This is a genomic window from Klebsiella sp. TF21-TM, assembly GCF_019753495.1.
Classification (GTDB): domain Bacteria; phylum Pseudomonadota; class Gammaproteobacteria; order Enterobacterales; family Enterobacteriaceae; genus Klebsiella; species Klebsiella quasipneumoniae.
In genome coordinates this window covers 281,455-337,969 of sequence record NZ_JAIJYL010000002.1, presented here as the reverse complement: position 1 = coordinate 337,969, position 56,515 = coordinate 281,455, and the positions used below count along the sequence as shown (strand labels likewise).

Below are 56,515 nucleotides of genomic sequence, written 5' to 3'. Positions count from 1 at the left end.
CTATGCTGTTCAGGCACAGGATGATAAAGACGGCGTGTTTCCTAAAAGAACGGGTATCGATTTTTACCACACCTTCCGTGAAGATCTGGCGCTGCTCAAGGCCGCCGGTCTGAAGACCTTCCGTACCTCAATCAGCTGGGCGCGTATTTTTCCTGACGGGGATAACACGGCACCTAACGAAGCGGGCCTGAAATTTTACGATGAGCTGATAGACGAAATCATCAAAAATGGCATGGAGCCGATGATTACGCTCGCCCATTATGAGATGCCCCTGAACCTCGCGCTGAAATATAATGGCTGGAAGAACCGTCAGTTAATCGATTTTTATTTTAACTTTGCCCGCACTTGCCTCGATCGCTATCACGATCGCGTTAAGTACTGGATCCCTTTTAACCAGATTAACCTCATTCGCTACGAGTCCTTCAATCATCTGGGCATTTTCGAGGACGAAGGCACCTATCTGGAACAGGATAAATATCAGGGCGTTCACCACGAACTGTTGGCTTCGGCCATGGTAAAAAAATATGCTGCCTCCCTGGGCGGAGATATTAAGATCGGCATGATGCTGTATACCGATTTTGCCTACCCTGAAACGACAAGTCCGGAAGACAACTTTGCCACATGGCAGAAAAACCAGTATGAAATCTACTTCGCGGATGTGCTTCTGCGTGGTGAATATCCCGGCTATATCAAACGGTTCTTCAAAGAGAAAAACATCGTTCTCAGCATCACGGATGAGGATAAAGCTCTCCTGAAGAATACGGCAGATTTCATGACGTTTTCTTATTACACCACCTATGTAAGCAATGCTGAGATTGCGCACCAGTTCAGGGGGAATAACAAGCGTAACCCGCTTTTATCGCAGACCCCCTGGGGCTGGGCAATTGACCCGGTAGGGCTTCGCTATGTGCTGAATTTCTTCTGGGATCGCTGGCAAAAGCCTATCATGATCACCGAGAACGGTATTGGCTGCTTTGACGAGCTGGTTAACGAAACCGTAGAGGATGATTACCGTATCGCCTTCTTCAGGGATCATATCCGCTCTGTCGGTGAAGCCATTGCCGATGGCGTGGAAGTGCTGGGCTACTATATGTGGTCTCCGATCGACATCATCAGCTGCTCGTCAAACCAGATGTCAAAACGTTATGGCCTGGTTTACGTCAATCTTGACGATCTGGGGCGTGGTGACGGCAGGCGTTTCTGCAAGAAAAGCTACTACTGGTATCAGAAACTCATTGCGACCAACGGTAAATCAGTCGAGGAATAATGTACCAGGGCTGCACTGAGGACTTCACATTCTCTGACGCAGCCCTTCATTTATAACGATTATCAGGGCATGCAGATGCATAGACGCTGATGTTATCTTCAGCATTTTAAAGGAGTATAATTATCCGGATCGTCTTTAGCCCAACGGGCTGCTGCCGTGCAATTCCAGATAATCATATTAAGAATAATGCAATGAAAGAAAACCTTATCGGTATGTTTGATTCCGGTCTCGGGGGCCTGTCTGTGTGGCGGGCGCTGGTTGCAAGTGTGCCGGATGTACCCGCCCTGTTTGTTGCCGATCAACAGCACTGCCCGTACGGAAACCTCACGGAAGAAGCCATCTTTGGCAGAAGTATCGCCATTTGTGACTGGCTAGTATCTCAGGAAGTCACGCAAATCGTGGTGGCCTGTAATACTGCGACAAGCGTAGCGATCGAGCGCTTACGCCAGCGTTATCCGATACCGGTTATCGGGATAGAGCCTGCCGTTAAACCGGCAGCCGCACAGACCCGCTCCGGGAAAATAGCCATCCTGGCAACTGCCGCAACGCTGAGAACAGAAAAATATCATCAGTTGAACGATCGTTACGGCAAGATGGTTGACGTGTACGCTGTAACACCTGAAGGCTGGGTTGATGCTGTAGAGGGGCATCCTCATGCCCTGTTTGAAGTGCGTAAAATGGTTAACCGCGTTGTTCAGCCTCTGATTGATGCCGGAGTGGACCAAATCGTTTTCGGATGTACACATTATCCCTTCCTCCGCTATCTCATTGAACAGATTGTTCCAGCAGAAGTGACAATACATGATCCCGCCCCTGCGGTTATCAGCCATGCGGCCTCAATGTTGAATAGCTGCAACTGGCCTGAAGAGCGCGGCCAGGAGAAATACCGCTTTTACACCACTGGTAATACAATCCGGATGAAGGAGTCACTTTACAGGCTGCTTGGAATCCATGCAGAAGTAAGTAGTCTTTCTACTTAATTATGTGATTATTTCTTCCAACAACTATTACGGAATAAGTATTCATATGGCGTTTGATTCTGAAGGCATTAGAAAGTTCTATAAGGGGCGGGCTTATGTCTGCCATCAGATCCATGTCATTTCCTTGTACCGAAAATTTCCTCAGAACGGGACTGTAATGTCTTCAATGCTTCCAGCATATCGTCACCATTCAGGGAACGCTGGGATTTCTTCTCTGTCGGTTTTCTGCGCCGCCGGGAAGGGCCATCTCCGGCAGGGAGAGCTTGCGAACGGTTATCGTCGCGTTTGCCCTGAACCAGCTTAATAAACTCAAGTGTCCGCCCGAGGCGCTTGTTGTCCACGATAGCGCCCTGGTCTATTTCCTGAAGGCGATCATAGGTGGAGTAGGGAAGAACAGCGCCATTAAGGCGGAGCTCTTTACGACCATCCGGGTAATGCCAGACCTCAATATATTTTCCGATAGCCCTGCGGCTTAACTCATTATCTTCAATCAGATAGAGCACTTTGTCATATTGCACTGTCAGGGATTTTGACACACGGCGCGGCTCCCTCCATGTGAAAAATGCTGCCAGGTCATCGTCAGTTTCAAGTGGTCGATGCACATCAAAGTCATGCCGGGGCGCTTTAGCAAAACGTCGGTTGTAATCGGCCATAAATTCATCGGCATAATCATTAGCTGAATCCATTGAAGAGATGCCCCTGAGCCTGAGCTCCTTTACGAGGCGATCCTGAAGCGTCAGATGGGCACGTTCCACACGGCCTTTGGCGGAGCTAGTATTGGCGCAGATAGTCTGGATGCTCAGTTCGTGCATCGCACGGCCAAACTGGGTGTAACCATCGCCGCCGGTGGCATTTTTATTGTTGATTCTGAAGACGCTGGCTTTGTCACTGTACAATGCCAGTGGTTTACCATGCTTTTCCAGATAGCCCCGGGTGGCCTCAAAATACGTGAAGGTCGATTCCGATTTAACGAAACGAAGCTGCATCAGGCGGCTCGTCGCATCGTCGACATAGACCAGTGCGGTACAGGCGGGTGCACGGTTCTCGAACCAGTGGTGGTCACAGCCATCTATCTGTATGAGTTCGCCGCAGCAGGCCCAGCGATAGCGTGGCTGCTGAATTTTTGGCGCACGTTGTTTGCGGGGGATCCAGAGACCGGCTTTAACCATGAGTGAACGGACAGTCTCTTTGGACAGATGAACATCATGCAGTTCTGCGAGTTTCTCACACGCCAGCGTAGACCCAAAGTCGGTATAGCGCTCGCGGATAATATTGAGCGCGTACTGTGCAAGGTCATCTGGCAGCTGGTTATTGCTGAGATTTCAACAACGGCGGTTAGCGATATCTGGCGAGCCTGATTCACGGCAGTGCAACAGAAGGCGTCGGTACTGGCGATCAGATATACTCAGGCGCTGTGTGGCCATCAAGTGTGGTCAGACTCCGGTCGACAACGTCCTGAATGATTTTGAGTCGGTTAACTTCGTCCAAAGTGAAAACGTCCGCTGCATAAGCCGTCATCAGAATCCCTCCATGGTGAATCTACGGGTCACTTATCCAGCAGCAGGCCTTACAACTCAGCCACCATAATCTAAGTGCGCATAATGTATATTATGTTAAATGACGTATAGTGCCCAATAACTTCATATTTGACAGCGGCCTCTTAACAAATCAACACGGTACTTATTTATGACTGACATCCCTTTTCTTGCGTTATGTTCATAGTACATGTTCGCCCTGTCATCTGATATTCAAACTCCTACCTTAATGGACAATGCTTCCTGAAGATGAACTTTCACCGGACCAGAAACTGGCGGTTGTGTATGTTTCATACTTGCCTCCAGTTTCAGGGAAATTAAAGTTAAACAGGCAGATTTTGTCTCACAGAACACCCAGTATCACTTTGACAGGAAATCACGAAGGTAAAATCTCAATCGTGGCCGCTCTGGCGCGTGTCCCTGTCATTGCTGAAACATAGCTGCTGCTGGAGTACTTTTTCTGATAAGCCTGATCAATTTTACTTTCAAGCTCAGGGTCTGATGGTTTTGCGAACAGGACGTCGAACTCCTGTCCAATAGCCAGTATCTTACCCGCCTGCTGGGACAATGCAGCCTGATACCATTTTGAACGGGTACCACTATAGGCTCGGACGAAAAGTCTGTTCTCCACCTTCACTTCCCAAATCCACGTCGGCGTACCGGTCGTATTCATATCGGGATGATACGGAGCGATTTTCAGGTCGTCGGCCGCATCTATTCTTGTTAATAATTCAGGGTTCCAGAACATAAACTTCTCCTCTTTCAAGAGCAGTGTATGTCGTTTGTCGCACAGACACTGCATCTGAAAGCACCGGACGGTGCTATGGCTTACTTATTAAGATTTTTGTTAAAAAATGCAGTGATGTTATCGAACGGGATCTTATCCATACGATCATATAAATCGACATGTGTGGCATCTTTAACAATCAGAAGCTCTTTTGGTTGATTTGCCGCTTCATAAGCCGTTTTGGAGAAGTAAAGCGAATGCGCTTTTTCGCCATGGAATCACGGTTCTATTGGTGACGCTTTATTTTGCTCTTACTCTGTTGCGTCGATACTCGCTTATAGTGCTGACCTTCTGAAGGTCCCTATTGGCGATCGGATCAATGCAGGACAACTGCTGGCCACGCGTGTCATACCAGCACGATGGCGCACAGGCCGACGTTTCAGGAGACTAAGCGTCTGCATAGAGGTCTCCTCCCTTATCGCCAGTCGAAAGCATAAGCTCATGCCATTAGTCCCGTTTGACCGCATGCGCTCAAAAAGCAGCAGTCATGTAATCAGCTGTTAGCGCGCGTTATATGCTCAAATCAGATTTATTAAACTTTTTAAAACTTCAGAGCATCTGTCTTTGCGCCATACTAATTCCCATTCCTGTACCAGGTTTAAATCTTCTAATGCCACAAACGACACGTTTGGCGGAGCAAGGTGTCTAATCCCTTCTGCAACGATGGTACATCCCATGCCGGCGCTAACTAACGTAAGCATGGATACTGCATCCACGCCGTGCATAACGGAACGCGGCGTAAAACCCGCATCGTAAAAGCAATGAATAAGTCGATCATGCCACGCCGGTGCGGCGGTACGAGGAAGCCATATAAAGTCAAGATTTTGCAAATCTCTTAAGTAACGAGGTTCCTTATTATCAGGCCACTTCCATTCAGCCGGATAAGCTAATAACATTTTTTCTTTGAAAACGGGGATTCCTGCAAAAAGAGGATCATTAAGTGGTCTGAACAATAAAAAACCAGCATCAAGATCTCCCTCAGCGATCTTTGAAAGTTGCACTTCAGATATGAGGTGGTGAAGCGTAATGCCGACGAGCGGTGACGTTTTCTTGAATTTTTTTAATAATGCCGTGATCGGCGGCGCTGCATTTTGTATTACAGGAAGTGCTAGAGAGATATTACCACATTCTCCACGGGAGGCCCGAATAGCACGTTCCTTTATGACCGTAACATTGTCGATTAATATTTCTGCGTCAATGAGGAACTGACTTCCTGCATCAGTAAGTTGCACTCCTCGCCCCGTTCGTTTGAAGAGCATGACTTGAAGATCCTCTTCCAGTTTTTGGATCTGCCGAGTTAGAGCAGGTTGAGCAATATGGAGTTCTAAGGCTGCTTGACTAATGCTGCCGAGCTTCGCTACTGAGATGAAGTAGCGGCATTGACGCAATTCCATAGATATACCTCGATGGTATGAGTTAGATGTTGAAAAGGTATTTTACGACATAGCTAGCATTCTCTATCATCCATGTAGAATGAATTCAAGCAAGTATTTTTCGGGCAGGAATTCACTAAGGTGGTTTGAGAAGATTGATTTTATGTGAATTAGATCAATAAAGATAAAATATTTGTTACCTTTTCGAGGGTTAACGCTAACTAAAAAGAGATTTCTCATGTCAGATAAGAATATAACAACTCTTAATGTGAAGAGGCTCACAGAATTTAGGCATGATTTACATATGCATCCAGAATTAAAATTTATGGAGCATCGGACATCCGATAAAATCGCAGATTTTCTTGCGGATCTTGATATCCCCTACACGCGAGGGCTAGCTTCTACGGGTATTGTTGGCAGTATATACGGTAAAAATCGTAGCGCTAATGATCCTGGACCAGCATTAGGTATAAGAGCAGATATTGATGCCCTGCCATTAGAAGAAGCGAATAAATTCATGCATGCTAGTAAGCGTAAAGGATGTATGCATGGATGCGGACATGACGGGCACACCGCTATGTTACTTGGCGCAGCCGAACTGCTTTCAGCTAATCGAGATTTTGATGGGACCATTCATCTGATTTTTCAGCCAGGGGAAGAAGGCGGCGCCGGGGCACGCGTTATGATGAACGAAGGGCTGTTTAAGCTCTTTCCTTGTCAGGCCGTATTTGCTTTGCATAACTGGCCTCACCTTCCGCAAGGACAGATGGGGACAAAAATTGGCCCAATAATGGCATCGGGAGTCACCTTTGAGATCACCGTTTTTGGAAAAGGTGGACACGCGGCTCTCCCCCAGTCAACTATTGATCCTGTGCCGATCGCCTGCTTTATTGTAACACATCTACAGACTTTAATATCACGTCGGATGAATCCTCTGGACGCCGCCGTGTTGACTATTGGAAAAATTGAGGCAGGCAGTTCTCCGAATATAATCCCTTCTGAAGCAAAAATTATGGGCACATGCCGTACCTTAACAAACGAAGCGCAATCATTAATTTTGGATAATATGCAGCACATTGCCATCAGCATAGCAGAAGCACATGGCGCACATGCTGAGGTAATTATAAAAGAAGGTGGTTATCCAAATACAAACAATCATCCCAAAGAAGCTCGATTTATGGCTAAAATGATGCGGGAAATTGTTGGTGAAAATAATGCGCATGATAATGTTCTTCCAGCGATGACCGCCGAAGATTTTGGTTTTATGCTCCAGGAAGTACCTGGCGCATATGGATGGATTGGGAATGGTAATGATGCACTTTCTCAAGGGGATCTTCATAGTACATCATATGACTTCAATGATAAAAACCTCGAATTAGGTGCTCTCTTTTGGGAAAAACTGGCACGTCAATGGTTTATTACAGAGGTTTCACATAGTTAGCTGTCATTTCGCCCGTAAAGTCCTAACAGGTAAAATTTGCTCTCTCCAAATATCAGGAAAATAATAATTTATCGCCCTATAATAATCATAAGGATTAATAAATGAAAAATGATACTGATTTGCCCCAAAGTGTCACAATTTTAGAGCATGTACAAAAACCTACCCGACAGCGTTTTTTTGTGTTAGGGATTTTATTCATTAGCTTATCGATTATATATCTTGACCGTGTCAATATTTCTATTATTGCAGCGAATACACATTTTTTAAACGAAATGCATCTTAATGACAAACCAATATTAGTTGGCTTGTTGATGTCTTTATTCTTAGCGAGTTACGGGATTGCTAATGTTTTTTTAAGTCCTATAGGAGATTATATTGGCCCTCGAAGAGCCATGCTTATCGCTTATGTGGTGATAAGCCTGTCACTTTTGGTTGGGGGGATGTCAAGTTTCTTTGCTATATTATTAGGAACCAGAATTTTGCTAGGTATTGGTGAAGGTCTTTACTACCCGATGCAAAATACAATCATAAAAAATTGGTTCCCTGCTGGAGAACGAGGTCGAGCAAATACGGCATGGATCTTAGGGCAGTCCCTCGCTCCTGCACTAGCCATGCCTCTTTATACCTGGATCATAGCTGAGCATTCCTGGCGTCATACTTTTTATTTTTCATTTTCGTTAACCTTGTTACCCATTGTTCTAATCTATTTTTTTACATCAAACTTCCCACAGGAGAATAAATATGTAAACGATCTTGAACTCAAAACAATCAATAAAAGCACCACGGAGGAAGTTTTACATAAAAATAGCAGTGAAAAAATTTCAGTTATTGAACGTGCCAAAGTATATCTGTGCAATTTTAACTTTTGGATTTTATTGGCTGTTTTTTCCTCTAACTCCATGCTGTCATGGGGTGTCGTAACTTGGCTTCCAACATATTTAAATACCGAGCGCGGTTTTTCATGGGCAAATGTCGGTTGGATGTCCGCGCTTCCTTTTATATTTGGACTTTTGTTCAAAGTGCTCGCTGGGTTCATTGTCGACAAAACTGACAGGAAAGGCATGGTAATGTTTGCCTCCGCCATGTTGTGTGCTGCAAGCATCCTGATTGGAGTGAATATAACTAATAATGTTTTCGCTGCCATCGTGATCTCTTTCGGTATCGGTGCCTCCTCAATGCAGCTGCCCTGTGTGTTTACCCTTTTGCAATCAATGGTTCCTGCAGAAGCGATGTCTGCAGCTGCGGGGGCTTTAAATGGCATGGCCGTTGGTTTTGGTGCATTATCACCTGTATTAATTGGTTTTATTCTGAGTGTTACTCATAACTTTTACGTTGTTATGTATCTCCTGGTTGGGATAGTGATACTTGGCGGTTTGTTTTCATTATTATTTAGCCGTCGCAGAAATTAATTTTTAAAGTAAGCGCTATTCATTGTTTTGATATTAACAATGGCGACACTCACGTGTCGCCATTATTCTACAAGAAAGCATAGTAATATAACGCGAGATTAAATATAGCCATATCTGGTTTTAGATTTACGCGCCATAACATTTTCTGTCATAAATTTAATGTGTGCATATAGTTTGTCTTCCTTCTTTAAACGTATTCAGAGATAAAATCACCGGGTGCCAGGTCATGATAGAAGACTGTCTCCCTTCGTTGGACTGATATAGTTGCAATCTCAGGCCACGGGAACGATACCCCATATCGCGATTGACTGGCAAACATTATGTAATGAATGGATTATACGTGATATGTGTGAAATGAAGACCATTCACAAATTACAGAATGATGAATAAAACGGTTTGCGATCACTTGGTGCGCCCCCTAATAACTGCATATAATGCTGCCAGAGAGAACCAGCGAGGGGTATTATTACAATATTCTTCCCATTGTCGGCCAAACAGTTCTTGCATGCCAGCCTCTTCAACCTGTATATGCAAGTTGCTCAGAAGTAAAATGAGAAGCGGGGTAATCACTAAACCAGCTACACTACTTAACAATAGGGCAAAAGCGATATGTATCCCTATAAATCCAAGGTACACGGGGTTACGGGAAAAACGAAAACATCCTCTGGTCACCAGCGTACTGGTTCGTTCCGGATGTAATGCATTGAGGGTTGTGTGATTGCTCATCAACGTTACCAGTCCCGTCAGAGACAGGCCAAGACTAATGCCTCCAGTGACCAGGGCGGTGCATACTCTCCATGATACGGTGAATATCTCATCAATATGCATAAGTACAGGCCAACGCGCCCACATATTGACCAGTAAACATAGTAGTAAAAGCACCGGCGGTGCCAGCCCCTTTCTTGCAATATCTTTCATTCTAAACATGTTATCCCTGCTGCTGTGGATTCAGGAGCGAGTCAAAATTAACACTGATTTTCTCACTCATTGACGCGTGCCTGCCCCTGATCCTTGCCTACGCAGTTATGCCCTCATCATTCAACTTCTTCAGTTAACAGGATTAAAACAAATATTATTTCTGTCTTCTTATTTTACATGTAGTAAATAAATTCAATATCGTCAATCCAGGAAAGAAACACGGAGGCCAAAGCAAAAATAGTGCACCTGTGTTTACAGCGTCTATCCACTTTGCCTCCTGTTGTATTACCTAATATACGCGATAGCTTCGATTTCAACTAAGGCTTCTTTTGGTAATTTGCCGGCCTGAATGCATGAACGTGCTGGCGCTCCTGAGTCGCCAAAAAATTCGGTGTAAACTTCATTAAATACTGCAAAATCCTCCATCTTTGCGAGAAAACAAGTGGTTTTAAGCACAGTATCCAGCGAGGCGCCTGATTGCTCCAAAACGGCTTTTACATTCAATAATGATTGACGAGTCTGTTCCCTTACTCCTCCTTCGGGAAATTTCATTGTTGATGGATCCAGAGGTAGCTGGCCTGAAGTCATCACCAAATTACCAAATGACACCCCTTGAGAATAAGGTCCAATGGCTGCTGGAGCTGCTTTGGTATTAATAATTTTTTTCATCTTTATCTCCTGAAAATAAAAAATGCCGTCTTCTCGCGCAAAAAAAACTGATTTACATCATTATTACGTTGTTTGGATTTCAGTTAACAAGCGTAAGCAGTGCTGTCGGGTAAAGTTAATAAAGTCAGTGATATAGTCCTTATTGATGTTTTCTGTAAGTGTAGCAAGCCAAATTTCTGAAATTAGTTTATTTTCTGTAATTGACTTTGCTGTGACGTATTTTTTATCAAGATATTCTGATACTGCCCAGATAGGCAATGCGGCAATACCCCGCTGGCAGGCAACCTGTTGAATGATAGCCATGGTGAGCTCTGTTGTTTTCCTCCTTATTGGAATGCCGGCAGGTTTAAGGACTTTTCGACAAAGATCGATACGTTCATCCGGTACTGCGTAGGTGATGAGCGATTCACCACGGAAGTCCTCCGCTTCAAGCCAGGGCTTTCGCGTTAAAGGATGTTCATTTGCCAAAATAGCAACCATTTCATATTTAAATAAGGAGCTATAACTCACCAGGTCTGTCTGCTCGGTTTCATCCACGATGGCAACATCAGCTCTGTTTTGCAACAGAAGACCCACTGGATCTGGCTGAAAACCAGGCAAAATATCAATTTCAACCTCAGACCATTTCTTACGAAACTCATCCATCACCGGTAGTAACCAGCCATAACAGGTGTGACACTCAAGGGTTATCCGGAGCGCGCCCTGTTTTCCGAGCGCTAACTTATAAAGATCCCTGTTGGCTTCCTCCATTGCATTAAGCACGGTTTCAGCAAGCTGTAACAGACGCTCACCCGCCAGGGTAAACTTTACGGGCGATGTTTTTCGCATAAACAGAGAAACGTTATAGTGCTCTTCGAGCTGTTTGATCTGGTGCGATAATGCCGATTGAGTCAGTTGCATAGCTGCTGCCGCGCGCGTCAGGCTTCCTGTTTTACGCAATGCTAAAAGAGTTTGTAAGTGCTTAAGGTCTATCGGAATATCCATTACTGCTTCCGTTAATCACAACGTTTTGTCATAGCGCTAGTATAACAAGCGCCAGCCTGACTGGCGCTTTTCCTGGTTCTTACGCCTTTAGATGACGTAGCGCCCGATCCAGGTCTTTTACTAAATCTACGGGATCTTCTAAGCCGATCTGTAAACGGAAGGAGTGCCCTTCGTACGGCCAGTGATATTCCGGACGATCTTTACGCGGGTTAAACGGAATAGCCAGGCTTTCAAAACCGCCCCACGAAAAACCGATGCCGAAATACTCCAGGCTATCAATAAACTTCTCCACGGACTCTTTTGAATAGTGAGGTTTAAGCACCACGCTAAACAAACCGCTGGAACCGGTGAAGTCACGTTTCCAAATTTCGTGACCCGGACAGGAAGGTAATGCCGGATGTAGCACCTGCTCCACTTCTTCACGTTCCTCAAACCATTTAGCAATTTTAAGCGCTGAATCCTGATGGCGTCCAAGACGCAAAGACATAGTACGCAATCCGCGCTGTGCGAGATAAACATCATCCGGCGCAGCATGCAGACCAAAGAGATAGATAAAGCGACGAATGGCAAGCCAGGTTTCTTTATTTGTGGTGATCAACCCCATCTGCGCGTCAGAATGTCCAACGATATATTTAGTGGCAGCATGCACGGAGACATCCACACCGTGCTCAAATGGCTTGAAAAACAGCGGTGTCGCCCAGGTATTATCAATAATAACTTTAGCATTGTGGGCATGCGCCACGCGAGTTATTGCCGGAATATCCTGGATATCGAAAGTTTGGGAGCCAGGAGATTCTGTAAACACTACGGTCGTGTTTTCCTGGAACAGTTCAGCAATGCGATCGCCAATAGTCGGATCGAAAAAGGTTGCCGAAACGCCCATTTTGGCCAGCACATTATTGACGAATCCACGCGTCGGGCCGTAAACGCTACTACTGACCAGGATATGATCGCCATTTTTAACCAGAGCCAGTAACGCACTTGTGCAGGCTGCAAGTCCAGTAGGCACCAGTAAAGATCGGTACCCCCCCTCCAGTTCGGCCAGGGCTTTCTGCACGGCGAAGGTGATAGGCGTTCCAAATCGACCATAATACATCACTTCATCTTCCGCATCTTCAAACAGCGCCTGGTGGCGCTCATTGAGCTCTTTGCAGTTTTTGAAGATGACCGTTGAGGCGTGATATACAGGCGGGTTAACCACGCCACCAAATACTTCGGGATCGAACGGACCATGACATAGATACGTTTCTGGTGATATCTGGTTATCAAAACTATGATTAGACATTATTACTATTCCTCTGATTACAACTCTTACTGTCTTATTTATGGCCTATGACCTCTCACGGGATAACTGGAGAGGACAACTCATTAAGCGCGGTTTTTAGGCGTTTTACCGCTTCTTTAAGGCTCTCTTCTGTCGCGCTGACATACGACATTCGTAGGGTGGAATGATCCGGTTCTTCGCAGTAGAAAAATTCACCAGGCACGTACACTACGCCGTTGCGCAATGTTTTCTGAAGCCACTGCGTGGTATCCATCTCATATTTAAACTTTGCCCATAAAAACATGCCGCCCATCGGCTGGTGGAACGTGATGTGGTCACCTAGTTCGTTCAACAAATGGTGGCTTAGAACTCGACATTTGCGCTCATAAGCCTTTCGGATGAGTGCGATCTGTCCCGGCAAGCGGCCACTGCTTAAATAGTGGTAGGTAAGCGACTGCGAGAGAGAACTTGTATGTAAATCTGTGGTTTGCTTGATGTTGACAACCCCTCTTTTGAGCCAATCCGGTAGCACCAGCCACCCTACCCGAGCGCCTGGCGCGAGGATCTTCGAAAAGGTTGATGTGTAAACAACGTTATCACTGTTACCCCTTTCCGCAGACCATGCTCTGAGCGGAATGAATGACGTATCCGTAAAATTGATTTCGCCGTAAGGGTCGTCTTCGATGATGATAAAATCGTAGCGTAGCGAGAGTTCCACCAGCTGTTTACGCCGTTGCTCCACGAGGGTAACGCCGCTGGGATTACCAAACGTGGGTACGATATACACTGCTTTTATCCGGGTCGTTAGAAGCAGCGTTTCCAGCTCATCGACAATCATGCCCTGAGCATCAGTTCCTACCGACATCAGGTTCGCTTCAGCAAGCTGAAATACCTGCAGTGCCGCCAGGTAAGTAGGCCGTTCTAACACCACTACATCGCCAGGATTAATCAGTGCCCGAGCAAGAATATCCAGAGATTGCTGCGAGCCAGAGGTCACAACGACATCCTCTATGCTGCAGTGAATTCCCCGGTCACGCATGATCTGGCAGATGGCTGCCCGCAATTCAGAATGACCCTCACTCAATCCATACTGAAACGCGTCTTTCCAACCATGGGTCAGGATATTATCCATAGCAATCTGTAAGCCTTCCCGATCAAACAAGTTTGGATCTGGTATTCCGCCGCCCAGGGAAATAACACCGTCCATTTTGCTGTGTTTCAGTAGTTCTCTAATTGCAGATGATTGAAGGTTTTGTAACTTTTTTGCGATCTTATTGCGCGACATCTCCGCTCCCCACTTTTTTTATATAACGCTTTTAATATCACAGGTACGCAGCGATGATAATTATTTTTTCGCTGGCACTTTTATTTGTGGGTCAACATGAATTGAATTAATGATGACCCACAACAGGACTAATGATTACGCAATGCAAATATCAAGGTTGCAGTAAGGTGCAAGTTGTATAGGTAATACTTATTGTGAAAATAACATGACAAAAGGACCAATGCACATGAGCATGCCGATTAAAATCACATAGTAAACCGAGACGCCACGCAGGTCAGAAAACTTGTCATTTTTAAGAATAATAAAACCGGGAATGATGCAGCTTATAAGACCGTAAGTCACGCCACCAAACACGAACACCTTCAGAATGGGAAAGTTCGTTAGCACGATCAACCACAGCACCAGTACAACCATGACAAAAGCGGTAACTGAAATCGCCTTGCTGTTGTTTGCCTGAGGCTTAACCATTTTTTCAACAGTGACTTTGATCAGACCTACGAAAGATTCATGTACGGCCAGATAGAGCGCCAGGAACGCCGTCACGATGGAAAACACATTGAGAACAACGCTCATATACTTGACCGCGGCACCAGGAATGACCTTAGCGGCCAGAGCCAGGGCCGAGATATTGTCCTGATAGGCTCGTAGCGCATCGGCTTCACTGATAGAGAGTACGATGGACATGACAAACAACAGCACGGTAGCGACAAGAACTAAATAAGCCACTTTATGTACGCGTAAAATTTTATACTTTGCCACGTCCTTATCTTCTTCACGTTTTTTGTAGGCGATGTTCATCGGATTTAGTATCCCAACAAACATAATGGAGAAGATAGCGAACGGAAGCGTCGGGAACGTACCTACGACAAGGTGGCTAACGGTTGGGAATGCACCAATATTGCTCAGATCCCAGAAGGGGATCACCATGAAACCAATCGCTACGATGATCACCAGCTTTACGGCAATCATGCTGCCTGAGACTTTGAAGAGCAGCTTTTCTCCTTTCGACGCGACCAGCGAGAGCCCGGCGATTAACAGCAGAGACCACCACCAGTGTTCGGATAGCGTCTGGTTAGTAAGCCCAAAGGTTTTCAGATACGAGGCGCTGTCGTTGGTAATGGCAAGAGCATACTCCACCATCGACTTCAGCATGGTGAAGGAGTAAAGCGCGCCAAGCAGCACGCCCCAGCGACTGCCAACGTAGCTGGTGATGATACTCAGATAGGAATCTTGCTCATCGCTGCGCGCCATCGTTTCGATGAATAGCTTCTGCATGTAATAAACTGCCGGATAGCCCAGGATAACGGCCAGGGCAAAGACCCACACCCCTTTCAATCCAACCTGTAACGGGAAAAAGACGATTCCGGAACCTATGGCAGCTCCGATGCAAAGCACCACCCACCCTAAATCATACATGGTAAAGGGAATATTCTTATTATTAATTGCTTCAGTATTAATTCCTACGGTCATAGGAGTCCCCAATAGACTTAACAAAAACACAAAGTTATGCATGTTTTAATTACATACTGGAATGACTTGTCTACATTTAATCCAGCAACCTACAAGTCCCTGACGATATTTCAATCAAATACCTGATAGATATCTTTGATTGAATGCATGAAGCTTTACACAGCATACAAAGGGTGGCTAATGAATATTAGAGAAAACAGTTTATACTTTTATTCACATCAAATTTATTTCAGCACAATATGATATGCACCACAAAATATAACTCCTTTTATCTTAAAGTGTGATCGATGTTATAGCTTTTTCTTATATTTATAATTTCGCCACGGCTAATTATTGTGATCTGACGCACGTTGATTTTTACCTATTAGAGCAAATTATCTATCGCTTTTTCCCAGTGATTCCATGGCTGGTTTTCTTCCACCAAAAAATCAATAAAGGATCTTACTTTTGGATTACGAAACTTGCTGGGGAAATAGAGTGCATAGAGGCTATGCGTCGGGTAAGCGTATTTACCATCAAGCTTTAAAGGAACAAGCTCCCCTGCATCGATGTGCTGGCTGATGAGATAAGAGGGAAGCCAGGCAATACCCTGCCCTGAAAGAGCCGCCTTCAAGAGCAACAGGCTGCTGTTGGCTTGAACCGGCGTTCGGGGTTTTATCGCGCACTGCGGATGCGGGGATACGATATCGTTATAGCGCAAGGGCGGCGTTAATCCTGGATAGATCAGGCACTCATGGCTTGCAAGCTCGGCACGTTTAGTCGGGGAGCCCATCCGTGCAAGATAATCAGGGGAAGCGCAGTATAGCCAGCTGATTTTTGAAAGTTTTCTGGCGGCATAGTTCTGCGGGGGCGTGGCGGTAACCCTCAATGCGATATCAACATTGTTTTCGTTCAGGTTCGTCAGGTGATCGTCAAGTTCCAGTATAAGTTCGACATTATGATTTTTCTTACGATATTCTTCGAAAATATCAATCAAATGTGCGTAGCCAAACGCCACAGAACTGGTGACCTTCAAGGCCCCGTGTGGCTGGTTGAAATAGCCACAGGTCGTGTTAATGATATCGTCGAACTCTTTGAGCAGTTCCGAAGCTCTGGAAACGAAGTACTCCCCGGCTTCAGTCAACTGAAATGAACGGGTTGTTCTTTGGATCAGCGGAACGCCCAGGTTTTCTTCCATTACCGCCAGCCCCTTACTCACGGCGGAGGGCGATAAATTAAGCAAGCGCGCCGCTTCTGACAGCCCCTTCCCTTCACTTATTTTTACCAGCATTTCAATTTGTTTGATCGTCAATGGAATGGTCATCGTTCTTTTCAACCGTCATGCCTGTGGCGTTTGATAATCTCACTATGAAGCAGTATGAAATGGAAACCGAGGTCATACCAAGCAGATAAACTTCCTGGCTAATATAGTTTTTCTTTTAACAAAGCCATCCAGGCAGCAGGCCCGGATAGCATTCGTACGGTTATGCTTTCAGACCCGCTGCAGATCTCAAGGCCCGGGAAGACGTCACAGCGCCAGTAGGTGTAGGGATAACCACCAGGATACCGGCCAGCATGAACGACGGTCCCGATAGATAGTGGAAAGAGAGAGGATGGTGACGCTAGATATCCAGCGCCACCAGAAAACGCGAAACCACCTTGTAAGCAGCCACGGTCTCAACTGTTTTGGCTTCACCGATGAGACTTTTCAGTGACGCAATGACTGCGGCGTCGACATTAACGTTTATGGAGGATAGATCGGTCAACACAGGTAGGTATTCAACGATGTCCCATGGTGAGAACCATGCGAAAAGACGCCTTTCCGCTACGCATTTTTTCATACGCCTCTTGTGCTTGTGCCAGAGAACGCGTTTCAATCTGCGCGCGCACAGCTGCCAGCAGGCTGAAATGAAGCGTTTTTTCTAATTCAATTGCCGTCCCGGTCATGGCGCCGTTTATCTGTAACTCCCGCCCGACCATGAGACCCGGGGCAAAACTCAGTGGCGCTTTACCCACACCAACGACCATCAGCCTTCCCTGGGGAAGCAGCGCGGGTAGCAGAGTGGAAACGGCGTGGCTGTCAGTGATGGTCGACAAAATAATTTTGGCGCCGCCCAACGCCTTAATGGCTTCAACAGCCTCTTCGATGTTGGTATCGACGTAGTGATGGGCTCCGAGCGCAATGACTTCTCGTGCAATATCATCGCCCCTGCCAACGGCGATAACGCGAAAACCCATTTTGCGTGCATATTGCAAAGCTAAATGTCCTAACCCCCCGATCCCCTGAACAACAACCGTATCGCCAGCCTGCGCTTGAGATTTTTTTAAGGCATTAAAGGTCGCTACTCCCGCACAAAGTAATGGTGCGGCGTCGACGGAGGACAAGTCATCCGGTATAGCGACCAGTCCCGTCTCACGCGCCAGCATGTATTCTGCATACCCCCCGTCTCTTGTGCTGCCAGTAACCGGTTGATTTTGACAGAGATTAAAGTGACCAAGACGGCATTGCTCGCAAGCGTTGCAATGACCACCTAGTCGCCCAACGCCGACACGTTGACCAGGTTTGAGCCAGGCAGGGAGCGGCCCCGATGTTTTGCAGATCGTACCGACCACTTCATGACCCGGTACGCGAGGATACTCAACACGCTTTTCCAGACCTTCAACGACGCCAGAATCCGCTCCGCAAATTCCACAGGCTTCCACTTTTATCAGCACTTCGCCTGGGCCGGGATCCGGGAGTTCTTTTTCCACGTATTCCAGTTGACCAGGACGAGAAACCTGCATTGCTTTATAAGTTTGCTTCATCTTTTATTTCTCGATTATGTGTTGTACGCCTGCCGCAGCGGCATCAATCGCCCCTGCCAGATAGCCAGGAAAGACGGTGGACCATTCGCTCGCGATACCGGTAAGACAGTTACGCCACGGACCGTGATTTGCGCTGGCGGGTGGTACAGAATGACCTGCGGGTAGGGTTAGATCGCGCGAGGTGGAGGTAAAGGGATCTGCCGCCCAGTCTTTAAGAAATTCAGCATGGGGATAGGCGGCTTCCTCGCCAAACAGTCTTATCAACTGGTTTCTGCATAAATCTCTCAGGACCGCGTCACCTATCTTATGACGCTCGTGAAAAGGCACGCCAATAAACCCGAATAACGCAAACATCCTGTCAGGTTCTGAAACATCGTGAATTTCAACCATAGGCCCAATGTTGCTTCTTACCTCCCCGGATAGTCCCTTCCTTTTCCAGAAATTATCGGGATACACAGCGACATACTTTGCATGGGGCGCCATCCAGGTTCCGGTGTTACGCCATGCGTGCAATAACGTCGTGGGTAGCGCGGGGAAAAAATTGATCCCTGCAGCCAGCATAGGGGGCAATGCCAACAGTACATGTTGCGCCTGCCGGCTAAACGGGCGTCCATCGGCATAAGTTCCGCAAACGTTCAGGGTGCCATTTTGCTGTTCGATGTGTTTAACCTGCAGTCCGGTCTGAATGCGCCCAGGCTTTAACTCCGCCAGTAATACATTGGGCAGTCGTGACATCCCACCACTTACACGGGCGGCTGCAGGCGAAGAGACAAATCCAGGATGGCGAGAAGGGGCATCTTTGGGACGCTCAAAAAGCATGTCCCCCCTCTCCTGGTGACTGAATGACTCAATGTTCAGTTCTCTGAATAACTGCTTCAATGCAGGTTGTATCGTTGGCCAGAACCAGGTCGCGCCTAAATCTGCCTCAGCGGCATTCGCCTGTAAGATACGCCCCCCCATACGCTCACGACCTTCGAGAAGTGCGTAGTCAATACCCGCTTTTTCCAGCAATCTGGCCGCGTATAACCCGCTGAGCCCCCCTCCCACAATGATGACCTCAGCATTCATCATGGTACTGTTACCTGCTTAACGTCGAGATGGCCTTTTTTGAGATACACCAGGGTGTTGTCGATCCCGGCAGTAAACGCCATTCCCTGCCCGGACGGGATGCGTATCCAGCTCCCCTTCGCATGAATGCGGTTGCCTTCTATCATGCTTCCTTCCACGATGAACAACTCTGCCCCTCCCTTCAGTGCAGGGTCCACCAGTAGCGCACCAGCATGAATACGCAGCAGACAAACACGTTCTTGTGCACTCTCAAATAACGGACAAACAGACATTCCGCCGTCCGCAAGCCAATTTTCAGGCGCACGGGTATCGATACGTAACGGAACAGTTTCCTGGGTTGTCATCTGGCCAAGCTTAACGAACAACAGCGTGCCGTTTTTGCTGTGAGGTTGATGGGAAGAACCCGGTGGGTTACGCAAATACCAGCCGGTGGGATAATCGCGGTTACCTTCTGAGAATTGACCCTGCAGAACCAGGATCTCTTCTCCACCGGGATGTTGATGTTGCGGGAATACTGTAAGAGGCAAATAACGAACCACGCTGGTGGCGCGGGCCTGCTCACCACCGATACGATCCAACATAACCCGATCAATCCCTGTCTGAGGGGAGTGAACCCAGTGGTAATCATCACAGGAAACGGTAACGCGCTGGGTGAAATCGTGGTTTATTAACATGCATTTTCCAGGGTATGTGTAAGGCGGCCCCACACGGAAGCCGCGACTATTTTTACTTAGGCAGGTTGTCGAAGGCGTCAAGTGCTCGGCTGGAATAGACCAGCGCGGCGCCCGTGTTTAGTGTGATTGCCACACCAAGCGCCTCAGCGATCTCTTCGCGCGTTGCCCCCTGTTTTGCAGCAGCTTCAGCATGGACGGACAGACATCCATCACACCGGGTCGTGACCGCCACGGCAAGCGCGATCAGCTCATGAGTTTTCGCGTCCAGGTGGCCTGTTGCGACAGCCGCATTTTGCATCTTATCGATGCCTTGCATCACATCGGGTTGCAAACCTGCGAATTCTCCGATCGCTGCCCGTAGTTCTTTGCGCATTTCAGTCCAGTGAACCATCACTGCTACCTCCGTTTTATAATGCGTTATCGGGCAAGGTCGTAGATACGCACGTCAGGCGCGCGGTTCAAATAGGGTTTGAGTGCCTCAACCACATCCGCGGTAAATAACTGAGATCCGAGATACGCTTCAGCCTGTTTAACCGTGTGGAAACCATGCAGAACTTGCACATCTTCGGCACGTACCAACAGTTCTTTTGAAACAGCGCCGTCGATCGTTGAGAGGAATGGTGCTTTGTATTTTTGATATACCGCTGCAGCTGCTGCTCTGTTCTTTTCGCTGATATCCAGGTTGATCTGCAAATAAGCCATTGAAAACTCCTTAATTCATTTATTCGCGGAAGTCATAAAGATAGCCTCAGGCCATACTTCGTTACGGTGACACTCGCTTGCCCATTGCAAAGAAAAGCTTTGCGCATAAAGTCGCCACTAAGTGTTGGGGGTACAATAATTTATTTTGTAACCCTCACCGTTTCTGCATTATGTTAAGCAATACCCTCATGAACAAATGAGATAATCTTGGTTTTGTAAGAAGGTTTTCTATCAGGTATGAAAACACCCGTTCATCTCAATGCATTACGTGCCTTTGAAGCCAGTGCGCGCCACCAGAGCTTTTCTCTTGCAGCCGAGGAGTTAAATGTCACCCCGGCAGCCGTCGGACAGCTGGTACGTTCACTTGAAGAAGTGGTCGGTTTTCCGCTGTTTCATCGTAGCAATAATCGTCGTGCCGCCCTCGTTTTAACAGAGCCTGCGCTGCGTGCGCTCCCCGATATACGCATGGGTTTTCAAAGCCTGAACCTGGGGATGACGCTCCTGCGGGAAGGCGCGACAAACGGTATTCTGAACGTAACCGTCAGCCCTGCCTTTGCGGCTAAGTGGTTATTACCACGTATTGAAGATTTCCAGCATAAATGGCCTGATATTGACGTGCGCCTGGAAACCAGCCTGAAGTTAATGGATTTTACCGCACAGGGTATAGACGTAGGTATTCGCTATGGTCTGGGGCAATGGGAAGGATTAGAGGCAGAACGCTTAATGTCTGAGGAGGTTTTCCCAGTATGCGCCCCCTCTCTTATGGCAGTGAATCCAGCGATTAACTGTCTGACGGGGGTCACTGAGCAGACGCTTATTCACGATCTGTCGATGGAGCAACACCAGGATTTTATCACCTGGGATCGCTGGTTACGGCGCTTTAACGTCCAGTCGATAGCCCGTAAACCCGGCCTGCGAATAAATAACTCCGCCGCGGTACTTCAGGCAGCTATTGATGGTCACGGCATCGCGCTGGCGAGGAGCATAATGGTTGATGATGACATCAAAAGCGGGCGCCTTCTTCGCTTATGTCCGGAGGTTTCTCTGACAAGCCCGCTGTCTTATTATCTGGTCTACAGGCCAGGGTGTGAAAGCCTGCCGAAAATTGCCAATTTTCGTAAGTGGATAATTGAGCAAGCTCACGCGTTTAATAACACCGTAAATCCCGGAAACCTCCCCAGCAAGAGCGATTCAGCGTAAGTTCTGCTCGCTCCCGCTAAGGCCTTGAATACTGGGTATCAGTCGCGCTCAAGGGGGCCAATATTGAATGCAGCCATGGGAGGAAGCATCCTTTACCATTAATACAAATCTTCGTCGCGCTTTGAATACCATGTCTGCTGCATGGAACATGCAAATCATGCTACGAACTCACAGAGTTTGTTTTCATCTTAACGCTTACGTAAAAAGTAAACCTTCCCTGACCATGATTATTTATACTCAGAAAACAGGTCATTAAGAAAGGAAGCCACGCGTTGAAATGGGTAACCTGGTTAAAACGTATCGTGTTGTCCCTGCTGCTGTTGATTGTTGGCGCTCTGGGACTACGCGTTTATGACATTCAGCGCGGGCCCGATCTGCAGCTCTGGCATACCTGGGTTCCGCATGAAATGGGCGCGGATGAAATCGACAATGCTGACTGGAACGATTACCTCCAAAAAGAGAATGCGCTCTTCGGTGAGGTAAAACGCCAGGTTACCGATAAGCTGGACGCTGAACAGCAAACCGAACTGAATCGTTACTACAGTCACAGCCCCATCTATCCGGACTCGTTTCCCACCAACTGGAATCGGTCATATATCATGATGCCGGATGGCAAACCGCAAGGCGCTGTGGTGTTGCTGCATGGTCTGACGGATACACCCTACAGTCTGCGGCATATCGCCGAAAATTACCGGCAACAGGGTTATGTCGCCATCGGTATCAGGTTACCGGGCCACGGGACGGTACCCGCCGGGCTGACCGACGTGGACTGGCAGGACTGGCTGGCCGCCACGCGCCTGGCGGTGAGAGAAGCGAAACGACTGACGGGGCATGATGCGCCCCTGCATATCGTCGGATTTTCCAACGGCGGCGCGCTGGCAATGAAGTATTCGCTGGACGCGCTGGATAATGCCGGACTGGCAAAACCCCAGCGGGTGATCCTGATTTCTCCAATGATCGGTATTACCCGCTTCGCGCGCTTTTCCGGCCTCGCGGGCTGGCCCGCGTTTCTTCCCGCCTTCTCGAAAGCCGCATGGTTAAACATCATGCCTGAGTTTAATCCGTTTAAATATAACTCCTTCCCGACGAATGCCGCCCGTCAGTCGTTTCTGCTGACCAAAGCGCTGCAAAAGCAGATAGTGACGGATTCGAGAAATCATAGGCTTAACAGCTTACCGCCGGTATTGACCTTTCAGTCCGTTGTGGATTCAACGGTCAGTACACGGGCGATCGTGACGGCGCTGTATAACCGCTTGCCGGATAATGGCAGTGAAATTGTCCTGTTCGATTTAAATCATGCGGTCAGGTTTAATTCATTATTACGCCGGACGTCTTACACCGCGCTGGCGCGGTTGCTGCCCGCGGCGCCGCGAGCTTATCAAACCACGATCATCACTAACGCCAATTCCGCCAGTACAGAGATGGAAATTCGCACCACCCGCGCCGGGAAAACAGACACCACGGTGGAAAAGCTGCAGGGAATGCACTATTTACCGGACGTCTACTCTCTTTCTCATGTCGCGCTCCCCTTCCCCTTGAGCGATTCGCTGTACGGGCGCTATCCCCATCCGCTGAATCAATACGGGATCAGCCTTGGCACGTTTGCAGCTCGCGGTGAGCGTTCTGTGCTGGTTGTGGGTCTGGACTCGCTGATGCGCCAGTCTTCCAATCCGTTCTTTCCCTATATGATCAAGCGCATTGACGAAGGGATCGACACTCGCCCGGCGCTCTCCGGAAAATAACTCCCCTCTGGATAAGTGGCCGCCGAGGCCACTTTTTCCTGAGGGCGCTACACTATGCTTTCGCCGACGTCGACAGCCACTGATATATCGAGGACAGATCCTGCCCGGCAAATCCCGCATCCGCCGCCTGCTGCCACAGTTCGGCGATGTTATCCAGTCCCGGCATGGTGTGCGGCTCGGACAGGGACAAGGCCAGTCGGGCATCTTTCAGCGCATGCGCCAGCTGCATCTGCGGCGCGAATTGCTCATTGGCGATGGCGTCCAGTTTCACTTTGACATACGGCGCCGCCAGCGGGCCGCCCTCCAGGGCGCTCCACAGCTGGTCGGGGGTAAAGCCCAGCGTCTTCGCCAGCTGTGCGCTTTCCGTGATGCCCTGCATCATCGCAATCAGCCAGGCATTGAGGACCAGCTTCATTTTCTGGCTGTTGCCCGCCTCGCCAAACCACTGCGTCCCACGTGAGATAGCGGCAAATACCTGTTCCGCCGCGCCACACTTTTCACGATCTCCGCTGGCGAGCACCAGGATCTGCGCCTTCTCGGCCGGGGCTTTGGTCCCTGAAACCGGGGCATCGACGAAGGTCATCGCCGGCTGACGCTCCCGCAACAAAGCGATAGCCTCCTGGGTCTCCGCCAGGCCGATGGTGCCCATCTGGCAATAGATGGCCTGCGGCTGACAGGCAGGCGCTATTTGCGCCAGTACCTGCAGGGTAGCCTGACCATCGGCGAGCATACTGATGATCACCTCGGCATTGGCCACCGCCTGCTGCGGCGTGGCGTGCAGGGATAATCCCTGCGCCTGTAAATCCTCGCCGCGCGCTGGCGAACGGTTCCAGCCCGCGACGGTAAAGCCCTTCTTCAGCAGATTGCTGGCAAAAGCGTGTCCCATGGCGCCGAGTCCCAGCACCGCGACTTTTGGTAATGTACTCATCTTGTCTGTCCTGATTCGCGTGTTAATAAATGGCGGACGTCTACTATCGCATCTCTGGCACGGATGTCAGTAGCAATAACCGCCCTATAAAGTGACACTGTCACTATATGATAGCCACGTTTATCGCGGCTCAGGGCTGGCGGAGCCACTCCAGCAAGCGGCGCATCGCTGGCGACAGGCGTTCGTCATCCTGATAGCACAGGCACAGCCGACGCAGCGCCCAGCGATCCTGCAATGTGATAACGGCGAACCGGTAGCGAGGCAGGTAGCGTTCAGCAATAACGCGCGGCAGGATCGCCCCGCCGGCGCCGTGAGCCACCATCTCGCAAAGCCCTTCAAAATGGCTCATCCTGATGCGGACGTTCAGCGCCTGGCCGACTCCGGCGGCCTGCTCTTCGATATGCTGCTGCAGCGCGCTGGTCTGATAGAGCGCGACCAGCGGCTCATGGATAATCGTTGCGAAAGCCACCTCGGCGGCGTCACTCAAGGCATGGGCCGGCGGCACGATCAGCACCAGGGGATCCTCCGCGACGGGCTCCAGGCGCAACGGCCCGGGGTCGACCGCATCGGACACCACCCCGGCCTGCGCCACGCCAGCCAGAATGCTGCTGACAATATCCGCGCTGGTGCGCTCTTCGGTGTCGATCTGTATCCCGGGATGCGCGGCCATCCACGCGGCGAGCTTGCCTGGCAGAAAAGCCGACATCGCCGAGGTATTGGCAAACAGGCGCAGCGTGCCCTGCTGACCGCGGGCGAAGGCGTGCATCGCCTGGCGCAGACGCCGCTGCTGCTCTAACAACGGACGAGCATGGCGCGCCAGCACCTCCCCGGCCTCGGTCGTTGTCACCCCCCGGGCATGACGGTGCAGCAGCGGCACACCGACCTCCGCCTCCATTTTGCGCAGCCTTTCGCTGGCGGAGGCCAGCGCCAGATGGGCCGCCGCCGCCCCGCCGGTAATGCTGCCGCTATCCACGATGGCGATAAACAGTCGCAGATCGGCGAGATCCAGTCGCATAACGCCCTCCTTTCCCTTCGGTTTTACCGTAGCCTGCGGGCAACATACCGCATTGTCCACCCGGCGACCAGCTGTTTCAATGCCCTTCTCTGAGCCGATAAGTGAGCCATGATGTTTGATCTTCACACTCTCTGTTTACTGCTGATCTTTATCGCCGCCGGGCTGGTCAAAGGGGTGACCGGTATGGGACTGCCCACCGTGGCGATGGGCCTGCTTGGCCTGCTGATGCCGCCACCGGCCGCGGCGGCCCTGCTGGTGCTCCCCTCGCTGTTAACCAATCTCTGGCAGCTGCTGGCAGGCCCCGCGCTGGCGCAGATTGTGCGTCGCCTCTGGTTAATGATGACCGGGATGATTATCGGCACGCTGGCAGGATCGTCACTGCTCATCCACCTGAACCCGCGGTGGTCGGCGCTGGCGCTGGGCGCCGTGCTGATAGCTTATGCCGGATACGCGCTCCGTGGTCCGGCGGTGCAGGTTTCCGCCCGCGTGGAAAAGCGCCTGTCGCCGCTGATGGGCGGACTGACCGGACTGATCACCGGGGCGACCGGGGTATTCGTTATTCCGGCGGTGCCCTGGCTGCAGGCGCTGGGCTTTCGTCGCGACGAGCTGGTCCAGGCCCTGGGACTGTCGTTCACCCTCTCCACTCTGGCGATGGCGGCCGGCCTCTCCCTGCACGCTGGCTGGCGCGCAGATTTGCTGCTGCTGTCGGCGCTGGCGCTGTTGCCCGCGCTGCTCGGTATGTGGCTGGGACAGCGGATCCGCTCGCGTCTCAGCCCGCAGCGCTTTCGTCAGGGCTTTCTGTTGTTCCTGCTGGCGCTGGGGCTGGAGCTTGTCCTCCGGGGTCTGCTGGGGGGATCGGCCTAGCGGCGGGTAATGTGCTTCACATTGTATTTACTGGTGTTCTGGTAGATCTCTGAGAAATCAACGATCGCCCGGTTCTGGGCGTAGCTGACAGACTGCACCCGTAGCAGGAGGCTGTTAGGCGCCACCTGCAGCAGCTCCGCCTGCTCGCGGGTCGCCAGCACCGGCGTATAGCTGCGGTGGCTCTCGATAATGGTGATATGGCACTCTTTTTTGAAATAGTTGAACTTAGACTGCTCAAGGTTACCCACGCTGAGCCACGGAAAAGCGGCGTACGGAATGTAGCTGTTCTCCACCAGGATCGGGACCTCATCAATCAGGCGCACCCGCCTGACGTAGTAGACTTTCTCTCCCGGCTGGATCTTTAACTGCTGGGCAATAGCCGGCGGGGCGTCAAGCAACGTGAACTCAATGACCTTATTACGGTAGTTGGTGACCCCCACCACCTGCATCTGGTAGTTAAACCCCTCCAGCTCGCCGCCATGATAGTTACTCTTACGCACAATGCAGGTTCCGCTGCCGTGCCGCCGGGCGATCAGCTTTTCCTCCTCCAGTAGCGCCAGCGCTTTGCGCAGCGTCATCACCGAGACCTGCAGCTCCGCAGCCAGCGCTTTTTCGCTGGGCAGCATATCCCCGACGGCGTAGTCGTCGCTGTTGATACGGGCCTTCAGTTCGGTGGCAATCTTTTTATAAATCACTTTTAGATGTCTCGTTGAGATGGAAGGCGTGGAAAAGAACGGCAAATAACGCCTTGTATTTACAGATAATAGTTAACTTTTACGCGAGAGATTAGACGTTAACTCATCTATAAAAATGACTATATTTATATATCTCTCCTGCAACAATATATATGACTTTCGTCACAGATGGCCTTTTTCCTGCTCGGGATCCCGGTGGTCTGCTCCTAGTCTGATAAGCCTATTGATCAGGTGATGACAGCGGGCTATGAAGACGAGAGGACAACCATGATTGGCGTGAAAAAGCTTCAGGACTTTTCCAAGGCGATGATCGGGCCGGTGCTGTATCTGCCGGCTATCGGCCTGTTGATCGCCCTGTTCAGCATGACCACCAACCGGCTGTGGGTGGAGGAAAGCAGCGGGATCTATCTGTTAGGGAAATTCGTCTCCAGCATGCTCTGGGCGCTGATGAACAATCTCGGGTTTCTGTTCTGCCTCGGGCTGGCAAGCGGTCTGGCGAAAACCCGCAAAGCCGAAGCCGCTTTCGTGGCGGCCATGACCTGGCTGGTCTACCTGGCGGCGAACAACAGCTGGCTGACCCTGACCCATCGCCTGGCGACCGGGGCCACCAACGCGCAACTGTATGGCAGCGGACAAACCTACATCTTCGGTTTTCAGGTTATCGATATGGGCGTGTTCCTCGGTATTATCCTTGGCTGCGCTGTCGCCTTTGTTCACAATCGCGTGATCGGCATCGAATTTCGCGGCGCGCTGTCGATCTACGGCAACAGCAAGCTGGTGCTGATCGTGATGCTGCCGCTGGTGGGCCTGTTTGCTATCGCCACCGTCTATCTCTGGCCGGTGGTGGAGCTGGGCATCTCGGCGCTGACCGGCTTTATGAAATCATTTGGCGCCATCGGGGTCTTCCTGTACGGCTTTCTCAACCGCTTCCTGATCCCTACCGGGCTGCATCATCTGATCTGGTCGCCGTTCGTCTTTACCTCTATCGGCGGTCAGTTGCTGATTGATGGCCAGACCGTCATTGGCGCCAAGCCCATTTTCCTCGCCGAAATCGCCCGTCATCCCGTTGACGCGCTCAGTGATTCCGCCCGCTTTTTAACCTATGGGATGGTGAAGATTTTTGGCACCGCCGGTATGGCGCTCGCCTTCTACCGCACGGCGAAACCGGAGAATAAACAGCGACTCAAAGTCACGCTGATCCCCTTAATTGTCACCTCAGTGCTGGTGGGGATCACCGAACCGTTTGAGTTTCTCTTTATCTTCACCGCCCCGCTGCTATGGCTCATCTACTCCCTGCTGGACGGTTTCTTCCAGATGCTGGCCTGGCTGCTTCACGTGCGGGTCTGCGCCACAAACGGTCTTATCGATTTTGTCGTCTATAACCTGCCCGCCGGCGCCAGCATGACGCGCTGGCCGGTATTTGTCCTGCTCGGCCTGCTGGAAACCGCCACCATGTACCTGGTCGGCACCTTCTGCATTACCCGCCTGCGAATGCTTACCCCGGGGCGCGAAGCCGCTGCCGATGCGGCGTCTTCCCCACAGACGGATCAGGCGCATGGCGATTCAGACAAAGGCGCGCTGGTGATTGCGGGGCTGGGCGGTAAAGAGAATGTTTGTACGGTGGAAAACTGTTTTACCCGTCTGCGGGTCGATGTGCGCGACCCCGCGCTCATCCAGCAGACGCTGTTGAAAGAGAGCGGCGGGAGCAGCGTGCTGATTAAAGGCAATCATGTCCAGGTGATCTATGGCCTGGGGGTTAACAAAATTCGAACGGCGGTCAACGCCAGTCTGGGTGTAACTGAATAACGAGGTGGTAAATGAAAGATAACTTTGTGGTCACGATTGCCGGCGGCGGGAGTACCTACACGCCAGGGATTGTCATGATGCTGCTGGAAAATATGGCGCGCTTTCCCCTGCGGGAGATCCGTCTGTACGATAACCATCACGAACGTCAGAAGACCATCGGCGACGCCTGCGCCATTCTGGTGGCTGAACGCTTCCCGCAGGTGAAGTTCAGCTATACCACCGATCCGCAGGCGGCCTTCACCGACGTTGATTTTGTGATGGCGCATATTCGCGTTGGCCTGTATGAGATGCGGGAAAAGGATGAAAAGATCCCGCTGAAATATGGCGTGCCGGGCCAGGAAACCTGTGGGCCGGGGGGGATCGCCTATGGTATGCGCTCGATTGCCGGCGTACTGGAGCTGGTCGATTATATGCAGCAGTACGCCCCGGGGGCGTGGATGCTCAACTACTCCAACCCGGCGGCCATCGTCGCGGAAGCGACCCGTCGCCTGCGTCCCGACGCGCGCATTATCAACATCTGCGATATGCCGGTGGCCATCGAGGGGCTGTTTGCCGACATCCTCGGTCTGCCGTCCCGCAAGGCACTGAACGTCCGCTACTACGGCCTGAATCATTTTGGCTGGTGGACCAGCATCACCGATAAAGCCGGTAACGACCTGATGCCGGCGCTGAAGCGTCACGTGGCGGAGCAGGGTTACAGTAGCCCAAAAGAGGATTTTCAGCATAAGGCGCCGAGCTGGATCGAGACCTTTAAAAAGGTGAAGGATGTGTTTGCCCTTGATCCCCTGACCCTGCCTAACACTTACCTGAAATACTACCTCTACCCTGACTACGAGGTGGCGCACTCTGACCCGGACTTTACGCGGGCCAACGAGGTGATGGCCGGACGTGAAAAAGAGGTCTTCGATATGGCCCGGGAGATCACCCGTCGCGGCACCGCGGAAGGCGCGCATTTCCACGCCGGGGCCCATGCCACTTTCATCGTCGACCTCGCCTGCGCCATCGCCTTTAACACCCAGGAGCGGATGCTGTTGATCGTGGAGAACAACGGGGCAATCGCCAACTTTGACGAAACGGCGATGGTGGAAGTCCCCTGCCTGGTGGGCGTCAACGGCCCGGAACCGCTGGCGATGGGAAAAATCCCTTCGTTCCAGAAAGGGTTGATGGAGCAGCAGGTGGCGGTGGAGAAGCTGGTGGTTGACGCCTGGATCGAGGGCAGCTACCAGAAACTGTGGCAGGCCATCACCCTGTCGAAAACGGTCCCCAGCGCCGCGGTGGCGAAAGCGATCCTCGATGAGCTGATCGTCGCCAACGAAGGTTACTGGCCCGCGCTACACTGATTTTTTGCCGCAACCCTGCCGGGAGACCTTCTCTCCGCAGGGTTATCAGCGGCACCCGTCCCGCGATACCTGCCCCATAACCTCCCCCCGCACAGACGCGTCAATGGCCTGCGCTACCTCCTCCACACCGATGCCCCAGAGCCGCCAGCCACGCTTTTCCCTGATCGGAGTAATGAAATATAAATTCTATTCTTCGATATTATGGCGTAAAAATGTGATCTGCGTTGTATTCTTTGAGTTACATTAACCCACTGAAAACAACATCATTATTACTCACTCGCAAAATTAACCCCCTTTTCATGGGGATATCGCGCTGCATGCCATTGTGATTGGCTTCATGTATTTACCTTCCTGCAACACTGATTTGAAATTAAATTTTCATAATGTGATCTTGTAGCATGCTCGTTCCATTTCTTTGTGCCATATTCTTATCACAGTAAATCGCCGGAACGACAGCAACATGCCACACCAGGGCGCTGTCCTGCCGACGCACTGAAGACCGCTAACCCCGAAAAGGAGAACGGATATCGACAACATCCATATCACCACCAAGCCGTAAACCTCTTTGACCGCCATTGCTTAGCGTACCCTGCCATGTGCTGAGCAATTACACAAAGAAGAAAATCATTGAATTCAGTTAGATACGACAACACAGGCGTGATAAATCCTGACTGGGGAGATGTATTTTTATCTTGTGTCGTTCAACAAAATAAAGGGACTACCATGTCATTTATAACAAACCTGAACCAGCAACAGAGAAAACGACTTCATCAGATCACCTTAGTGGCCACCTTCGGCGGGCTGCTTTTCGGTTACGACACTGGCGTTATCAACGGCGCCTTTTCCTCACTGAAGCAGTACATGGCGCTGACCCCGACCACCGAAGGGCTGGTGATGAGCGTCCTGCTGGTCGGCGCCGCGCTGGGCAGCGTGTTTGGCGGCAAGTTTGCCGATTACTTCGGCCGGCGCAAATACTTACTCTTCCTCTCCTTTATCTTTCTCATCGGTGCCCTGCTTTCCGCCGCGGCTCCCGATATCACCACCCTGCTGATTGCCCGCGCCCTGCTGGGCTACGCCGTCGGCGGCGCCTCGGTTACCGCTCCGACCTTTATTTCTGAAGTGGCGCCCACCGAGATGCGCGGCAAGCTGACCGGCCTGAATGAAGTCGCCATCGTTATCGGCCAGCTGGCGGCGTTTGCCATTAACGCGATCATTGGCATCATCTGGGGCCATCTGCCGGACGTCTGGCGCTATATGCTGTTAGTGCAGGCGATCCCCGCTATCTGCCTGTTTGTTGGTATGTGGCGCGCGCCGGAAAGTCCGCGCTGGCTGATCAGCAAAAACCGCCACGAAGAAGCGCTGCATATTCTCAAACAGATCCGCCCGGCGGAACGCGCACAGAAAGAGTATGACGACATCTCCACCCTGATCAAAATTGAAGCCGGCAATAAGTACAGCACTCAGAACACCTTCACCACTATCCTCACAACGCCATGGATCCTCAAAATTTTGCTGGTGGGCATTACCTGGGCCGCACTGCAGCAAACCACCGGGGTGAACGTCATTATGTATTACGGTACGGAAATCCTGAGTGCCGCCGGCTTCTCAGAGCGTACCTCGCTGATCTGTAACGTGCTGAACGGTGTCTTCTCCGTCGGCGGTATGCTGATTGGCGTGCTGTTCCTTGTCGACCGCTTCAAACGTAAGACGATCATCATCTACGGCTTCGCCATTATGGCCACGCTGCATCTGATTATCGCCGCGGTTGACTACACCCTGGTGGGCGATCTGAAAGCCACCGCTATCTGGCTGCTGGGCGCGCTGTTCGTCGGCGTGATGCAGGGCTCGATGGGCTTTATCACCTGGGTGGTATTAGCCGAGCTGTTCCCGCTGAAATTCCGCGGACTGTCGATGGGGATCTCGGTATTTTTCATGTGGATCATGAACGCGGTAGTCAGCTACCTGTTCCCGCTGCTGCAGGCGAAACTGGGCCTGGGGCCGGTCTTCTTCATCTTCGCGGCCATCAACTATTTGGCGATTCTGTTCGTGGTGTTCGCCCTGCCGGAGACCTCCAATAAATCGCTGGAGCAGTTAGAGGCGGAGCTGTCAGCGAATCATGAGGATAAAAAATCCACTCGTCTCACCAGGGAGGTTGGCTATGATCGATAACATCACGCTGGATAATCTGCACATCGGCTGCAAGGCCAGTAATAAAGCGGAAGTCATCGCCATGATTGGCGCGGAGTGTAAAGCCAAAGGCTATGTCAATCAGGAGTGCGTTCACTTTCTGCTGGAGCGTGAACATCAGGTTTCCACTTTTTTGGGCAATGGCATCACCCTGCCGCATCTACCGAAATCAGCGACGGATATCATCCTCAAAACCGGGATTGAGATCTTTCAGTTTCCTGATGGCGTTATCTGGGATCGCGGCAACGTGATGTTTATTGCCATTGGCGTGATTGCGAAAGAGAAAGAGCATATTGACGTGCTCAAAGAAATTGCCTCGATATTCAGCGATGAGCTGATCGCGAATGCGCTGTCATTAATCTCTGACAAAAATGACTTCCTGAAGATCCTCCAGCATAACGCACTGCCCCATTAAGTGCGCCACCGGCCGGGGCGCAGCCCCGGCCCCTCTATTTATTGGTCTGAATCCGCCACCAGCCTAAGCGGCATGCCACCTGCTACTGCGCGCATAAAAAGAAATGAGAACCATTATCAATGAAGCTATGCTAACGTGTCAGCCCAGGCAAAACGCCAGATGACAGAGAACAGGAGGACAGACGAGGTGAAGCAGGATTCAGGGATCATCACAGCGCGGCAGACGCACGGATTGCTGACGCTGGCGATAGGCGCGCTCTTCTACAGCAGCGGCAGTTTCGCCCGGCCGGATCTGCAGCCGCTGGGACCGAATATTGCGGATAAAGGGTCAGCTTTCTATCATTTTACCCAGCGCCAGTACGACTCTGCCGATGGTGAACGCCATTACCGGGTGTGGACCGCGGTGCCGGATAAAGCGCCGCCGGCCGCCGGTTACCCGGTGCTGTATATGCTGGACGGCAATGCGGTGATGGATAAACTCAACGACGCGTTTCTGCAACAGCTCTCCACCGCTTCCCCGCCGGTCATCGTCGCTATTGGTTACCAGACGGCGCTGCCCTTCGATACCGCCGCCCGGGCCTGGGATTACACTCCGCCGCTGAAGACGCCTGAACCTCGCGCCGGGAAAACCGCGCTGCCGCCGCGAAAAACCGGGGGTAATGATCTGTTTCGTCAGCTGCTGAGCGAAACGATGGTTCCGCAAACAGAAGCTAACCTGAAAATCGATCCCCGCCAGCGCGCTATCTGGGGCCACTCTTACGGCGGACTGTTTGTACTCGACGCGTGGCGAAACCACTCCCTTTTCAGGATCTACTATTCTGCCAGCCCGTCGCTTGGCCAGGCGCAGACGTCTCCCCTGAAGGACACCCAGACCCTTGATGCCACCGCGTTTACCGGGACGTCCCTGTATCTGCTGGAAGGCGACGGAAAAGCCGCTGGCGAGCCCTCCGGGCATGAAGCCTCCCTGGGCGTACTGCGTCAGACCCAGCAGCAGCTGGCCAGCAACGGTCTGACGGTGCAATTCTGGCGCTACCCTGGCCTGACGCACGGTCAGATGTTCGAGGTCTCCCTGCGCGCGGCGCTGCTGCACCTTTCCGGGCAGCCTACGTTAGCGCATCAGTAACGCTCCCGCGCCCACCAGCCAACGGCGGGTGCGTTAATTCTGCCGTGGCAGATGTTTAACATCGACCGGCTCGCCGAACAGAAAGCCCTGCATTTCGTCGCATCCCTCTTCTTCGAGGATTTGCCGTTGCCCTTCGGTTTCTACCCCTTCGGCGATAAGCGGGGTATTGATTGAGTTGCCCAGCGAGATAATCGCCCGCACGAACGAGCGAACCTGAGGATTGCTCTCCACATCCTGCATAAAGCTACGGTCGAGCTTGATGACGTCGAAATGAAAATCGCGCAGCATGCTCAGGGAGGAGTAACCGGTGCCGAAATCATCCAGCGCAATACTGATGCCCATCTTTTGCAGATGATGCAGCACGCTGAACGCCAGCTGTTTATTGATGATAAACGCCGTCTCCGTCACTTCAAATTCCAGCAGGCTAACCGGATAAGCGGTTCGCATCAGGATCTCGCGGACTTTTTCGATAAAGCTGCGGTGACGCAACTGTACCGGTGAGATATTGACTGAGATTTTTTTATTCAGCCGATTATCCAGTGATTCGCTGCATACCTGCTCCAGTACCCAGTAGCCTAATGGCACAATAGCGCCACTCTCTTCGGCGATGGGAATAAACACCTCCGGCGGGATAGCCCCCAGCTGCGGATGCTGCCAGCGCAACAGCGCTTCATAACCGGTGATGCGACGATCTTTAATGTTGCGGATCGCCTGATAGTGAAGCGAAAACTCCCCCGCCTGAATACCACGGCGGATGTCGGCGGCCATCATATTCCGCTGACGCGTCTTGTCGTCCATCTCACGTTCGTACCAGCAAATCTTGTGGTCGAGACTGCTCTTTGCCCGATACATGGCCAGATCGGAATTGCTCAGTACCGTATTAATATCCGTCCCGTCCTCCGGGTAGACGGAGATACCTATGCTGGCGGAGAGGATCACTTCCGTCGCGGCAAACGTCTGCTTACCGCTGAAGCAGTGCCAGAGACGGGTGGCAAAGGCGTCCACCTCGCTTTCATCGGCAAAAGGTTTGACGGCCACAAACTCATCGCCGCCGAAGCGGGCGACCATCTCCTCCTTCTGCAGCGTTTTCAGCACGGCGCCTGCCACGCGCTGCAGCAGCTGATCGCCAATAAGATGGCCCTGCAGATCGTTAATCTCTTTAAACTTATCTAAATCGATGGTGAAAACGGCAAAGCGGCGGGCGTCATTACCGGTGATCAGCTTTTCCACCCGCTCAAAGAACTCCACCCGATTGGGTAAACCGGTCAGCGCATCGTAGCGCGCCATCCACGCGATGCGGTCATTGATCGCCTTCTGTTCGCTGATGTCGCGGGTAATTTTGGCAAAGCCCAGCAGGTTATGTTGTTCATCGCGGATGGCATCGATCATGACATGCGCCCAGAACCGGGAGCCATCTTTACGATACCGCCAGCCTTCGCCTTCAAACTGGCCGCTACGCAGGGCAATTTGCAGATTTTTTGCCGGCACCCCGGAGAGCTGTTCGGCTTCGCTATAGAAGAGACCGAAGTAGCGACCGACGATCTCGTCGCTCAGGTACCCTTTTGCCCGGCGGGCGCCCTCGTTCCAGCTGATGACCGTCCCGTCGGCGCTCAACATATAGATGGCATAATCTTTAACACTTTCAATAAAGTGGCGATAGGCAATATCCGTCAGGTGATCGTTACTCATGGTACAGCGCTCTCTGTGGCTCGGTCGTGGCAAAACGCATTAGATATAACAGAATCACGCCCATAATGAATACAAGGTTAAGGTGTTTTATGGTCGCCTTTCCGGCCCGGGCATGCGCCGACCGCGCGGCGCACACGCCTGTTAAGCGTAGTGGACCTGGCCATCTTCGGGAGTGACAAACTCGGCGATTTTCGCACTTAGGTCGCCCACTAATAGTTACTTTTATTGATTAAAAAGTTTGATTGAAAGAATAAATAAAAGGAGTAATGTTAATAATACTTTCTATGGAGGTTAAATATGTTGCGTGATTATTTAAAAGTGGAAAAAGAAGATCGCCTGGTTGAACAACAGAGTCGTCATGACAATAGTCAGCATTATTCTTCGGTGACCGAATGGGTTATTTTAAGTAAAGATGGTCAGCGTAAAGGTCGGGTATCCCTGTTTGACCGCTTCACCACCCGCCGCTCCTGGAGCGACAGCTTCCGCATTACGCAGTTTGATAATGCGGGTAAAGTGGTGGTGGATAAACTCACTGACGCGCTGTAAATCCCCCGGATTCCCGGCCTGACGGGAGAATATTCATACGCAAAATTAACACCTGCATAAAATATATTGATGCGTCGCCATCATGTTATTTTCATTCCGCATACTGATAACCTAATGGGTAATTTTCGCCATGGTAAACAGCGCGAATTTTTAACCCGAACACATGCTGAAAAATAAGCCCGCCGGTCGGGCTTTTTTGCATGGTGTTCGCCGCCCAGTCCACAAAATGCCAGGGACATCCCGCGCTGGATGGTATACGATACATATACGAATCATATATGGGTTGTTGCTATGGGAATCGTCAAAATCTCCGATCTGCTGCACGATGACATTCGTGATGCCAGCAAAGCCATGTCCCGCTCCGTCAATGCGCAGGCGGAATACTGGATCCGTCTGGGCATGATGAGCGAACTCTACCCCGAGCTTAACCACCAGCAGATCAAACTGCTGATGCTGAAATCCGGCTCTGACCGTCTGCTGGAGGTGATCAATGCCATCAATAATCATTAAAACCGCCGATGAGCTCGCGCGCCAGCGTCATGCCGGCCAGCTGCTGGCATCGGTGTTTGCCATGCTGGATACCTTTATCGTTCCCGGCGTGACGACGATGGAAATCAACGATCGAGTGGAAGATTTTATCGTCAACCAGCTGCACGCCCGCCCTGCCAGCAAGGGGCAATACGACTTTCCCTATGTGTTGAACACCTCGATTAACGACGTGGTCTGCCATGGGATCCCCAAGGCGACCGAGCATCTGCGCTCCGGGATGATCGTTAACGTCGATATTACCCTCGAGAAAGCGGGCATGATCGCTGACTCCAGTAAGATGTACCTGATAGGCGACGTTTCCCCGCTGGCGCGCCGGCTGGTAAAGACCACCTATGAAGCGATGTGGAAAGGCATTGAGGTGGTGAAACCTGGCGCGACGCTGGGCGACATCGGCCATGCCATTCAGCGCTGGGTCGAGGACCATGGCTACAGCGTGGTCAGAGAATACTGCGGTCACGGCGTCGGTCAGGAAATGCATGAAGAGCCGCAGGTGCTGCATTACGGCAGGCCCGGTGAAGGCGCCGTGCTGCGGGAAGGCATGGTATTCACTATTGAACCGATGGTGAACCAGGGCGACAGTCGTATCAAGACCAAAAAGGATGGCTGGACGGTGGTCACCCGCGATAAAAAACTCTCCGCGCAGTGGGAGCACACCGTGGCGGTGACCGCCAACGGTTTTGAGGTACTGACGCTGCGCGACGACGAGCAGTCGCGGATCCGCTGAGTTACCTGTTCGCTTTGCCGAGGCGCCCATAACGGATAATCCTGCCCGGGGCCGGGAATGCTGAGGTACCTTCTGGCGGGGCAGCCCGACTGACGCCTCTCTCTTGATGGCCGCAGTCCGAACAAGGAATTGCTCTGACCGGCGAATCGTAAGAGAATAGCGCCTACACGCGACGATCTGATTACACGGGAGTTCATCATCAGCCATTCTCGTCGATTCCCCTTAGCCAGCAAAGTGGCGCTGGCAGGCGCGGCGCTCATCGCCGCCGGCATGCTGTTCAGCTGCACCAGTAAGGCCCCGAAATCCCTCGTCACGCCGCCGAAGAGCGCGGCCGTTAAAGCCGGTCAGACGCACCGGGAGCCGGTACGCGGCGTCTGGCTGACCACCGTCTCGCGCCTTGACTGGCCGCCGGTCGGGTCGATTATCGCCAGTACGCCGGAAAGCCGCATCACGCAGCAGAAGCTGGCGCTGATCGCCAAACTCGATAATCTGCAGCGCCTGGGGATCAACACCGTCTTTTTCCAGGTGAAACCGGACGGTACGGCGCTCTGGCGGTCGGATATTCTACCGTGGTCCGATATGCTGACCGGCAAAATCGGCGAATATCCCGGCTACGATCCGCTGCAGTTTATGCTGGATGAAGCGCACAAGCGCGGCATGAAGGTTCACGCGTGGTTTAACCCTTACCGCGTCTCGGTCAACACCAAACCGTCGACCATTGCCGAGCTGAATAACACCCTCACTCAGGTACCGGCCAGCGTGTTTGTCCTGCACCGTAACTGGATCCGCACCGCCAGCGACCGCTTTGTTCTCGACCCGGGTATTCCCGAAGCGCGTGACTGGATCACCAGCATCGTCGCTGAAGTGGTGCAGAACTACCCGATTGACGGCGTGCAGTTCGATGACTATTTCTACACCGAAACCGCCGCTTCCCCGCTTAACGACAACGAGACCTTCCGCCGTTACGGGCAGGGCTATGCCTCGAAGGGCGACTGGCGGCGGCATAACACTCAACAGCTTATTGCCCAGGTCTCCGCGACCATTAAAAAACTCAATCCGAACGTCGAGTTTGGCGTAAGCCCGGCCGGGGTGTGGCGCAACCGCTCCCACGATCCAGCGGGGTCTGATACCCGTGGCGCGGCCGCCTATGATGAATCCTATGCCGATACCCGCAGCTGGGTGCAGCAGGGACTACTCGACTACATCGCCCCGCAGATCTACTGGCCATTTGCCCGCGATGCGGCGCGCTATGATGTGCTGGCCAACTGGTGGGCCGAGGTGGTTAAGCCCACCCATACCCGGCTGTATATTGGCGTGGCGCTGTACAAGGTGGGTGAACCGTCCAAAAATGAGCCTGACTGGACGGTGGATGGCGGCGTGCCGGAGCTGAAAAAGCAGCTCGATCTCAATGAGTCCCTGCCGCAGATCCAGGGCACCATCCTGTTCCGCGAAAACAACCTCAATCAGCCGCAGACCCGCCAGGCGGTTAACTACCTGCGCAGCCGCTGGGGGCAGCCGCAGAGCTAACCGCCACTCGGCTTCGCTATCGCGCCTGCAGCCCTTGCTGCAGGCGGGCGTGCAGTTTCAGCATGTTCTCCGTGATCGCCCGCCAGACGTGGGCGGAAAAGTCCGCCGGCAGCGTTCGGCGGGCGCTTTCGATGGCCTGCGGCACGCGGTCGGCAAACTCGTCAAGGATCGCCAGCATCTGGTCCCGGGGAAAGTTAACCGCTTTGGCGGTCGCCAGAAAATGACGCGGATAGATGGCGTTAATCTCCGTTTTCCGCCCTCGGGTGGCGTTGAGCCCCATCGACAGCTTCAGGTCGCGCAGATGCAGTCCCGTCCCTCCCAGCACCGGAAATGCCGAAATAATGTCGTAGAACGGCGTGAGCCGATAGCTGCCGCCGGGCAGCAGAAAGAGCGAGAAATTCTTCGCATGCCCGTCCGTTGCCCCGGTCAGCCACTGGAACACCATGAACTTCATAAAGTCATAGCGATCTTTCAGGGCTTCACTGGAGCCCAGCAGAAAGGTCATGATCGCGGCGATACCCGGCCCGCCGTCAGACTCGTATTTCATCGACGACGGTATGCCGAATGCCTGACACAGATCCTCCTGCGGCAGCCGCAGCAGCACGCGCCCCTCCTGCGCCCAGCGCCGGTCGAAGCGGGTCACCGCCAGCGCACGGATCCGCGGGGTGGTGATAATCTCCGCCTCCGGCACCGCCAGGCCCAACGCCCTGGCCAGCGCCAGGCACAGATATTCGTTATCCACGCTTTCACGCAGATCCAGCGTCGCATTGGGCTGTTTTATCTCGCCAATGGGCAGTTTAATGATATGGGTGGTCGGGGTGGTGCCCTGCGGAATACACCAGTGCTCGCCCATTCGCAGCAGCGCGGTTTTCTCCTGGGCGCCGGCCACCGAGATACGAAAATCGTCCTGGCCGGTCACCATCCCGAGCGGAATATCCGACTGGTAGGCGGTCAGCAACGCGGTCAGTTGCGCCTCATCCAGCGTCTGCCAGCGCATCGCTGCAAGATGCGCCTCTTCTCCCGGCGGCAGCAGAGTCACCGCCCCTACGCTATCCCGGCCGACCTCGGCCAGCAGATCGAACGGCTGTTTCGAGCGCGCCTGATAGCGCCTGACGATCCGGTCGCGGACCTGTGGGCTGTCGGGCAGCAGGTTATCAAAATAGTGATACACCGCGTCGGCGGTGATATTGCCATACTGCAGCGGCAGCGAGAGGGAGAGCGGCCTGGCGCGCGGGCTGCGCAGCCACTCGTCATCATAGCGGAAACTGTGCGCCCCGTTGGCCTGGCGGGTTAAGGTTCCCACGCGCACATTGTTCATCCAGGTGGTGAGCGTCGCCATTACCAGTCCAGATCCGTGGTATTATCGGGGGCCGTCGCCGTCTCGGCCGGCTTGGCGTTCAGGGTCATCACCACCCCCAGCGACTGGAGGATCTTGAACAGGGTGGTCAAGGTGGTTTTGTCCGGGTGATTTTCAAAATTGGACAGCGTCGCCTGTTTAATGCCGATCCGGCTGGCCAGCGCCTCCTGAGTCCAGTGATTTTGCTGGCGCAGCAGTTTCAGGTAATTGGCCAGCTGAACGGGACTGTATATCTGCGGGGAATGCATCGCTTGTTCCTCACCATTGTTTATCCCCCTATCGGGATAAATTTGCTTTTATACCCTACAGGGGATAATGTCAAGGTTATCCCCTGGTGGGGATAGGAGTATAATTATCCTTGTGTGGGGATAAAACAGGAAGAATGGTGGCCGGAGACACCTTTACATGCCCGGTGGCGGCTACGCCTTACCGGGCCTACGGGCTGTCTCTGCCCGCTCCGTAACGTTGTAGGCCGGGTAAGCGTAGCGCCGCCCGGCAACGGGCACAGGGCTTAGCTGCCGCGGTAGGTCGACCACCCGCCCGGGGCTATCAGAAACGGCAGATGGAAATGGTCATCTGTCGCCTCGCCAATGACAAAATCAATCTGCGCCCGGGTAAAAACGCTCTCGCGCCCGACGCGGGCAAACCACGCCCCCGTTTCCGCGGTTAAGCAGTAGCGCCCCGCCGGCAGCGGCGCGGCACTGAAGGTGGCGATACGCCCCTGGGCGTTAGTCACCAGGTTCGCCAGCGTCTCGCCCTCCCGGCTCAGGCTGACCGTCACGCCTTCCGCCGGCGTGCCGGTGGAAATATCCAGAATATGGGTGCTCAGGGTACTCATTCGCCAATCGCTCCTTCCAGTCTTAACATCGTAATTTCCCGCAGCTGGGCAAGCGCCTCAGCCACTTCTTCGTCGGCGGTATGCTGCAGTCGGCGCGTCAGCGCCTGCAGCATCTCTTCGCCGCTGCGCCCTTTGGCGCGGATTAAAAACACCCGGCCAAAACGAGCCTCGTAGCGGGCATTCCCCTCCCGCAGGGCCTGCGCCAGCTTTTCATTATCGCTGTCCACCGCCGACTGCTCCTGGCGCGACATCGTCGCGTGCGCCTGGCTGCCGGTCGGTTTTTCGCCGATCCGCGGATGGGCGCTGAGCGCCGCGTTCAGCTCGTTCTTCCCCCAGTCGGCCATCGCTTCCCGGGCGACCTGCAGCAGCGCTTCACGGCAGGCGAAGGGTCGCAAGCTCACCAGCGTATCGCTCCAGGCCGGGATCGCCACGCAGGGGGCCAGCAGCGCCACTGCCTCATCATGACTCAGACGGTTAAACTGTCTCAGCGCGATCATCCTGACTCCTTATCGTTTTCGTCGCCGCCTGCTCCTGCGGCAGAACAAGGTTCAGCGCTATCGCCACCAGCCCACCGCTGGTGGCCGCCGAACCGAACAGATCGCCGACCATCGGCGGAAAATGGCTGAGAAACGCCGGCACCGACTCCACGCCAAGGCCCGCGCCAAACGCCAGACCAACGATCAGCACATCGCGTCGGGTGAGCGGGTTCTGGGTAATGATCCGGATCCCGGCCGCTACCACACAGCCAAACATCACCATCGTGGCGCCCCCCAGCACCGGCGCCGGGATCTGCCGCAGCAGTTCGCCCACCGGCGGGAACAGCCCAAGCAGGATCAGAATCACGCCAATGTAGCGCCCGACATAGCGGCTGGCCACCCCGGTCATCTGGATCACGCCGTTGTTCTGCGCGAAAGTCGTGTTCGGAAAGGCGCTGAGCATCGCGGCCACCATGCAGCTGACGCCGTCCGCCAGGATACCGCCCTTCAACCGGTTGCGGAAAGCGCGATCGTCAACAGACTGTTGCGAAATCAGCGAGTTGGCCGTCAGATCGCCCACCGCCTCCAGAATACAGACCAGCGACACCAGCGCCACCGGCAGAAAAATCGCGCTGTTAAACTGAAAGCCGAACGGAAACAGCGTCGGCAGGCGAAACAGGGTGTCGCCCAGGCTGTGAAGGTGGAACTGACCGCTCAGCCCTGCCGCCACACAGCCCACGGCAATGCCCACCACCACCGAGGAGAGCCGCAGCCAGCGGTTTTTGGCGCAGCTCAGCAGGACGATAACGCCAAGGGTACCCGCCCCGAGCGCGATATTGCTCATGCTGGCGAAATCCTGCGCCTTTTCTCCACCGCACCAGTTAATGACGCTGACCTTGATCAGGCTGATGCCGATCAGCGCAATCACGCTGCCGGTAATGATGGGGGTAAAGATTTTCTTCAGCGGTTCAATAAAGCGGCTGACAATCACCGGCACCAGGGCGGCGACAAAGTTAACGCCAAACAGCATCGCCATAATATCCTGCGGCCCGCCGCCCTGCGCTTTCACCCACATCCCTCCGGCTACCGCCACGCCAAGAAAGGCGAAGCTGGTGCCCTGCATGCAGATCATCCCGGCACCAATGCCCCAGACCCGGTTGGACTGCAAAAAGGTACCGATACCCGAGGCCAGCAGCGACATACTGATGAGATACGGCAGCCAGTCGCCAAGTCCGAGGGTGGCGCCGATAATCAGCGGCGGCGTGATGATCCCCACCAGACCCGCCAGCACATGCTGGAGGGCGCTAAAAAAGGCCGCAAGCGGTGGGATCCGCTGTTCAAGGCCGTAAAGCAGGCCGCTGTGATGTTCGTCAGACATGGTGTTATCCCGTAGCAAAGAGAAGTGCAAGAGCTTCTGCACAAAGCAGGCCAGAGACGACCAACGCGAACGAATAAATTTATTAATACTTTAAAATCATTTAGTTAAATCACTCCAGTCATGCCTCGCTTCCCACCGCTGCGGAACCAGAGTGCTGAAACGATAGATTCTTAACGCAGAATAAAGAAACTTTTGATTCATAAAAAGGCAACCAATGCGTCACATTGCACCGATATGGTGCGTCATGACCTATCGCTGTGCCTCAGGCCGGCGGTTTTCCTCCCTCCGGCGAACTGGTACGCAAATTGCTGTAGTCAGTCACAACATCGGGAGAAGGAGAAAAAAATGAAAGCAATCGTGATTGGCGCCGGCATCGGCGGCTTAAGTGCGGCAGTGGCGCTTAAACAGTCGGGGATCGACTGCGAAGTCTATGAAGCGGTGAAAGAGATCAAACCGGTCGGCGCGGCGATTTCCGTGTGGCCCAACGGCGTGAAGTGCATGGCCCACCTCGGCATGGGCGATATCATGGAAACCTTCGGCGGACCGCTGCGCCGCATGGCGTATCGCGATTTCCGCAGCGGCGAGAACATGACCCAGTTCAGCCTCGCGCCGCTGATCGAACGTACCGGCAGCCGCCCCTGCCCGGTCTCCCGCGCAGAGCTGCAGCGGGAAATGCTGGATTACTGGGGACGGGAAAGCGTGCAGTTCGGCAAACGCGTCACCCGCTGTGAAGAAAACGCCGACGGCGTGACGGTGTGGTTTACCGACGGCAGCAGCGCCAGCGGCGATCTGCTGATTGCCGCCGACGGCAGCCATTCCGCGCTGCGTCCGTGGGTGCTCGGCTTTACCCCGCAGCGCCGCTACGCCGGCTACGTCAACTGGAACGGTCTGGTGGAAATAGATGAAGCGCTGGCGCCCGGCGATCAGTGGACCACCTTTGTCGGCGAAGGCAAGCGCGTCTCGCTGATGCCAGTCTCCGCCGGCCGGTTCTACTTTTTCTTTGATGTGCCGCTGCCGGCGGGTCTGGCGGAGGATCGTGACACCCTGCGCGCTGACCTCAGCCGCTACTTTGCCGGCTGGGCGCCGCCGGTGCAGAAGCTGATCGCCACCCTCGACCCGCAGACCACCAACCGTATTGAAATCCACGATATCGAACCATTCAGCCGCCTGGTGCGCGGTCGCGTCGCGCTGCTGGGCGACGCCGGACACAGCACCACCCCGGATATTGGCCAGGGGGGATGCGCGGCGATGGAAGATGCGGTGGTACTGGGCGCCGTTTTCCGCCAGACCCGCGATATTGCGACCGCCCTGCGCGAGTATGAAGCCCAGCGCTGCGACCGGGTCCGCGATCTGGTACTGAAGGCGCGCAAGCGCTGCGATATCACCCACGGAAAGGATATGCAGATCACCGAAGCCTGGTACCAGGAGCTGCGGGAGGAGACCGGCGAGCGGATTATCAACGGCATGTGCGATACCATCCTCAGCGGGCCGCTGGGCTGACGGTCGCCATGGATTCAATCACCGCGCTCAGCGTCTGAATGGCCATCTGCGCAGGACGCGATAGCTGACGCGAAGGCGCGGTGCACAGCGCCAGGGTCAGCGGCCGCAGCAGCGTACTGCGCAGCGGGACAAAGGCCAGCTGGCCGCGCTGAACCTCGTCCAGCACGTCGAGCAGGCTGAGGAGCGTCACGCCGCTGCCGCGCAGCACCAGCGACTTAATGAGCCGGATATCATTGCAGCTGATGGTATTCTCCGGCGCAAAGTCATGGTGGCGATAGAGAAGCGCCACCCGCTCATGAACGATCAGCGGCGCGCCGGGCACGATGTGCCGCTCGAGGCTGAGCTCGCCCAAAGACAGAGCCCTCGCCCCCGCCAGGGGGTGGTCCGGGCGCATCACAATCCCCACCTCCAGTTCGGCAAAGGCCAGCACGCTGAGTCCTGCCTGCCCCTGCGGATCGAGGATCAGACCGACGTCCAGATCCGCCTGACGCACTTTCTGGCTGACGGTGTGGCTGTCGGCCACCTGCAGATCCAGCTCCAGCCACGGCCAGCTGGCGATAATCTCCGCCAGCGCGGCGGCGAAGCCACCTTCCGCCAGCGCCTGCACCATACCGACGCTGACGCTCCCGCGCTTCATCCCCTGCAGCTCATCAAATTTCTGCCGGGTCTGGCGAAACTCCTTCTGCCAGCGCAGCAGATTGTCATACAGCAGTTCGCCCGCGGTGGTCATTCGCAGCCCCTCCGGCAGCCGCTCGAACAGCGGTGTCCCGAAGGCCTCCTCGGCCTGCAGGATCTGGCGGTTAATCGCCGAGGCGGAGATATGCAGCTGCTCGGCGGCCCGGCGCAGGCTGCCGCAGCGGGCCACGGCGATGAAATAGTGGGCGAAACGGGAAAATGGACTCATGGCGACCCTGTACTCTTTTTTGCAACAGCAGAGTGAATTAATGGTGATGGATGTGAACACCCTAATATGACAACAATAATCTCACAACAATAAAACAATCACCGATGTGAGCAGGAAGAGAAATCATGAAGACAACCATCCCGACGCCCCCCGCCCATTGCACTTTTGATCCAGAGGACTGGCTGCGGCTGGCCCGCTGCTGGCACCCGGTGGCCCGCGCCTGCGATATTGGCGGCGCCCCGGTGAAAGCCACCCTGCTGGACGAACAGCTGGTTATCTATCGCATTAAAGGTCAGGTGGTGGTCGCCCGCGACGTCTGCCCGCACCGCGGCGTCCCGCTGACCCTGGGGTTTCATGAAGAAGAAGGCATCGTCTGCCCCTATCATGGCCTGCGCTTTGGCGAGGATGGCCGCTGCAACCGCATCCCCTCCAGTCCGGGGCAACCCATTCCAGCCAAACTGCATCTCACCAGCTTCGCCGTGGAGGAGCGCTACGGGCTGATCTGGACCTGTCTGGCCTGCGATCCGGACAATCCGCCGCCGTTACCGACCATGCCGCACTGGGACGACGCCGGCTTTCAGCAAATCAACTGCCCGGCCTTCGAGGTGAAGGGCTTTGCCGGCCGCCAGGTCGAAGGCTTTCTCGATGTCGCCCACTTTGCGTGGATCCACACTGATACCTTTGCCGACCCGGACAATCAGCAGGTGCCGGACTACACCCCGCAGGAGACACCGTTCGGCTTTGTTGCCGACTACTGGAGCTCGGTGGGCAATTACCCGGCCAGCTCCGATTTCCGCGCGCCGGAAGGGTTCCAGTGGCTGCGTCACTTTGAAATGCATCTGCCCTTCACCGCCACGCTGACCATCCATTTCCCTGCCGATGCGAAGCTGGTGATCATGAACGCCGCTTCGCCGGTGTCGTCGCGCGTGACGCGGATGTTCGCCCCTATCGCCCGCAATTTTGACCTGCATGTGCCGGTGGAAGACGTTCATGCGTTCAACCTGCGGGTGTTTGAGGAGGATCGCCTGATGGTTGAGACCCAGCGCCCGGAGCGGCTGCCGCTGGATCTGACCCTGGAGGCGCATATTCCGGCAGACCGCAGCTCTATCGCCTACCGGCGCGGGCTGAAGAAGATGGGCTTTGGCGATTTCTTTCTGGTATGAGTGGAGGTCTTATGCGCGACATACTCCCGGTGGTGGTCGATGGTCTGTGGCGCCAGGGCGCGAAAAATCTGGCCGTTCGTCTGATGAGCGCCGATGGGCAACCGCTGCCGGCGTGGACGCCCGGCGCCCATATCGACCTCCATCTCCCCTGCGGGCTGATCCGTCAGTATTCGCTGACCGGCAGCCCGGCCGGGCGGGATCACTATCTGCTCTGCGTCGCCCGCGAGGCGCAGTCGCGAGGCGGCTCCCGTTATATTCATGACACCCTGCGCCCGGGGCAGCCCTTGCTGATCTCTGCCCCGCGCAACCACTTTCCCCTGCGCGGGGGCGGCCACGTGGTGCTCCTCGCCGCCGGGATCGGCATTACGCCGCTGCTGGCGGTGGCCCACGCCCGGGCGGCGTCCGGCGCCAGCTTTACGCTGCACTACTACGTCAGCCGCGCGCAGGAGCCCGCCTTCGCCACCGAGATCGCCAGCCAGCTCACCGGCGGAACCTGCCTGATCCACTGCTCTGCCGACGGACAGAGTCCGCGCCTGCGGCTGGCGCAGGATCTGGGCGCGCCGGACGCCGACACCCGGGTCTATTTCTGCGGGCCGGCAGGGTTTATGAACCAGGTGCGCGACACCGCGCTGGCGGCCGGCTGGGCGGAGGCGCAACTGCACAGCGAAGCGTTCCAGCCGCCCGCCCCGACGGCGGCCTCGGCGGCGGACGGAACCTTCACCATCACCCTCGCCTCCACCGGGGAGCGCTGGCCGGTACCGGGGGACAAAACCATCGCCCGGGTGCTGCAGGAGCATGGCGTCGACGTGCCGCTCTCCTGCGAGATGGGGATCTGCGGCGCCTGCCTGACGCCGGTGCGGGAGGGAACGGTCGACCACCGGGATACCGTGCAGTCGGAGGCGGAAAAACAGGCAGCGGAGCAGCATATTGCGCTGTGCTGCTCCCGCAGCCTGTCGGCCAATTTAGTTATCGATCTCGCGGGATAAGCGACCGGTCTCCGGCTGGTCGGCGCGGGCGACCGGTTTCACCCGCACGGCGGTGAAGACCACGACCATCGCGGTCAACAGCAGCACACCGCTGCCGGTGAAGACGCCGCTGGCGCCGTGCAGATCGAACACCGCCCCGCCGCCGGCAGCGCCGGCGCTGATGGCCAGCTGAATAGAGGCCACCAGCAGACCGCCCGCGCTTTCCGCCTCATCCGGCACGGTGGTGGCCAGCCAGGTGGACCAGGCCACCGGCACCAGACCGAAGGCAAACCCCCAGAGGGCGACCAGCAGCCCGTCGAGCACGCTCAGATGGCCAAACGTCACCATCAGCAGCGCCAGGACGCTCATCATCAGCGGCACCAGCGCCAGGGTCAGACGCAGGCTGCGGCTCAGCAGATAGCTCGCTACCGAGGTGCCGATAAAGTTAGCGATACCGAAACCGAGCAAAATCAGTGAAACGCCTTCAACGCTGGCCTGCGCGACGGTCTCAAGGAACGGCCGCAGGTAGGTGAAGAAGGCGAAATGGCCGCTGAAAATGAGGATCGACGCCAGCATGCCGCCCAGCATACCGGGACGGCGCAGCACCCTGAACAGCGTGGAGAAGGTGCCAACGCTTTCCGGGCGCATGGAGGGCAGCACCCACAGCTGCCAGAGCAGCGCCAGCAGACTGGGTATCGCGCAGAGAATAAACACGTTGCGCCAGCCGATCAGCTCCCCGAGGTAGCTGCCGAGCGGCGCGGCCACCACTGTGGCGACAGACACCGCGGAAAAGATGATCGCCAGCGCCTTCGGCACATGGGCCGCCGGCACCAGACGCATCGCCGTGGCGGTGGACATCGCCCAGAAACCGCCGATGGCGATCCCCAGCAGCAGACGACCGAGCAGGAGAAACGCCAGCGAACCGGCAAAAGCGACCATCAGGCTGGAGACAATCTGCAGCACGGAAAAAAACATCAGCACCCAGCGGCGGTCGATATTGCGGGTGGCGGTGGCGATCAGCAGGCCGGTGACTAACGCCACCAGCGCCGTGGCGGTCACCGCCTGCCCGGCCATCCCTTCGCTGACGCCGAGGCTGCTGGCCATCGGCGTTAACAGGCTGGCGGGCAGAAACTCGGCCACGATCAGGCCGAACACCCCGAGGGCCAGGGCATAGACGGCACGCCAGGCAGGCCTGACGGGGGTCAGGCTTGCGTCAGCAGCTATGCAGGAAGTCATATACATCTCTCCAGGTTTATTAACATCCTGGTCATCTTAGGGGCTTACCCCTGGACGATATATGATGCATACTCTTCAGTTATTGATTATTCGTCCGGAATTACCATGAGCCAGCCTACTATCGACCTGACCAGCGAACTGCTGCGCGGTATGCGCCTCTCCGGCGTGAATTACCGGCGCATCGAAACCTCCCGCCCGTTTGGCGTCGGTTTTAGCGCCGTGGCGGGCAAAGCCCAGTTCCATTTCATCAGCCGCGGGCCGGTGCTGCTGCGCATGGCCAGCGGAGAACAGTTCACCCTGGAGAGCGGCGACGCGCTGTTTATTCCCAACGGCGACGGACATGCCCTGCTCTCCGATCCGCAGGCCGCGGTGGTGAATGTGGCGCAGTTGAACAGCGAAACGGTGTGCAGCACGGTAAGTTGCATCAACGCTGGCGGCCAGCCTGACTGCCCGGAGCGCGCCGTGATTTTCAGCGGTTGCATGGACTTTGAGCTCGGCGGCATGCAGCCGCTGGTGAAGGCCATGCCCGAGGTGATGCGGGTGAGTTGTCTGCTCCACACCTGGCCGGAGATCCAGCCGCTGCTGGCCGCAATGGAGCGGGAATCCCTCACCCGCCAGGCGGGCTATGCCGGGATCCTCGCCAGGCTGGCGGACGTGGTGGCCGCGCTGATTGTCCGCGGCTGGGTGGCATGCGGGTGCGGTAACGCCACCGGCTGGGTGCAGGTCCTGCGCGATCCCCGGCTGGCGAAAGCGATCTACGCCATGCATCAGCGTCCGGGCGTGAACTGGAAAGTGGAAGATCTGGCGCGGGAGGCGGGGCTGTCGCGCTCTCTCTTCGCCGAGCGTTTTCTTGCCGCCACCGGCACCACCCCCGCCCGCTATCTGACCGAGCTGCGTATGCGGCTGGCGGTGCAGTACATCACCCACGAAGGCCAGGCGCTGGAAAAGGTGGCCTTCCGCCTCGGGTATCAGTCGCTGGCGGCCTTCAGCCGGGCTTTCAAACGCATCACCGGCCAGCCGCCGGGGGCCCTGCGCGCCACGGCACGCTAGAGTCAGCCTTTATATAAAGCGATACACGCCGTTGCCAACGCGAAAGCGTTGCCCCTTAAGCGCCGGGTTGGCGACGCGAAACACCAGTTCGGTCAGCTGGTTGGCAGCTCCTTCGCGGATAGTAAACCACTGGCCGCCCACGTCCAGCCCCTGCTCCCCCTGTGGCGGGAAGCCCAGCAGCGCCTGCCAGCGATCGCGCACCGCCTGCGGATTGTCCACCTCGAACACCGCCTGCTCGAGCACAATGTCGCCCAGCGGATGAGGCACGTCCAGCCCCTGGGCGCGCAGCCGCGCCAGCCGGGTCTCGTCGTCTTCTCCCCACTGCAGCACAAAAGGATAGACCAGCCCGTCGGTGTCGCCATCAATGGTGAAGATCCGCCAGCGGATGACATTGCCCTGCGGATCGTGGCGCTGGCCATCGACGATCGGTGACACCGCCAGCCCCTTGCGCCGCAAGTGGTCATGGGTGGCGTCGATGTCGTCGCTGCGCAGCGCGACGCGAAACAGCGCTTCGTTCTCCGGCAGCAACCGCGCGGCATCCCGTGAGAGCAAAAACCTGTCCGTCGCGGCGCGCAGTTCGTCCGGGTCGGAAATGGCGAGGAATTCGATATAGGTCAGGCCAAAATAGCTCAGCGCATTGCGGGTTCCCCACCCCGGATGGCGCCCGCCGGCCACCGCCCGCAGCTGCTGTCCGGCAAAGGTTTCAATCGCCGCTTCCGGCTGATTCACAAACTGTACTGCGTGGTCCCACTGCAAGGTTGCCATGATCTCTCCCGCGGTTGTGCCTGTTCAGGCGTCTGCGGCAAAAGATAGTGCCGGGGTGAAGGGAATGGCAAACAAGAATTAAGTATATCGAAAGCTGGATACGTGATTTATATCAACGCGGTATATGGAGTCTGACAGGCGATGAAACGGCGGACTAACGAATGGCCCGCCGGCGGGATCAGACCGACCCTTCTTTCTCAATCACCAGAATACGCGCCGCCCCCTGGGGATGAGCGACATGCTCGCATCCCACCTCGGCGTAGAAGATATCGCCGGCGTTCAGCACGATCACCTGCTCCTCGCCGTTGACTTTCACATGCATCGCCACCTGACCATCCATGACGGCAAATACCTCCTGACCGTCGTTGATGTGCCAGATATAGGGTTGATCGGTCCAGTGCAGGCGCACGGTGGTGCCGGAAAAATTGGCGATATCCAGCGCGCCCCACGCGCGGTCGGCGGTGAAATCTTTACTGCTCCAGCTCTGCATAATGATGTCCTGTGATAAGGGTTATTTTTTCTGCCAGTTTGCCCATGGATCCGCTTTCTCTGCCGGCGCATCGTCGTCGAGCGAAGCCAGATACATCGCCTCCACCTCTTTACGCGCCCACGGCGTCCGGCGGAGAAATTTCAGGCTGGACTTGATGCTGGGATCGCTTTTAAAGCAGTTAATGTTGACCTGGCGGGCCATTTCCGCCCAGCCGTAGCGCGCGACCAGGGCATTGAGCAGCGCTTCCAGCGTCACGCCGTGCAGGGGATCTTTTGAACTGTGCATGAGGATACATCCGTTCCGCATTAAAAAAGTGCGCCCACCTTACTGACTCTCGGTGACAGGCGCAACGGCTTCAGTTCGCCCTTACGCCTTTATCTATTTAACGCAAAAGCACTGAACCCCGCGCGAACATAAATTAGAAAATAACGTTATTGGTTGATTATCTGGCCCTGAGGCAAGCTGTGTTCAGCCCCGAACAGAGGAAATCACCATGCGCTGCTGTTGTGCCCGAACCCTGAACCTGAATCGACCCATAACATATTATCCCGTTTTCGGAGAACACCATGAACGCGACAACCCTGCCGATTCTCGATCTGGCCCGCTACGCGGACCCCGCGGATAAAGCGGCCTTCCTGGCCGACCTGCGCCACGCCGCCCGCGACATCGGCTTCTTTTATCTGATCAACCACGGTGTCGACGACGCGCTTCAATATGAAGTTCAGCGCCAGTCCCAACGCTTTTTTGCCCTCGATGAGGCGCAAAAACAGCAGGTGGCGATGATCCACTCCCCCCATTTTCGCGGCTATAACCGCGCGGCCTCTGAGCTGACGCGCGGCCAGCCTGACTGGCGAGAGCAGTTTGATATCGGCGCCGAACGTCCGGCGCTGACCCTCAGCGATGACGCCCCGCGCTGGCAGCGCCTGCAGGGTCCGAATCTGTGGCCTGCCGCCCTGCCGTCGCTTAAACCGGTATTACTTCACTGGCAACAGCAGATGACCCAGGTGGGGATCCGCCTGCTGCGCGCCTTTGCCGAAGCGCTGCAGCTCCCGGAGAATGCCTTTGACCGGCTCTATGGCGACAAACCCAACGAGCATATCAAACTGATCCGCTATCCCGGCCAGCAGGAGACGCAAAGCAGCCAGGGCGTCGGCGCCCATAAAGATTCCGGTTTTCTCAGCTTCCTGCTGCAGGACGAACAGAAAGGGCTGCAGGTTGAGGTGGCGCCCGGGCAGTGGATCGACGCTGTGCCGCTGGCCGGCAGCTTTGTGGTCAATATTGGCGAACTGCTGGAGCTGGCCACCAACGGCTATCTGCGCGCTACCGTTCACCGGGTGGTGTCGCCGCCGGCGCAGCAGCAGCGCCTCTCCATCGCTTTCTTCCTTGGCGCCCAGCTTGACGCGGTGGTGCCGGTTTATACCCTGCCGCCCGAGCTGGCGCGTGACGCGCGCGGTCCGGACAGCGACCCGCTCAATCCGCTGCTGCGCGATGTCGGCTGGAATTATCTCAAGGGCCGTCTGCGTTCCCATCCGGACGTGGCGGAACGCTACTATCAGGACGTGTTTCGCGAACGCGCCGAGCAATTGATCGTTTAACCATAACTAAAAAGGAACACACCATGAAATATGCCGCTTTTAAACTGGCAGGGGTTGCACTGTCTCTTTCTCTGGCATGGACGTCTGCCCAGGCCGCCGCGCTGCGCGTCGCCGCGGACCCGGTTCCCCACGCGGAGATCCTCAACTACATCAAAAAAATCGATCCCAGCCTCGATCTGAAGGTGGTGGAGCTGACCAGCGGGGTCAACGCCAATGAACTGCTGGCCAGTGGCGACGTGGATGCCAACTACTTCCAGCATGTTCCCTACCTGAAGGATCAGGAAAAAGCGCTGGGTAAAACCTTTGCCGTCGCGGCCACCGTGCACATTGAGCCGCTGGGGATCTACTCGCATAAACATATAAATTTCTCGTCGCTGCCGGACAACGCCACGGTGGCGGTGCCGAATAACACCACCAACCTGAGCCGTGCGCTGTTCCTGCTGCAGGCGCAGAAGCTTATCAAGCTGGACCCTAAATTTACCGACCCGGCCACCACTCTGGCGACGCCGAAGGATATTGTCGAGAACCCGAAACACCTGAAGATCCTGGAGATTGAATCGCCGCAGATCCCGCGCTCCCTCGACGATGTCGACCTGGCGGTGATTAACGGTAACTACGCCCTCGAAGCCGGGTTGGTGCCGGCGAAAGACGCTCTGGGGCTGGAAAGCGCCGAGCATAACCCCTACGCCAATATCCTGGTGACCACCCCAGCCCTGGCCAATGACCCGCGCATTAAGGCGCTGGCGAAAGACCTGACGTCGCCGCAGGTAGCGGAGTTTATCCGTAAAAACTACAACGGCTCGGTGATCCCGGTGGCCCCTCAGTCATGATAACCATCGAAGGGCTGAGCAAAACCTACGCCGGAACCGGCCGACCGGCGCTGAACGATATCGCGTTACAGATCCCGAAAGGGGCGATATACGGCATTCTCGGGCGCAGCGGCGCCGGCAAAAGTACGCTCATCCGCTGTCTCAATTTGCTGGAGCGGCCCACCTCGGGCCGCATTCTGGTGAACGGACAGGATATTACACAGCTGAACAAGGCGGCGCTGCGGGATTATCGCCTGCGTACCGGGATGATTTTCCAGCACTTCAATCTGCTGCATGCCCGCACCGTCGCCGACAACATCGCGGTGCCGCTGGAGATAGCCGGGGTGCCGCGGGCCGCTCGCGAAGCGCGGGTGCGCGAACTGCTGGAGCTGGTGGATCTCAGCGACAAGGCCGCCGCCTTCCCGTCTCAGCTTTCCGGCGGGCAAAAACAGCGCGTCGGCATCGCCCGGGCGCTGGCCGCCCGACCGGAGGTGCTGCTGTGCGATGAGGCGACCAGCGCGCTGGATCCCGAGACCACCGCCTCGGTGCTGGCTCTGCTGGCGGATATTAACCAGCGGCTCAATCTGACCATTGTGCTGATAACGCACCAGCTGGAGGTGGTGAAAACCATTTGTGACCACGCGGCGCTGCTGGAACAGGGCGAAATTGTCGAAAGCGGCAAACTCGCCGACCTGCTGGTGACCCCGTGGTCACGGCTGCGTCAGTCGCTGCTGCACGACCCGCAGGCTGAACAGGATTTTCTTACCCGTCACGGCGTTCAGGGGAGGCCATTATGCGGAGTAGCATGAGCTGGGAAGATTTGTGGCCGTTATTACTCGACGGCACGCTGGATACGCTCTATATGGTGGGCCTGGCGGCCCTGTTTACCGTGCTGATCGGGCTGCCCACCGGTGTGTTGTTATTTATTTCCCGGGCCAACGGCCTCGCGCCGATGCCGAAACTGAACGCGCTGCTGGGGGCGGCGATCAACATCGGCAGATCGTTACCGTTTATCGTGCTGCTGATCGCGCTGATCCCTTTTACCCGCCTGATCGTCGGCACCACGCTGGGCAGCACCGCCGCTATCGTGCCGGTGACCATCGGCGCCTTTCCATTCTTTGCCCGTCTGACGGAAAACGCGCTCGACGAGGTGGATTACGGGAGAATCGAAGCCATTCTGTCGATGGGCGGCAACGTCTGGCACGTGATTTTTAAATCTCTGCTGCCGGAAGCCCTGCCGACGCTGCTGGCCGGGATTACGCTGACCATCGTGATGCTGATTGGCTTTTCGTCGATGGCCGGGGTGATCGGCGGCGGCGGACTCGGCGACCTCGCCATCCGCTACGGCTATCAGCGGTTCAATAATGAGGTGATGTTTGGCACGGTGCTGATCCTGGTGGCGATGGTTCAGGGCGTACAAATGGCCGGCGATCGGCTGGTGCGCCGCCTGGCACACCGCCGCTAACCGTCAGACATTAATTCCAGCCGCACTCTGCCGCCAGCTGGCGGACCAGACTGGCGGCGTCACACTCGCGGATCAACCCCACACCCTGCCCGGCCCAGTGCGCGCCATACTCATGGACGCCCTGGGCTTTCGCGGCGGCGGCCAGCGCTTTGCCGATATCATATGCCAGCGGATAATCCGGCACAGCGCTCGCCGGACAGGCTTCCCCCACTGCGCAGAAGGTATTCGCCAGACAACGTGCCGGACGCCCGGATATCGCTGAGGTCAGTACCGTACGCCCGTCAATGCTGTTAGCGATCGCCGCGCGGTAGCCGGCGTCGGCGGCCGATTCCGGACAGAGTAAAAACGCCGTGCCGAGCTGAGCGCCCTGCGCCCCCAGCTGCATCACGCTGGCGATCCCCGCGCCGTCCATGATGCCCCCGGCGGCGACCACCGGGATGGTCAGCCGACGCCGCAGATGTTGCACCAGAGTAAAGGTGCTCATCTGCGCATCTGGCTCCTGCGGGTCGAAGATCCCCCGGTGCCCGCCCGCCTCAAAGCCCTGAGCGACCACCACGTCAATCCCCTGCTGCTCAATGACCTGCGCCTCCTTAAGCGACGTCGCCGTGGCCAGAGTGACGATCCCCTGCTGTCGCAGGCGCTGGATCGCCTCGCGCTCAGGAAGGCCGAAATGGAAGCTCACCACCGCGGGTGAGAGATCGAGAAGCAGCTCCAGCATGGCGGTGTGGCCGATAAACGTCTGGTATATCTCCCTAAGCGACGCCGGAGGGATACTGCCAAAGCGGGTAAAATGGGGGCGCAGCGTCTCAGCCCAGTCCGCCTCCCGTCGGGCGTCGCGCCGGGGCGGCGCATGGCAAAACAGATTGACATTGAACGGCCGGTCCGTCAGCTGGCGGGTGGCGACGATCATCGCTTCCGCCTGGGCAACGGTTGAAGCACCCAGCCCCAGCGAACCCAGCGCCCCGGCATGACTCACCGCGGCAGCCAGCGCGGGGGTGGAGACGCCCGCCATCGGGGCCTGGATCAGGGGGTAGTCAATATCAAGAAGCGAAAGCAGTGAATTTTGCATGGGTTCCTCGTTCATGAGCGATGCCGGAGGCTTACCATCTCTTTTAAAGATGATAAGATCAATATCATTATCATATTGAGAATAAAAATATGAACCACAGCACACTGCAGATTTTTATCCAGGTGGCCGACACGCAAAGCGTCACTCTGGCAGCAAAACGGCTTGGCCGCGCCCAGTCCAATATCACCACCCGTATTCAGCAACTGGAGGAGGAGCTTGCTGTGGAACTCTTCGTCCGCGGCAACAAAAAAATGGTGCTGTCGCCGGCAGGCGTTCAGTTTCTCAGCTATGCCCGGCGGATCCTGAGCCTGGCGGAAGAGGCAAAGCAGAGTCTGCATCCAACCACGCCCGGCGGCAGCCTGCGGCTGGGCGCGATGGAGGCGACCGCCGCCAGCCGTCTGCCGCCGCTGCTCATCCGCTTCCAACAGCGGTGCCCGCAGGTGGATGTCACGCTCAGCACCCGGCCGACCCGCCAGTTAACCGAGGGGGTATTAAC

Annotated in this window: 54 protein-coding genes and 3 pseudogenes (2 of these 57 running past the window's edge); 25 read left to right on the top strand and 32 right to left on the bottom strand. The window is 54.8% G+C overall.

Annotated elements, in window-relative coordinates; translation table 11 throughout:
* Together K5R89_RS03550 and murI are read left to right on the top strand one after the other, a co-directional pair.
* Nucleotides 1–1,267, top strand: partial view of a glycoside hydrolase family 1 protein gene (locus tag K5R89_RS03550; protein ID WP_254242776.1) — the 3' portion only. It extends 176 nt beyond the left edge of the window; 1,267 of the gene's 1,443 nt are visible here — the last part of the coding sequence; its start codon lies beyond the left edge, outside the window; it ends in the stop codon at nt 1,265–1,267.
* 191 nt (nt 1,268–1,458) lie between these two features.
* Entirely contained in the window at nt 1,459–2,247 is a 789-nt protein-coding gene (murI, locus tag K5R89_RS03545; RefSeq protein WP_217259141.1) for a glutamate racemase, read from the top strand.
* 116 nt (nt 2,248–2,363) lie between these two features.
* Here murI and K5R89_RS03540 read toward each other — a convergent pair.
* The 4 genes and pseudogenes from K5R89_RS03540 to K5R89_RS03525 form a co-directional block, all read right to left on the bottom strand.
* Nucleotides 2,364–3,765: pseudogene (locus K5R89_RS03540) on the bottom strand (ISNCY family transposase).
* Nucleotides 3,766–4,158: 393 nt separating this feature from the next.
* Entirely contained in the window at nt 4,159–4,530 is a 372-nt protein-coding gene (locus K5R89_RS03535; protein WP_025999258.1) for a DUF2255 family protein, read from the bottom strand.
* Nucleotides 4,531–4,610: 80 nt separating this feature from the next.
* Nucleotides 4,611–4,784: pseudogene (locus K5R89_RS03530) on the bottom strand (alpha/beta hydrolase); the annotation flags it as partial.
* A gap of 303 nt (nt 4,785–5,087) precedes the next feature.
* The gene (locus K5R89_RS03525) at nt 5,088–5,963 is read right to left on the bottom strand and encodes a LysR family transcriptional regulator (protein ID WP_217259142.1); all 876 of its coding nucleotides are present in this window, start codon (nt 5,961–5,963) and stop codon (nt 5,088–5,090) included.
* Between the two features lie 217 nt (nt 5,964–6,180).
* Here K5R89_RS03525 and K5R89_RS03520 point away from each other — a divergent pair, with 217 nt between their 5' ends.
* Complete coding sequence (locus K5R89_RS03520; protein ID WP_217259143.1) at nt 6,181–7,383, top strand: M20 aminoacylase family protein; 1,203 nt, start codon at nt 6,181–6,183, stop codon at nt 7,381–7,383.
* A gap of 101 nt (nt 7,384–7,484) precedes the next feature.
* Nucleotides 7,485–8,792, top strand: coding sequence for an MFS transporter (locus K5R89_RS03515; RefSeq protein WP_217259144.1), 1,308 nt, complete (start codon nt 7,485–7,487; stop codon nt 8,790–8,792).
* A gap of 402 nt (nt 8,793–9,194) precedes the next feature.
* Here K5R89_RS03515 and K5R89_RS03510 read toward each other — a convergent pair whose 3' ends face one another.
* The 13 genes and pseudogenes from K5R89_RS03510 to K5R89_RS03455 all read right to left on the bottom strand — a co-directional run bounded on the left by K5R89_RS03510 (nt 9,195) and on the right by K5R89_RS03455 (nt 20,610).
* Nucleotides 9,195–9,710: an isoprenylcysteine carboxylmethyltransferase family protein gene (locus K5R89_RS03510; RefSeq protein WP_254242777.1), complete on the bottom strand. Its 516-nt coding sequence runs from the start codon at nt 9,708–9,710 to the stop codon at nt 9,195–9,197.
* A gap of 285 nt (nt 9,711–9,995) precedes the next feature.
* Entirely contained in the window at nt 9,996–10,379 is a 384-nt protein-coding gene (locus K5R89_RS03505; RefSeq protein WP_032452850.1) for a RidA family protein, read from the bottom strand.
* 63 nt (nt 10,380–10,442) lie between these two features.
* On the bottom strand, nt 10,443–11,363 hold the full coding sequence (locus K5R89_RS03500) for a LysR family transcriptional regulator (protein ID WP_049014112.1): 921 nt from the start codon (nt 11,361–11,363) through the stop codon (nt 10,443–10,445).
* Between the two features lie 79 nt (nt 11,364–11,442).
* Complete coding sequence (gene metC / locus K5R89_RS03495) at nt 11,443–12,648, bottom strand: cystathionine beta-lyase (protein ID WP_075206815.1); 1,206 nt, start codon at nt 12,646–12,648, stop codon at nt 11,443–11,445.
* 55 nt (nt 12,649–12,703) lie between these two features.
* The gene (locus tag K5R89_RS03490) at nt 12,704–13,912 is read right to left on the bottom strand and encodes a PLP-dependent aminotransferase family protein (protein ID WP_217259146.1); all 1,209 of its coding nucleotides are present in this window, start codon (nt 13,910–13,912) and stop codon (nt 12,704–12,706) included.
* A gap of 189 nt (nt 13,913–14,101) precedes the next feature.
* Entirely contained in the window at nt 14,102–15,382 is a 1,281-nt protein-coding gene (locus K5R89_RS03485) for an amino acid permease (RefSeq protein ID WP_217259147.1), read from the bottom strand.
* Nucleotides 15,383–15,746: 364 nt separating this feature from the next.
* On the bottom strand, nt 15,747–16,685 hold the full coding sequence (locus tag K5R89_RS03480) for a LysR family transcriptional regulator (protein WP_044523072.1): 939 nt from the start codon (nt 16,683–16,685) through the stop codon (nt 15,747–15,749).
* Nucleotides 16,686–16,983: 298 nt separating this feature from the next.
* A pseudogene (locus K5R89_RS27765) lies at nt 16,984–17,142 on the bottom strand (carboxymuconolactone decarboxylase family protein); the annotation flags it as partial.
* Complete coding sequence (locus K5R89_RS03475) at nt 17,141–18,166, bottom strand: alcohol dehydrogenase catalytic domain-containing protein (protein ID WP_044523066.1); 1,026 nt, start codon at nt 18,164–18,166, stop codon at nt 17,141–17,143. The pseudogene K5R89_RS27765 and the gene K5R89_RS03475, both read right to left, overlap by 2 nt.
* Before the next feature lie 3 nt (nt 18,167–18,169).
* A complete protein-coding gene (locus K5R89_RS03470; RefSeq protein WP_044523063.1) occupies nt 18,170–19,237 on the bottom strand; it encodes an FAD-dependent oxidoreductase in 1,068 nt (355 codons plus the stop codon).
* Nucleotides 19,234–19,908 carry a cupin domain-containing protein gene (locus tag K5R89_RS03465; RefSeq protein WP_101976800.1) on the bottom strand — a complete coding sequence of 225 codons (675 nt, stop codon included), beginning with the start codon at nt 19,906–19,908 and terminating at the stop codon, nt 19,234–19,236. Before K5R89_RS03465 ends, K5R89_RS03470 begins: the two co-directional genes overlap by 4 nt.
* A gap of 52 nt (nt 19,909–19,960) precedes the next feature.
* Nucleotides 19,961–20,299 (bottom strand): carboxymuconolactone decarboxylase family protein, encoded by a 339-nt coding sequence (locus K5R89_RS03460; RefSeq protein WP_101990377.1) that lies wholly within the window; start codon nt 20,297–20,299, stop codon nt 19,961–19,963.
* A gap of 26 nt (nt 20,300–20,325) precedes the next feature.
* Nucleotides 20,326–20,610 (bottom strand): hypothetical protein, encoded by a 285-nt coding sequence (locus K5R89_RS03455; RefSeq protein WP_112201557.1) that lies wholly within the window; start codon nt 20,608–20,610, stop codon nt 20,326–20,328.
* Nucleotides 20,611–20,847: 237 nt separating this feature from the next.
* Here K5R89_RS03455 and gcvA point away from each other — a divergent pair, with 237 nt between their 5' ends.
* A complete protein-coding gene (gene gcvA, locus K5R89_RS03450) occupies nt 20,848–21,810 on the top strand; it encodes a transcriptional regulator GcvA (protein WP_217259148.1) in 963 nt (320 codons plus the stop codon).
* Between the two features lie 272 nt (nt 21,811–22,082).
* Entirely contained in the window at nt 22,083–23,552 is a 1,470-nt protein-coding gene (locus K5R89_RS03445) for a carboxylesterase (RefSeq protein ID WP_049014116.1), read from the top strand.
* Nucleotides 23,553–23,604: 52 nt separating this feature from the next.
* On the opposite strand, the gene K5R89_RS03440 is transcribed toward K5R89_RS03445, so the two are convergent.
* On the bottom strand, nt 23,605–24,480 hold the full coding sequence (locus tag K5R89_RS03440; RefSeq protein ID WP_217259149.1) for an NAD(P)-dependent oxidoreductase: 876 nt from the start codon (nt 24,478–24,480) through the stop codon (nt 23,605–23,607).
* 130 nt (nt 24,481–24,610) lie between these two features.
* Nucleotides 24,611–25,495 (bottom strand): LysR family transcriptional regulator, encoded by an 885-nt coding sequence (locus tag K5R89_RS03435; RefSeq protein WP_072413183.1) that lies wholly within the window; start codon nt 25,493–25,495, stop codon nt 24,611–24,613.
* Between the two features lie 111 nt (nt 25,496–25,606).
* Between K5R89_RS03435 and K5R89_RS03430 the strand changes: the two genes are divergently transcribed.
* Entirely contained in the window at nt 25,607–26,359 is a 753-nt protein-coding gene (locus K5R89_RS03430; protein ID WP_217259150.1) for a sulfite exporter TauE/SafE family protein, read from the top strand.
* Here the strand turns inward: K5R89_RS03430 and K5R89_RS03425 are convergent.
* Nucleotides 26,356–27,054, bottom strand: coding sequence for a GntR family transcriptional regulator (locus K5R89_RS03425; RefSeq protein WP_217259151.1), 699 nt, complete (start codon nt 27,052–27,054; stop codon nt 26,356–26,358). The genes K5R89_RS03430 and K5R89_RS03425 overlap by 4 nt on opposite strands.
* A gap of 267 nt (nt 27,055–27,321) precedes the next feature.
* On the opposite strand from K5R89_RS03425, the gene K5R89_RS03420 reads away from it, so the two are divergent.
* The 5 genes from K5R89_RS03420 (at nt 27,322) to K5R89_RS03400 (ending at nt 33,924) form a co-directional block, all read left to right on the top strand.
* Nucleotides 27,322–28,860 (top strand): PTS transporter subunit EIIC, encoded by a 1,539-nt coding sequence (locus K5R89_RS03420; protein ID WP_217259152.1) that lies wholly within the window; start codon nt 27,322–27,324, stop codon nt 28,858–28,860.
* Nucleotides 28,861–28,871: 11 nt separating this feature from the next.
* On the top strand, nt 28,872–30,200 hold the full coding sequence (locus K5R89_RS03415; protein ID WP_023289677.1) for a 6-phospho-alpha-glucosidase: 1,329 nt from the start codon (nt 28,872–28,874) through the stop codon (nt 30,198–30,200).
* A gap of 723 nt (nt 30,201–30,923) precedes the next feature.
* Nucleotides 30,924–32,369, top strand: a complete 1,446-nt coding sequence (locus tag K5R89_RS03410; RefSeq protein ID WP_032452833.1) for a sugar porter family MFS transporter — start codon at nt 30,924–30,926, stop codon at nt 32,367–32,369.
* A complete protein-coding gene (locus K5R89_RS03405; protein ID WP_032452832.1) occupies nt 32,359–32,802 on the top strand; it encodes a PTS sugar transporter subunit IIA in 444 nt (147 codons plus the stop codon). Before K5R89_RS03410 ends, K5R89_RS03405 begins: the two co-directional genes overlap by 11 nt.
* Nucleotides 32,803–32,988: 186 nt before the next feature.
* Entirely contained in the window at nt 32,989–33,924 is a 936-nt protein-coding gene (locus K5R89_RS03400) for an alpha/beta hydrolase (protein ID WP_101989738.1), read from the top strand.
* A 33-nt stretch (nt 33,925–33,957) separates the two neighbouring features.
* Here the strand turns inward: K5R89_RS03400 and K5R89_RS03395 are convergent, their stop codons facing one another.
* On the bottom strand, nt 33,958–35,613 hold the full coding sequence (locus K5R89_RS03395) for a bifunctional diguanylate cyclase/phosphodiesterase (protein WP_049014122.1): 1,656 nt from the start codon (nt 35,611–35,613) through the stop codon (nt 33,958–33,960).
* 297 nt (nt 35,614–35,910) lie between these two features.
* On the opposite strand from K5R89_RS03395, the gene K5R89_RS03390 reads away from it, so the two are divergent.
* The 4 genes from K5R89_RS03390 to K5R89_RS03375 all read left to right on the top strand — a co-directional run bounded on the left by K5R89_RS03390 (nt 35,911) and on the right by K5R89_RS03375 (nt 38,959).
* Complete coding sequence (locus tag K5R89_RS03390; protein WP_004205912.1) at nt 35,911–36,159, top strand: hypothetical protein; 249 nt, start codon at nt 35,911–35,913, stop codon at nt 36,157–36,159.
* Between the two features lie 291 nt (nt 36,160–36,450).
* On the top strand, nt 36,451–36,669 hold the full coding sequence (locus K5R89_RS03385; RefSeq protein ID WP_002904808.1) for a ParD-like family protein: 219 nt from the start codon (nt 36,451–36,453) through the stop codon (nt 36,667–36,669).
* Complete coding sequence (map, locus tag K5R89_RS03380) at nt 36,650–37,432, top strand: type I methionyl aminopeptidase (protein ID WP_023289670.1); 783 nt, start codon at nt 36,650–36,652, stop codon at nt 37,430–37,432. The genes K5R89_RS03385 and map overlap by 20 nt, the downstream gene beginning before the upstream one ends.
* 234 nt (nt 37,433–37,666) lie before the next feature.
* Nucleotides 37,667–38,959 (top strand): glycoside hydrolase family 10 protein, encoded by a 1,293-nt coding sequence (locus K5R89_RS03375; protein WP_044523014.1) that lies wholly within the window; start codon nt 37,667–37,669, stop codon nt 38,957–38,959.
* Nucleotides 38,960–38,975: 16 nt separating this feature from the next.
* Here K5R89_RS03375 and K5R89_RS03370 read toward each other — a convergent pair whose 3' ends face one another.
* The 5 genes from K5R89_RS03370 to K5R89_RS03350 all read right to left on the bottom strand — a co-directional run bounded on the left by K5R89_RS03370 (nt 38,976) and on the right by K5R89_RS03350 (nt 43,008).
* A complete protein-coding gene (locus K5R89_RS03370) occupies nt 38,976–40,298 on the bottom strand; it encodes a type II toxin-antitoxin system HipA family toxin (RefSeq protein ID WP_087827594.1) in 1,323 nt (440 codons plus the stop codon).
* Complete coding sequence (hipB, locus tag K5R89_RS03365; protein ID WP_023289667.1) at nt 40,298–40,564, bottom strand: type II toxin-antitoxin system antitoxin HipB; 267 nt, start codon at nt 40,562–40,564, stop codon at nt 40,298–40,300. Before hipB ends, K5R89_RS03370 begins: the two co-directional genes overlap by 1 nt.
* Before the next feature lie 263 nt (nt 40,565–40,827).
* Nucleotides 40,828–41,154: a hydroxyisourate hydrolase gene (uraH, locus tag K5R89_RS03360; protein WP_064154632.1), complete on the bottom strand. Its 327-nt coding sequence runs from the start codon at nt 41,152–41,154 to the stop codon at nt 40,828–40,830.
* Entirely contained in the window at nt 41,151–41,651 is a 501-nt protein-coding gene (gene uraD / locus K5R89_RS03355; protein WP_087827595.1) for a 2-oxo-4-hydroxy-4-carboxy-5-ureidoimidazoline decarboxylase, read from the bottom strand. The genes uraH and uraD overlap by 4 nt, the downstream gene beginning before the upstream one ends.
* Nucleotides 41,629–43,008, bottom strand: coding sequence for a nucleobase:cation symporter-2 family protein (locus tag K5R89_RS03350; RefSeq protein WP_032452824.1), 1,380 nt, complete (start codon nt 43,006–43,008; stop codon nt 41,629–41,631). Before K5R89_RS03350 ends, uraD begins: the two co-directional genes overlap by 23 nt.
* A 345-nt stretch (nt 43,009–43,353) precedes the next feature.
* On the opposite strand from K5R89_RS03350, the gene hpxO reads away from it, so the two are divergent.
* The gene (hpxO, locus tag K5R89_RS03345) at nt 43,354–44,508 is read left to right on the top strand and encodes an FAD-dependent urate hydroxylase HpxO (protein ID WP_087827596.1); all 1,155 of its coding nucleotides are present in this window, start codon (nt 43,354–43,356) and stop codon (nt 44,506–44,508) included.
* On the opposite strand, the gene hpxR is transcribed toward hpxO, so the two are convergent.
* Complete coding sequence (gene hpxR / locus K5R89_RS03340; protein WP_023289662.1) at nt 44,489–45,412, bottom strand: LysR family hpxDE operon transcriptional regulator HpxR; 924 nt, start codon at nt 45,410–45,412, stop codon at nt 44,489–44,491. The two genes, hpxO and hpxR, sit on opposite strands and share 20 nt — an antisense overlap.
* A gap of 125 nt (nt 45,413–45,537) precedes the next feature.
* Here hpxR and hpxD point away from each other — a divergent pair, with 125 nt between their 5' ends.
* Both hpxD and hpxE read left to right on the top strand, forming a co-directional pair.
* Nucleotides 45,538–46,575, top strand: a complete 1,038-nt coding sequence (gene hpxD / locus K5R89_RS03335; RefSeq protein WP_048297498.1) for a molybdenum cofactor-independent xanthine hydroxylase subunit HpxD — start codon at nt 45,538–45,540, stop codon at nt 46,573–46,575.
* An 11-nt stretch (nt 46,576–46,586) separates the two neighbouring features.
* Complete coding sequence (gene hpxE / locus K5R89_RS03330; RefSeq protein WP_221853858.1) at nt 46,587–47,561, top strand: molybdenum cofactor-independent xanthine hydroxylase subunit HpxE; 975 nt, start codon at nt 46,587–46,589, stop codon at nt 47,559–47,561.
* Here the strand turns inward: hpxE and K5R89_RS03325 are convergent.
* Nucleotides 47,538–48,776: an MFS transporter gene (locus tag K5R89_RS03325; RefSeq protein WP_137916259.1), complete on the bottom strand. Its 1,239-nt coding sequence runs from the start codon at nt 48,774–48,776 to the stop codon at nt 47,538–47,540. The two genes, hpxE and K5R89_RS03325, sit on opposite strands and share 24 nt — an antisense overlap.
* 105 nt (nt 48,777–48,881) lie before the next feature.
* Between K5R89_RS03325 and K5R89_RS03320 the strand changes: the two genes are divergently transcribed.
* A complete protein-coding gene (locus K5R89_RS03320) occupies nt 48,882–49,826 on the top strand; it encodes an AraC family transcriptional regulator (protein WP_044522989.1) in 945 nt (314 codons plus the stop codon).
* A 9-nt stretch (nt 49,827–49,835) separates the two neighbouring features.
* Here K5R89_RS03320 and K5R89_RS03315 read toward each other — a convergent pair whose 3' ends face one another.
* From K5R89_RS03315 to K5R89_RS03305, 3 genes are all read right to left on the bottom strand, one after another.
* Nucleotides 49,836–50,591, bottom strand: coding sequence for a VOC family protein (locus K5R89_RS03315; RefSeq protein WP_217259153.1), 756 nt, complete (start codon nt 50,589–50,591; stop codon nt 49,836–49,838).
* A 178-nt stretch (nt 50,592–50,769) separates the two neighbouring features.
* Nucleotides 50,770–51,081 carry a cupin domain-containing protein gene (locus tag K5R89_RS03310; protein WP_023289656.1) on the bottom strand — a complete coding sequence of 104 codons (312 nt, stop codon included), beginning with the start codon at nt 51,079–51,081 and terminating at the stop codon, nt 50,770–50,772.
* A gap of 21 nt (nt 51,082–51,102) precedes the next feature.
* A complete protein-coding gene (locus tag K5R89_RS03305; RefSeq protein ID WP_004205937.1) occupies nt 51,103–51,366 on the bottom strand; it encodes a VF530 family DNA-binding protein in 264 nt (87 codons plus the stop codon).
* 281 nt (nt 51,367–51,647) lie between these two features.
* On the opposite strand from K5R89_RS03305, the gene K5R89_RS03300 reads away from it, so the two are divergent.
* The 4 genes from K5R89_RS03300 to K5R89_RS03285 are packed head-to-tail and all read left to right on the top strand — an operon-like array spanning nt 51,648 to nt 54,950.
* Nucleotides 51,648–52,676 carry an isopenicillin N synthase family oxygenase gene (locus tag K5R89_RS03300; protein WP_217259154.1) on the top strand — a complete coding sequence of 343 codons (1,029 nt, stop codon included), beginning with the start codon at nt 51,648–51,650 and terminating at the stop codon, nt 52,674–52,676.
* A gap of 23 nt (nt 52,677–52,699) precedes the next feature.
* Nucleotides 52,700–53,506, top strand: coding sequence for a MetQ/NlpA family ABC transporter substrate-binding protein (locus K5R89_RS03295; RefSeq protein WP_217259155.1), 807 nt, complete (start codon nt 52,700–52,702; stop codon nt 53,504–53,506).
* Nucleotides 53,503–54,294: a methionine ABC transporter ATP-binding protein gene (locus K5R89_RS03290; protein ID WP_023289653.1), complete on the top strand. Its 792-nt coding sequence runs from the start codon at nt 53,503–53,505 to the stop codon at nt 54,292–54,294. The genes K5R89_RS03295 and K5R89_RS03290 overlap by 4 nt, the downstream gene beginning before the upstream one ends.
* The gene (locus K5R89_RS03285; protein WP_072096700.1) at nt 54,291–54,950 is read left to right on the top strand and encodes a methionine ABC transporter permease; all 660 of its coding nucleotides are present in this window, start codon (nt 54,291–54,293) and stop codon (nt 54,948–54,950) included. Before K5R89_RS03290 ends, K5R89_RS03285 begins: the two co-directional genes overlap by 4 nt.
* A 10-nt stretch (nt 54,951–54,960) precedes the next feature.
* On the opposite strand, the gene K5R89_RS03280 is transcribed toward K5R89_RS03285, so the two are convergent.
* Entirely contained in the window at nt 54,961–56,034 is a 1,074-nt protein-coding gene (locus K5R89_RS03280; protein ID WP_135733127.1) for a nitronate monooxygenase family protein, read from the bottom strand.
* 74 nt (nt 56,035–56,108) lie between these two features.
* Between K5R89_RS03280 and K5R89_RS03275 the strand changes: the two genes are divergently transcribed.
* Nucleotides 56,109–56,515, top strand: partial view of a LysR substrate-binding domain-containing protein gene (locus K5R89_RS03275; protein ID WP_104467058.1) — the 5' end (the start) only. The gene runs 439 nt beyond the window's last position; 407 of the gene's 846 nt are visible here — the first part of the coding sequence; the start codon lies at nt 56,109–56,111; its stop codon lies beyond the right edge, outside the window.

Excerpts from the sequence above, each read along its gene's own strand:
- murI (WP_217259141.1), top strand. The coding sequence starts at position 1,459 with ATGAAAGAAAACCTTATCGGTATGTTTGATTCCGGTCTCGGGGGCCTG.
- K5R89_RS03535 (WP_025999258.1), bottom strand. The coding sequence starts at position 4,530 with ATGTTCTGGAACCCTGAATTATTAACAAGAATAGATGCGGCCGACGAC.
- K5R89_RS03525 (WP_217259142.1), bottom strand. The coding sequence starts at position 5,963 with ATGGAATTGCGTCAATGCCGCTACTTCATCTCAGTAGCGAAGCTCGGC.
- K5R89_RS03520 (WP_217259143.1), top strand. The coding sequence starts at position 6,181 with ATGTCAGATAAGAATATAACAACTCTTAATGTGAAGAGGCTCACAGAA.
- K5R89_RS03515 (WP_217259144.1), top strand. The coding sequence starts at position 7,485 with ATGAAAAATGATACTGATTTGCCCCAAAGTGTCACAATTTTAGAGCAT.
- K5R89_RS03510 (WP_254242777.1), bottom strand. The coding sequence starts at position 9,710 with ATGAAAGATATTGCAAGAAAGGGGCTGGCACCGCCGGTGCTTTTACTA.
- K5R89_RS03505 (WP_032452850.1), bottom strand. The coding sequence starts at position 10,379 with ATGAAAAAAATTATTAATACCAAAGCAGCTCCAGCAGCCATTGGACCT.
- K5R89_RS03500 (WP_049014112.1), bottom strand. The coding sequence starts at position 11,363 with ATGGATATTCCGATAGACCTTAAGCACTTACAAACTCTTTTAGCATTG.
- metC (WP_075206815.1), bottom strand. The coding sequence starts at position 12,648 with ATGTCTAATCATAGTTTTGATAACCAGATATCACCAGAAACGTATCTA.
- K5R89_RS03490 (WP_217259146.1), bottom strand. The coding sequence starts at position 13,912 with ATGTCGCGCAATAAGATCGCAAAAAAGTTACAAAACCTTCAATCATCT.
- K5R89_RS03485 (WP_217259147.1), bottom strand. The coding sequence starts at position 15,382 with ATGACCGTAGGAATTAATACTGAAGCAATTAATAATAAGAATATTCCC.
- K5R89_RS03480 (WP_044523072.1), bottom strand. The coding sequence starts at position 16,685 with ATGACCATTCCATTGACGATCAAACAAATTGAAATGCTGGTAAAAATA.
- K5R89_RS03475 (WP_044523066.1), bottom strand. The coding sequence starts at position 18,166 with ATGAAGCAAACTTATAAAGCAATGCAGGTTTCTCGTCCTGGTCAACTG.
- K5R89_RS03470 (WP_044523063.1), bottom strand. The coding sequence starts at position 19,237 with ATGATGAATGCTGAGGTCATCATTGTGGGAGGGGGGCTCAGCGGGTTA.
- K5R89_RS03465 (WP_101976800.1), bottom strand. The coding sequence starts at position 19,908 with ATGTTAATAAACCACGATTTCACCCAGCGCGTTACCGTTTCCTGTGAT.
- K5R89_RS03460 (WP_101990377.1), bottom strand. The coding sequence starts at position 20,299 with ATGGTTCACTGGACTGAAATGCGCAAAGAACTACGGGCAGCGATCGGA.
- K5R89_RS03455 (WP_112201557.1), bottom strand. The coding sequence starts at position 20,610 with ATGGCTTATTTGCAGATCAACCTGGATATCAGCGAAAAGAACAGAGCA.
- gcvA (WP_217259148.1), top strand. The coding sequence starts at position 20,848 with ATGAAAACACCCGTTCATCTCAATGCATTACGTGCCTTTGAAGCCAGT.
- K5R89_RS03440 (WP_217259149.1), bottom strand. The coding sequence starts at position 24,480 with ATGAGTACATTACCAAAAGTCGCGGTGCTGGGACTCGGCGCCATGGGA.
- K5R89_RS03435 (WP_072413183.1), bottom strand. The coding sequence starts at position 25,495 with ATGCGACTGGATCTCGCCGATCTGCGACTGTTTATCGCCATCGTGGAT.
- K5R89_RS03430 (WP_217259150.1), top strand. The coding sequence starts at position 25,607 with ATGTTTGATCTTCACACTCTCTGTTTACTGCTGATCTTTATCGCCGCC.
- K5R89_RS03420 (WP_217259152.1), top strand. The coding sequence starts at position 27,322 with ATGATTGGCGTGAAAAAGCTTCAGGACTTTTCCAAGGCGATGATCGGG.
- K5R89_RS03415 (WP_023289677.1), top strand. The coding sequence starts at position 28,872 with ATGAAAGATAACTTTGTGGTCACGATTGCCGGCGGCGGGAGTACCTAC.
- K5R89_RS03410 (WP_032452833.1), top strand. The coding sequence starts at position 30,924 with ATGTCATTTATAACAAACCTGAACCAGCAACAGAGAAAACGACTTCAT.
- K5R89_RS03405 (WP_032452832.1), top strand. The coding sequence starts at position 32,359 with ATGATCGATAACATCACGCTGGATAATCTGCACATCGGCTGCAAGGCC.
- K5R89_RS03395 (WP_049014122.1), bottom strand. The coding sequence starts at position 35,613 with ATGAGTAACGATCACCTGACGGATATTGCCTATCGCCACTTTATTGAA.
- K5R89_RS03390 (WP_004205912.1), top strand. The coding sequence starts at position 35,911 with ATGTTGCGTGATTATTTAAAAGTGGAAAAAGAAGATCGCCTGGTTGAA.
- K5R89_RS03385 (WP_002904808.1), top strand. The coding sequence starts at position 36,451 with ATGGGAATCGTCAAAATCTCCGATCTGCTGCACGATGACATTCGTGAT.
- map (WP_023289670.1), top strand. The coding sequence starts at position 36,650 with ATGCCATCAATAATCATTAAAACCGCCGATGAGCTCGCGCGCCAGCGT.
- K5R89_RS03370 (WP_087827594.1), bottom strand. The coding sequence starts at position 40,298 with ATGGCGACGCTCACCACCTGGATGAACAATGTGCGCGTGGGAACCTTA.
- hipB (WP_023289667.1), bottom strand. The coding sequence starts at position 40,564 with ATGCATTCCCCGCAGATATACAGTCCCGTTCAGCTGGCCAATTACCTG.
- uraH (WP_064154632.1), bottom strand. The coding sequence starts at position 41,154 with ATGAGTACCCTGAGCACCCATATTCTGGATATTTCCACCGGCACGCCG.
- uraD (WP_087827595.1), bottom strand. The coding sequence starts at position 41,651 with ATGATCGCGCTGAGACAGTTTAACCGTCTGAGTCATGATGAGGCAGTG.
- K5R89_RS03350 (WP_032452824.1), bottom strand. The coding sequence starts at position 43,008 with ATGTCTGACGAACATCACAGCGGCCTGCTTTACGGCCTTGAACAGCGG.
- hpxO (WP_087827596.1), top strand. The coding sequence starts at position 43,354 with ATGAAAGCAATCGTGATTGGCGCCGGCATCGGCGGCTTAAGTGCGGCA.
- hpxR (WP_023289662.1), bottom strand. The coding sequence starts at position 45,412 with ATGAGTCCATTTTCCCGTTTCGCCCACTATTTCATCGCCGTGGCCCGC.
- hpxD (WP_048297498.1), top strand. The coding sequence starts at position 45,538 with ATGAAGACAACCATCCCGACGCCCCCCGCCCATTGCACTTTTGATCCA.
- hpxE (WP_221853858.1), top strand. The coding sequence starts at position 46,587 with ATGCGCGACATACTCCCGGTGGTGGTCGATGGTCTGTGGCGCCAGGGC.
- K5R89_RS03325 (WP_137916259.1), bottom strand. The coding sequence starts at position 48,776 with ATGACTTCCTGCATAGCTGCTGACGCAAGCCTGACCCCCGTCAGGCCT.
- K5R89_RS03320 (WP_044522989.1), top strand. The coding sequence starts at position 48,882 with ATGAGCCAGCCTACTATCGACCTGACCAGCGAACTGCTGCGCGGTATG.
- K5R89_RS03315 (WP_217259153.1), bottom strand. The coding sequence starts at position 50,591 with ATGGCAACCTTGCAGTGGGACCACGCAGTACAGTTTGTGAATCAGCCG.
- K5R89_RS03310 (WP_023289656.1), bottom strand. The coding sequence starts at position 51,081 with ATGCAGAGCTGGAGCAGTAAAGATTTCACCGCCGACCGCGCGTGGGGC.
- K5R89_RS03305 (WP_004205937.1), bottom strand. The coding sequence starts at position 51,366 with ATGCACAGTTCAAAAGATCCCCTGCACGGCGTGACGCTGGAAGCGCTG.
- K5R89_RS03300 (WP_217259154.1), top strand. The coding sequence starts at position 51,648 with ATGAACGCGACAACCCTGCCGATTCTCGATCTGGCCCGCTACGCGGAC.
- K5R89_RS03295 (WP_217259155.1), top strand. The coding sequence starts at position 52,700 with ATGAAATATGCCGCTTTTAAACTGGCAGGGGTTGCACTGTCTCTTTCT.
- K5R89_RS03290 (WP_023289653.1), top strand. The coding sequence starts at position 53,503 with ATGATAACCATCGAAGGGCTGAGCAAAACCTACGCCGGAACCGGCCGA.
- K5R89_RS03285 (WP_072096700.1), top strand. The coding sequence starts at position 54,291 with ATGAGCTGGGAAGATTTGTGGCCGTTATTACTCGACGGCACGCTGGAT.
- K5R89_RS03280 (WP_135733127.1), bottom strand. The coding sequence starts at position 56,034 with ATGAACGAGGAACCCATGCAAAATTCACTGCTTTCGCTTCTTGATATT.